Source organism: Pseudomonas sp. GM21, assembly GCF_000282215.1.
Lineage (GTDB): Bacteria > Pseudomonadota > Gammaproteobacteria > Pseudomonadales > Pseudomonadaceae > Aquipseudomonas.
In genome coordinates this window covers 56,772-113,077 of sequence record NZ_AKJS01000005.1, presented here as the reverse complement: position 1 = coordinate 113,077, position 56,306 = coordinate 56,772, and the positions used below count along the sequence as shown (strand labels likewise).

At 59.1% G+C, this 56,306-nt stretch carries 54 protein-coding genes, 1 other RNA gene and 1 pseudogene (2 of these 56 cut by a window edge); 21 read left to right on the top strand and 35 right to left on the bottom strand.

The annotated features are described in order from the left end of the window. From PMI22_RS28085 to PMI22_RS31775, 3 genes and pseudogenes are all read right to left on the bottom strand, one after another. Positions 1-926, bottom strand: the 5' portion of a protein-coding gene (locus tag PMI22_RS28085; RefSeq protein WP_007942477.1) for an aspartate aminotransferase family protein. It extends 439 nt beyond the left edge of the window; the window shows 926 of its 1,365 coding nt (coding positions 1-926); the start codon lies at positions 924-926; its stop codon lies off the left edge, out of view. A 59-nt stretch (positions 927-985) separates the two neighbouring features. Next, the gene (locus PMI22_RS28090; RefSeq protein ID WP_007942476.1) at positions 986-2,344 is read right to left on the bottom strand and encodes a glutamine synthetase family protein; all 1,359 of its coding nucleotides are present in this window, start codon (positions 2,342-2,344) and stop codon (positions 986-988) included. Between the two features lie 125 nt (positions 2,345-2,469). Continuing rightward, positions 2,470-2,736: pseudogene (locus PMI22_RS31775) on the bottom strand (gamma-glutamyl-gamma-aminobutyrate hydrolase family protein); the annotation flags it as partial. A 278-nt stretch (positions 2,737-3,014) separates the two neighbouring features. Between PMI22_RS31775 and PMI22_RS28095 the strand changes: the two are divergent. Together PMI22_RS28095 and PMI22_RS28100 are read left to right on the top strand one after the other, a co-directional pair. Beyond that, complete coding sequence (locus tag PMI22_RS28095) at positions 3,015-4,391, top strand: glutamine synthetase family protein (RefSeq protein WP_007942475.1); 1,377 nt, start codon at positions 3,015-3,017, stop codon at positions 4,389-4,391. Positions 4,392-4,618: 227 nt separating this feature from the next. Then, positions 4,619-5,254, top strand: a complete 636-nt coding sequence (locus PMI22_RS28100; protein WP_007942474.1) for a TetR/AcrR family transcriptional regulator — start codon at positions 4,619-4,621, stop codon at positions 5,252-5,254. Positions 5,255-5,381: 127 nt separating this feature from the next. Here the strand turns inward: PMI22_RS28100 and PMI22_RS28105 are convergent, their stop codons facing one another. From PMI22_RS28105 to PMI22_RS28145, 9 genes are all read right to left on the bottom strand, one after another. Then, positions 5,382-5,597: a TOBE domain-containing protein gene (locus PMI22_RS28105; RefSeq protein ID WP_007942473.1), complete on the bottom strand. Its 216-nt coding sequence runs from the start codon at positions 5,595-5,597 to the stop codon at positions 5,382-5,384. 46 nt (positions 5,598-5,643) lie between these two features. Then, positions 5,644-6,450 carry an aliphatic sulfonates ABC transporter ATP-binding protein gene (gene ssuB, locus PMI22_RS28110; RefSeq protein ID WP_007942472.1) on the bottom strand — a complete coding sequence of 269 codons (807 nt, stop codon included), beginning with the start codon at positions 6,448-6,450 and terminating at the stop codon, positions 5,644-5,646. Then, entirely contained in the window at positions 6,447-7,229 is a 783-nt protein-coding gene (ssuC, locus tag PMI22_RS28115) for an aliphatic sulfonate ABC transporter permease SsuC (RefSeq protein WP_007942471.1), read from the bottom strand. The genes ssuB and ssuC overlap by 4 nt, the downstream gene beginning before the upstream one ends. 8 nt (positions 7,230-7,237) lie before the next feature. After that, positions 7,238-8,386, bottom strand: a complete 1,149-nt coding sequence (gene ssuD / locus PMI22_RS28120) for an FMNH2-dependent alkanesulfonate monooxygenase (protein ID WP_007942470.1) — start codon at positions 8,384-8,386, stop codon at positions 7,238-7,240. Between the two features lie 25 nt (positions 8,387-8,411). After that, positions 8,412-9,392 (bottom strand): sulfonate ABC transporter substrate-binding protein, encoded by a 981-nt coding sequence (locus PMI22_RS28125; RefSeq protein ID WP_007942469.1) that lies wholly within the window; start codon positions 9,390-9,392, stop codon positions 8,412-8,414. Positions 9,393-9,481: 89 nt separating this feature from the next. Next, positions 9,482-10,075, bottom strand: a complete 594-nt coding sequence (ssuE, locus tag PMI22_RS28130) for an NADPH-dependent FMN reductase (protein WP_007942468.1) — start codon at positions 10,073-10,075, stop codon at positions 9,482-9,484. Positions 10,076-10,382: 307 nt separating this feature from the next. Further along, a complete protein-coding gene (locus tag PMI22_RS28135) occupies positions 10,383-11,021 on the bottom strand; it encodes a peroxiredoxin (RefSeq protein WP_007942467.1) in 639 nt (212 codons plus the stop codon). 290 nt (positions 11,022-11,311) lie between these two features. Beyond that, a complete protein-coding gene (locus PMI22_RS28140) occupies positions 11,312-12,652 on the bottom strand; it encodes an OprD family porin (protein WP_007942465.1) in 1,341 nt (446 codons plus the stop codon). Positions 12,653-13,059: 407 nt separating this feature from the next. After that, positions 13,060-14,388: an OprD family porin gene (locus tag PMI22_RS28145; RefSeq protein WP_007942464.1), complete on the bottom strand. Its 1,329-nt coding sequence runs from the start codon at positions 14,386-14,388 to the stop codon at positions 13,060-13,062. 362 nt (positions 14,389-14,750) lie between these two features. On the opposite strand from PMI22_RS28145, the gene tauA reads away from it, so the two are divergent. After that, positions 14,751-15,740 carry a taurine ABC transporter substrate-binding protein gene (tauA, locus tag PMI22_RS28150; protein WP_007942461.1) on the top strand — a complete coding sequence of 330 codons (990 nt, stop codon included), beginning with the start codon at positions 14,751-14,753 and terminating at the stop codon, positions 15,738-15,740. A gap of 121 nt (positions 15,741-15,861) precedes the next feature. On the opposite strand, the gene argA is transcribed toward tauA, so the two are convergent. After that, positions 15,862-17,160 carry an amino-acid N-acetyltransferase gene (gene argA, locus PMI22_RS28155; protein WP_007942459.1) on the bottom strand — a complete coding sequence of 433 codons (1,299 nt, stop codon included), beginning with the start codon at positions 17,158-17,160 and terminating at the stop codon, positions 15,862-15,864. A gap of 34 nt (positions 17,161-17,194) precedes the next feature. On the opposite strand from argA, the gene PMI22_RS28160 reads away from it, so the two are divergent. Continuing rightward, positions 17,195-17,440, top strand: a complete 246-nt coding sequence (locus PMI22_RS28160) for a hypothetical protein (protein WP_007942458.1) — start codon at positions 17,195-17,197, stop codon at positions 17,438-17,440. Here the strand turns inward: PMI22_RS28160 and argE are convergent. After that, positions 17,433-18,584, bottom strand: coding sequence for an acetylornithine deacetylase (argE, locus tag PMI22_RS28165; RefSeq protein ID WP_007942457.1), 1,152 nt, complete (start codon positions 18,582-18,584; stop codon positions 17,433-17,435). The two genes, PMI22_RS28160 and argE, sit on opposite strands and share 8 nt — an antisense overlap. Positions 18,585-18,740: 156 nt before the next feature. On the opposite strand from argE, the gene PMI22_RS28170 reads away from it, so the two are divergent. Further along, a complete protein-coding gene (locus PMI22_RS28170) occupies positions 18,741-20,108 on the top strand; it encodes a CYTH domain-containing protein (RefSeq protein ID WP_007942456.1) in 1,368 nt (455 codons plus the stop codon). Positions 20,109-20,205: 97 nt separating this feature from the next. Here PMI22_RS28170 and PMI22_RS28175 read toward each other — a convergent pair whose 3' ends face one another. After that, positions 20,206-20,670 carry an Lrp/AsnC family transcriptional regulator gene (locus PMI22_RS28175; RefSeq protein WP_007942454.1) on the bottom strand — a complete coding sequence of 155 codons (465 nt, stop codon included), beginning with the start codon at positions 20,668-20,670 and terminating at the stop codon, positions 20,206-20,208. Positions 20,671-20,796: 126 nt separating this feature from the next. Here PMI22_RS28175 and PMI22_RS28180 point away from each other — a divergent pair, with 126 nt between their 5' ends. The 3 genes from PMI22_RS28180 (at position 20,797) to PMI22_RS28190 (ending at position 23,403) form a co-directional block, all read left to right on the top strand. Further along, positions 20,797-21,135 (top strand): hypothetical protein, encoded by a 339-nt coding sequence (locus PMI22_RS28180; protein WP_007942453.1) that lies wholly within the window; start codon positions 20,797-20,799, stop codon positions 21,133-21,135. Between the two features lie 89 nt (positions 21,136-21,224). Then, positions 21,225-23,009 carry a GspE/PulE family protein gene (locus tag PMI22_RS28185; protein WP_007942452.1) on the top strand — a complete coding sequence of 595 codons (1,785 nt, stop codon included), beginning with the start codon at positions 21,225-21,227 and terminating at the stop codon, positions 23,007-23,009. A 73-nt stretch (positions 23,010-23,082) separates the two neighbouring features. Next, on the top strand, positions 23,083-23,403 hold the full coding sequence (locus PMI22_RS28190) for a DUF2388 domain-containing protein (protein WP_007942451.1): 321 nt from the start codon (positions 23,083-23,085) through the stop codon (positions 23,401-23,403). A 176-nt stretch (positions 23,404-23,579) separates the two neighbouring features. On the opposite strand, the gene gcvP is transcribed toward PMI22_RS28190, so the two are convergent. Continuing rightward, positions 23,580-26,453, bottom strand: coding sequence for an aminomethyl-transferring glycine dehydrogenase (gene gcvP / locus PMI22_RS28195; protein ID WP_007942449.1), 2,874 nt, complete (start codon positions 26,451-26,453; stop codon positions 23,580-23,582). A 153-nt stretch (positions 26,454-26,606) separates the two neighbouring features. Here gcvP and PMI22_RS28200 point away from each other — a divergent pair, with 153 nt between their 5' ends. Continuing rightward, a complete protein-coding gene (locus tag PMI22_RS28200; protein WP_033048633.1) occupies positions 26,607-27,746 on the top strand; it encodes a DegT/DnrJ/EryC1/StrS family aminotransferase in 1,140 nt (379 codons plus the stop codon). Positions 27,747-27,798: 52 nt separating this feature from the next. On the opposite strand, the gene gcvH is transcribed toward PMI22_RS28200, so the two are convergent. The 9 genes from gcvH to PMI22_RS28240 form a co-directional block, all read right to left on the bottom strand. Then, complete coding sequence (gene gcvH, locus PMI22_RS28205; RefSeq protein ID WP_007942447.1) at positions 27,799-28,182, bottom strand: glycine cleavage system protein GcvH; 384 nt, start codon at positions 28,180-28,182, stop codon at positions 27,799-27,801. A gap of 51 nt (positions 28,183-28,233) precedes the next feature. Beyond that, positions 28,234-29,316 (bottom strand): glycine cleavage system aminomethyltransferase GcvT, encoded by a 1,083-nt coding sequence (gene gcvT / locus PMI22_RS28210; protein WP_007942445.1) that lies wholly within the window; start codon positions 29,314-29,316, stop codon positions 28,234-28,236. A 156-nt stretch (positions 29,317-29,472) separates the two neighbouring features. Further along, entirely contained in the window at positions 29,473-31,089 is a 1,617-nt protein-coding gene (locus PMI22_RS28215) for an ABC transporter permease (protein ID WP_007942444.1), read from the bottom strand. 141 nt (positions 31,090-31,230) lie between these two features. Beyond that, positions 31,231-32,232 carry an extracellular solute-binding protein gene (locus PMI22_RS28220; protein WP_007942443.1) on the bottom strand — a complete coding sequence of 334 codons (1,002 nt, stop codon included), beginning with the start codon at positions 32,230-32,232 and terminating at the stop codon, positions 31,231-31,233. A gap of 163 nt (positions 32,233-32,395) precedes the next feature. Beyond that, positions 32,396-33,613 carry a 2-octaprenyl-3-methyl-6-methoxy-1,4-benzoquinol hydroxylase gene (locus tag PMI22_RS28225; RefSeq protein WP_162830869.1) on the bottom strand — a complete coding sequence of 406 codons (1,218 nt, stop codon included), beginning with the start codon at positions 33,611-33,613 and terminating at the stop codon, positions 32,396-32,398. Positions 33,614-33,622: 9 nt separating this feature from the next. After that, positions 33,623-33,832: a hypothetical protein gene (locus PMI22_RS30085; protein ID WP_081502720.1), complete on the bottom strand. Its 210-nt coding sequence runs from the start codon at positions 33,830-33,832 to the stop codon at positions 33,623-33,625. Then, complete coding sequence (ubiH, locus tag PMI22_RS28230) at positions 33,825-35,012, bottom strand: 2-octaprenyl-6-methoxyphenyl hydroxylase (RefSeq protein ID WP_007942440.1); 1,188 nt, start codon at positions 35,010-35,012, stop codon at positions 33,825-33,827. Before ubiH ends, PMI22_RS30085 begins: the two co-directional genes overlap by 8 nt. Next, complete coding sequence (gene pepP, locus PMI22_RS28235) at positions 35,009-36,343, bottom strand: Xaa-Pro aminopeptidase (protein ID WP_007942439.1); 1,335 nt, start codon at positions 36,341-36,343, stop codon at positions 35,009-35,011. The genes ubiH and pepP overlap by 4 nt, the downstream gene beginning before the upstream one ends. Positions 36,344-36,370: 27 nt before the next feature. Then, the gene (locus PMI22_RS28240; RefSeq protein ID WP_007942438.1) at positions 36,371-36,931 is read right to left on the bottom strand and encodes a YecA/YgfB family protein; all 561 of its coding nucleotides are present in this window, start codon (positions 36,929-36,931) and stop codon (positions 36,371-36,373) included. A 126-nt stretch (positions 36,932-37,057) separates the two neighbouring features. On the opposite strand from PMI22_RS28240, the gene PMI22_RS28245 reads away from it, so the two are divergent. The 4 genes from PMI22_RS28245 to PMI22_RS28255 all read left to right on the top strand — a co-directional run bounded on the left by PMI22_RS28245 (position 37,058) and on the right by PMI22_RS28255 (position 38,482). Next, on the top strand, positions 37,058-37,267 hold the full coding sequence (locus PMI22_RS28245) for a TIGR02449 family protein (RefSeq protein WP_007942437.1): 210 nt from the start codon (positions 37,058-37,060) through the stop codon (positions 37,265-37,267). Continuing rightward, positions 37,264-37,581 carry a cell division protein ZapA gene (locus tag PMI22_RS28250; RefSeq protein ID WP_007942435.1) on the top strand — a complete coding sequence of 106 codons (318 nt, stop codon included), beginning with the start codon at positions 37,264-37,266 and terminating at the stop codon, positions 37,579-37,581. Before PMI22_RS28245 ends, PMI22_RS28250 begins: the two co-directional genes overlap by 4 nt. Before the next feature lie 30 nt (positions 37,582-37,611). Continuing rightward, positions 37,612-37,790: non-coding RNA, 6S RNA (gene ssrS / locus PMI22_RS30080), on the top strand. 86 nt (positions 37,791-37,876) lie between these two features. Then, the gene (locus PMI22_RS28255; RefSeq protein WP_007942434.1) at positions 37,877-38,482 is read left to right on the top strand and encodes a 5-formyltetrahydrofolate cyclo-ligase; all 606 of its coding nucleotides are present in this window, start codon (positions 37,877-37,879) and stop codon (positions 38,480-38,482) included. 35 nt (positions 38,483-38,517) lie between these two features. On the opposite strand, the gene PMI22_RS31555 is transcribed toward PMI22_RS28255, so the two are convergent. Further along, a complete protein-coding gene (locus PMI22_RS31555; RefSeq protein WP_007942433.1) occupies positions 38,518-38,670 on the bottom strand; it encodes a hypothetical protein in 153 nt (50 codons plus the stop codon). A 200-nt stretch (positions 38,671-38,870) separates the two neighbouring features. On the opposite strand from PMI22_RS31555, the gene PMI22_RS28260 reads away from it, so the two are divergent. Next, entirely contained in the window at positions 38,871-39,323 is a 453-nt protein-coding gene (locus tag PMI22_RS28260) for an EVE domain-containing protein (RefSeq protein ID WP_007942432.1), read from the top strand. Between the two features lie 140 nt (positions 39,324-39,463). On the opposite strand, the gene PMI22_RS28265 is transcribed toward PMI22_RS28260, so the two are convergent. Next, positions 39,464-39,871, bottom strand: coding sequence for a flagellar basal body-associated protein FliL (locus tag PMI22_RS28265; protein WP_033048631.1), 408 nt, complete (start codon positions 39,869-39,871; stop codon positions 39,464-39,466). 150 nt (positions 39,872-40,021) lie between these two features. Here PMI22_RS28265 and PMI22_RS28270 point away from each other — a divergent pair, with 150 nt between their 5' ends. Then, complete coding sequence (locus PMI22_RS28270) at positions 40,022-40,999, top strand: NADPH:quinone oxidoreductase family protein (protein WP_007942428.1); 978 nt, start codon at positions 40,022-40,024, stop codon at positions 40,997-40,999. A 51-nt stretch (positions 41,000-41,050) separates the two neighbouring features. On the opposite strand, the gene PMI22_RS28275 is transcribed toward PMI22_RS28270, so the two are convergent. Then, complete coding sequence (locus tag PMI22_RS28275; RefSeq protein WP_007942427.1) at positions 41,051-41,665, bottom strand: energy transducer TonB; 615 nt, start codon at positions 41,663-41,665, stop codon at positions 41,051-41,053. A gap of 327 nt (positions 41,666-41,992) precedes the next feature. On the opposite strand from PMI22_RS28275, the gene glpT reads away from it, so the two are divergent. After that, positions 41,993-43,345 carry a glycerol-3-phosphate transporter gene (glpT, locus tag PMI22_RS28280; protein ID WP_007942426.1) on the top strand — a complete coding sequence of 451 codons (1,353 nt, stop codon included), beginning with the start codon at positions 41,993-41,995 and terminating at the stop codon, positions 43,343-43,345. Here the strand turns inward: glpT and PMI22_RS28285 are convergent. From PMI22_RS28285 to PMI22_RS28315, 7 genes are all read right to left on the bottom strand, one after another. After that, positions 43,318-43,989 (bottom strand): gamma-glutamylcyclotransferase, encoded by a 672-nt coding sequence (locus PMI22_RS28285; RefSeq protein WP_007942425.1) that lies wholly within the window; start codon positions 43,987-43,989, stop codon positions 43,318-43,320. The genes glpT and PMI22_RS28285 overlap by 28 nt on opposite strands. A gap of 221 nt (positions 43,990-44,210) precedes the next feature. Further along, entirely contained in the window at positions 44,211-45,179 is a 969-nt protein-coding gene (locus tag PMI22_RS28290; protein ID WP_007942424.1) for a CDP-6-deoxy-delta-3,4-glucoseen reductase, read from the bottom strand. Next, entirely contained in the window at positions 45,179-46,645 is a 1,467-nt protein-coding gene (gene ubiD / locus PMI22_RS28295; RefSeq protein WP_007942423.1) for a 4-hydroxy-3-polyprenylbenzoate decarboxylase, read from the bottom strand. The genes PMI22_RS28290 and ubiD overlap by 1 nt, the downstream gene beginning before the upstream one ends. 69 nt (positions 46,646-46,714) lie before the next feature. Continuing rightward, entirely contained in the window at positions 46,715-48,718 is a 2,004-nt protein-coding gene (locus tag PMI22_RS28300; protein ID WP_007942422.1) for an acyltransferase family protein, read from the bottom strand. A 186-nt stretch (positions 48,719-48,904) separates the two neighbouring features. Next, the gene (gene rho, locus PMI22_RS28305; RefSeq protein WP_007942421.1) at positions 48,905-50,164 is read right to left on the bottom strand and encodes a transcription termination factor Rho; all 1,260 of its coding nucleotides are present in this window, start codon (positions 50,162-50,164) and stop codon (positions 48,905-48,907) included. 247 nt (positions 50,165-50,411) lie between these two features. Then, positions 50,412-50,741 (bottom strand): thioredoxin TrxA, encoded by a 330-nt coding sequence (trxA, locus tag PMI22_RS28310; protein WP_003206727.1) that lies wholly within the window; start codon positions 50,739-50,741, stop codon positions 50,412-50,414. Between the two features lie 120 nt (positions 50,742-50,861). After that, positions 50,862-51,569 (bottom strand): FadR/GntR family transcriptional regulator, encoded by a 708-nt coding sequence (locus tag PMI22_RS28315; RefSeq protein WP_007942417.1) that lies wholly within the window; start codon positions 51,567-51,569, stop codon positions 50,862-50,864. A gap of 256 nt (positions 51,570-51,825) precedes the next feature. Between PMI22_RS28315 and PMI22_RS28320 the strand changes: the two genes are divergently transcribed. The 5 genes from PMI22_RS28320 to ppx all read left to right on the top strand — a co-directional run. Beyond that, a complete protein-coding gene (locus PMI22_RS28320; protein ID WP_007942415.1) occupies positions 51,826-52,611 on the top strand; it encodes a transporter substrate-binding domain-containing protein in 786 nt (261 codons plus the stop codon). A 22-nt stretch (positions 52,612-52,633) separates the two neighbouring features. Next, positions 52,634-53,302 carry an amino acid ABC transporter permease gene (locus PMI22_RS28325; protein ID WP_007942414.1) on the top strand — a complete coding sequence of 223 codons (669 nt, stop codon included), beginning with the start codon at positions 52,634-52,636 and terminating at the stop codon, positions 53,300-53,302. Next, positions 53,299-53,949, top strand: a complete 651-nt coding sequence (locus PMI22_RS28330) for an amino acid ABC transporter permease (RefSeq protein ID WP_007942413.1) — start codon at positions 53,299-53,301, stop codon at positions 53,947-53,949. Before PMI22_RS28325 ends, PMI22_RS28330 begins: the two co-directional genes overlap by 4 nt. Beyond that, positions 53,936-54,673, top strand: a complete 738-nt coding sequence (locus PMI22_RS28335) for an amino acid ABC transporter ATP-binding protein (RefSeq protein WP_007942412.1) — start codon at positions 53,936-53,938, stop codon at positions 54,671-54,673. Before PMI22_RS28330 ends, PMI22_RS28335 begins: the two co-directional genes overlap by 14 nt. A gap of 181 nt (positions 54,674-54,854) precedes the next feature. Further along, a protein-coding gene (gene ppx / locus PMI22_RS28340) for an exopolyphosphatase (protein ID WP_007942410.1) crosses the window boundary here: on the top strand, positions 54,855-56,306 show its 5' portion. 51 nt of this gene lie beyond the right edge of the window; the window shows 1,452 of its 1,503 coding nt (coding positions 1-1,452); its start codon is at positions 54,855-54,857; its stop codon lies off the right edge, out of view.

The following is a 56,306-nucleotide window of genomic DNA, read 5'->3' as shown; positions in this document are numbered from 1 at the left end:
TCGACCACTTCGTCACGCACGATCAGACCACCCATAGGGATGTAGCCGGAGGTCAGGCCTTTGGCGATAGTCATCATGTCGGGCTTGAGGTCGTAGTAATCGGTACCAAACCACTCACCGGTGCGGCCAAAACCACAAATCACTTCGTCCGCCACGAACAAAATGTCGTATTTGGCGAGGATTTCCTTGATGCGCGGCCAGTAGGTGTCTGGCGGAATGATCACGCCGCCGGCACCCTGGATCGGCTCGGCAATAAAGGCACCGACGTTGTCCACGCCGACTTCCAGAATTTTCTCTTCCAGCTGATTGGCCGCCCAGACACCGAACTCTTCAGGCGTCATGTCACCGCCTTCGGTGAACCAGTACGGCTGTGCGATGTGGACGATGCCCGGAATCGGCAAGTCGCCTTGTTCGTGCATGTACGTCATGCCACCCAGGCTCGCGCCGGCCACGGTGGAACCGTGATAACCGTTCTTGCGGCTGATGATGACTTTCTTCTTCGGCTGGCCCTTGATTGCCCAGTAGTGACGAACCATACGCAGCATGGTGTCGTTGCCTTCCGAACCCGAACCGGTGAAGAACACATGGTTCATGCCTTCTGGTGCGATGTCGGCAATGGCCTTGGCCAGTTCCAGAACCGGCGGGTGAGCGGTCTGGAAGAACAGGTTGTAGTAAGGCAGTTCGCGCATTTGCTTGCTGGCGGCATCCGCCAGTTCATCACGACCGTAACCGATCGCTACGCACCACAGGCCGGCCATGCCGTCGAGGATCTTGTTGCCTTCGCTGTCCCACAGGTAAACGCCCTTGGCGTTCGTGATGATCCGCGGGCCTTTCTCTTTCAGCTGTTTGAAATCGCTGAACGGGGCCAGGTGGTGATCGTTGCTCAGGGTTTGCCATTCACGGGTTTGCGGATTATTGCTGGTCATACAAATCTCCTAAAAAAATCAGGTGAAAGCGCCGCCCGACGACGACGGCGCCCGGCGTATCAGACGGCGAATAGCAGGAACTCGCGCTCCCACGAACTGATCACGCGCTTGAAGTTTTCATGCTCGGCCCGCTTGACCGCGACGTAGCCAGTGATGAATTTTTTGCCCAGGTATTTCTCGATGGTCGCGCTGTTTTCCATGCGTTCCAGCGCGTCCTCGATGGTCAGCGGCAGGCGCAGGTTGCGGCGTTCATAGCCACGGCCCACCACCGGCGCGCTCGGGTTAAGGCCTTCGACCATGCCGATGTAGCCGCAGAGCAGGCTCGCGGCAATCGCCAGGTACGGGTTGGCGTCGGCGCCCGGCAGGCGGTTTTCCACCCGACGGTTTTGCGGCCCGGCATCCGGAACCCGCAGGCCCACGGTGCGATTTTCTTCGCCCCACTCCACGTTCACCGGTGCCGAGGTGTCCGGCAGGAAGCGGCGGAACGAGTTCACGTTAGGGGCGAACAACGGCAACAACTCGGGGATCAGCTTCTGCAAGCCACCGATGTGATGCAGGAACAATTGGCTCATGCTTCCGTCTTCATTGGAGAAGACGTTCTTGCCGGTTTCGATGTCGATGATGCTCTGGTGCAAGTGCATCGCACTGCCCGGCTCGCCGGTCATGGGCTTGGCCATGAAAGTCGCCGCCACGTCATGCTTGAGCGCGGCTTCGCGCATGGTGCGTTTGAACACCAGGATCTGGTCGGCCAGGGACAAGGCATCGCCGTGACGGAAGTTGATTTCCATCTGCGCCGTGCCGTCCTCGTGGATCAACGTATCGAGGTCCAGTTCCTGCAATTCGCACCAGTCGTAGACGTCTTCGAACAGCGGGTCGAATTCGTTCGCCGCTTCAATCGAGAACGACTGACGACCGATTTCCGGACGCCCGGAACGGCCAACCGGGGGTTGCAGCGGGTAATCGGGGTCGTCGCTGCGCTTGGTCAGGTAGAACTCCATTTCCGGCGCCACGATGGGCTGCCAGCCGCGGTCGGAATAGAGTTTGAGGACCTTCTTGAGCACGTTGCGTGGCGACAGCTCGATCGGGTTGCCTTGCTTGTCGTAGGTATCGTGGATCACCTGGGCGGTCGGCTCGATGGCCCACGGCACGAGGAATACGGCGTTCTGGTCGGGGCGGCAGATCATGTCGATGTCGGCCGGGTCGAGCAGTTCGTAATAGATGTCGTCTTCGACATAGTCGCCGGTCACGGTCTGCAACAGAACGCTTTCAGGCAGGCGCATGCCTTTTTCAGCGATGAACTTGTTGGTCGGCGAGATCTTGCCACGGGTAATCCCGGTCAAGTCGGCGATCATGCATTCGACTTCTGTGATCTTGTGGTCTTTCAACCAATCGGTGAGCTGGTCGAGGTTGTTACTCATAAATGCCTCTAGGCGTTGAGTTTCCTGCCGCGTTCATGCGTCAGGCAATGATTGACGCGTCGGCGTCGCGTTGAAACGGGTGTCTTGGACAGGCTATCGTGATTTTTTCCGCATCGTGCAGCAAACGCCGGACGTGCAGCATCACTAGCGATAGTCGGGCCGCTATTGTGAATCGGTTCTATATTGAATGAAGTAACCGTAATGGGGGTGCCATCAAGGCCGTCCAGAATATCGGACGGAGACAGTCTATCCGTCATGGATGACAGGATTACCGCCAGGTCCGCAGCCGCTGAGGGCACTGCGCGGACGCAGGTGTCGCCACTGATGTGATAAGCATGCAGACCGATCTGCGTAGAGCAGTCGGTGACGCCGATTAACGGCAGGCGAGACATGAAGCACCCCGGTATTATTGGTGTTATGGGTTTGAATCGAGCTTAGCCTTGTTCATTTTTTTACACAACACCCCCGTAAAAAATACAACACGCCCCGCTCAAGCCTGCGGTAGCCAAAGCGTTCAAAGGCATAAAAACGCCCCAAAGTGCCTCAAAAAAGCCTTACGAGCGCTTTTTTAGGGCAAAAAAGGCCTCGCTTGACTTCGGCATGCCGTTCGGGTTGACTGGAATCCGAAGAGATCAATGATTGATATTTTTAACAACAAAGGTGTTGCATCATGTCGGTACCCCCGCGTGCCGTTCAGCTTAACGAAGCGAACGCGTTCCTTAAGGAACATCCTGAGGTTCTGTACGTTGACCTTCTGATTGCGGATATGAATGGTGTGGTGCGCGGCAAGCGCATTGAACGCACCAGCCTCCACAAGGTTTACGAGAAAGGCATCAACCTGCCGGCCTCTCTATTTGCTCTGGATATCAATGGTTCGACGGTGGAAAGCACCGGCCTGGGCCTGGACATCGGTGATGCCGACCGAATCTGCTATCCAATCCCTGACACCCTGTGCAACGAGCCTTGGCAGAAGCGCCCTACCGCGCAACTGTTGATGACCATGCACGAAATCGAAGGTGACCCCTTCTTCGCGGATCCCCGTGAAGTCCTGCGTCAAGTGGTCGCCAAGTTCGACGAGATGGGTCTGACCATCTGCGCAGCCTTCGAACTGGAGTTCTACCTGATCGACCAGGAGAACGTGAACGGCCGTCCACAACCGCCACGCTCGCCAATCTCCGGCAAACGCCCGCATTCGACACAGGTCTATCTGATCGACGACCTCGACGAATACGTCGACTGCCTCCAGGACATTCTGGAAGGTGCGAAAGAGCAAGGCATCCCTGCCGACGCGATCGTCAAGGAAAGCGCCCCGGCGCAGTTCGAAGTCAACCTGCACCACGTGGCCGACCCGATCAAGGCCTGCGACTACGCAGTCTTGCTCAAGCGTCTGATCAAAAACATCGCCTACGACCATGAAATGGACACCACCTTCATGGCCAAGCCCTACCCGGGCCAGGCGGGCAACGGTCTGCACGTCCATATTTCGATTCTTGATAAAGATGGCAAAAATATTTTTGCCAGCGAGGATCCCGAGCAGAACGCCGCACTGCGTCACGCGATCGGCGGTGTGCTCGAGACCCTGCCGGCGCAGATGGCTTTCCTCTGCCCGAACGTCAACTCCTACCGTCGTTTCGGCGCGCAGTTCTACGTGCCGAACTCGCCATGCTGGGGACTGGACAACCGCACCGTGGCGATTCGCGTTCCGACCGGTTCCTCCGATGCCGTGCGCATCGAACACCGTGTTGCCGGCGCCGATGCCAACCCGTACCTGCTGATGGCTTCGGTCCTGGCAGGCGTGCATCACGGCCTGACCAACAAGATCGAGCCGGGCGCCCCCGTTGAAGGCAACTCCTACGAGCAGAACGAGCAAAGCCTGCCGAATAACCTGCGCGATGCATTGCGCGAGCTGGACGACAGCGAAGTCATGGCCAAGTACATCGATCCGAAGTACATCGATATCTTCGTGGCCTGCAAGGAAAGCGAGTTGGAGGAGTTCGAACACTCCATCTCCGACCTTGAGTACAACTGGTACCTGCATACCGTTTAAGCGGTTGCAGTAAAAAAGAACGCCGTCGGCTGATAAGGCCGACGGCGTTTTTTTATGGCCGCCTGCGGCGGATCGCCAGCAGGCTAGCTCCCACAGGGATTACCTGGGTACACGGAATTTATGTTCACTGGAGATCAACTGTGGGAGCGAGCCTGCTCGCGATGGCGTCCTGGCAGACAACACACAACCCTGCTCGTACAATGCCCCCTGCCCCGCAGGAGACTTCAATGACCCGACTCGCCACCCCACGCAAACCCCGCCCCCGCAGCCAGGCGCGGATTGATTCGATTCTCGATGCTGCCCGCACGCTGCTGGCCGCCGAGGGCGTGGGCAGTCTGTCGATTTACAGTGTCGCCGAGCGCGCGGAGATTCCGCCCTCCTCCGTCTACCACTTCTTCGCCAGCGTACCGGCGCTGCTCGAAGCGCTGACCGCCGACGTCCACGCCGCGTTCCGCGCCTGCCTGCAAGCGCCTATCGATCATGAGGCGCTCTGCGGCTGGCGTGACCTGTCACGCCTGGTGGAGCAACGCATGCTCGCGATCTACAGCGAAGACGCCGCCGCCCGCCAGTTGATCCTCGCCCAGCATGGCCTGACCGAAGTCACCCAGGCCGACCGCCAGCACGACATCGAACTGGGCGACCTGATGCACAAGCTCTTCGATCACCACTTCGAATTGCCCAAGCTGCCAACCGACGTCGACGTATTTGCATTGGCCATGGAACTGGGCGACCGCGTCTACGCCCGCTCGGTGCAGCAACACGGGCAGATCACCCCGCGCATGGCCGAGGAAGGGATGCGGGTGTTTGATGCCTATTTAGGGCTGTACTTGCCGCCGTATTTGTCGAAGCGCGCCGCGCTATGATCGTTCCCACGCTCCGCGTGGGAATGCCTCAACGGACGCTCCGCGTTCGACCTTTGGGACGCTGAGCGTCCCGGGCTGCATTCCCACGCAGAGCGTGGGAATGATCTGTGAAACACACACGCACGCCTTACAACTTGGCGATCGACACTTCAGTGGATTTCACGAACGCAATCACTTCACTGCCCACCACCAGTTCCAGCTCTTTGACCGAGCGCGTGGTGATCACCGAAGTGACGATGCCCGACGCAGTTTGCACGTCGATTTCCGACAGCACGTCACCCAGTACGATTTCCTTGATGGCGCCTTTGAATTGGTTGCGAACGTTAATGGCTTTGATGGTCATGTGATTTCTCCTGAGGTCGAAATGAGCTTGCAACTTGCCGCTGCTTCTAATGCGCCCAACGCAATTGCGTAGGCAAGGGTGATACGGGTTCCGGTTCCGGCGGTTCACCGGGCAGTGCGAGCACACGATTAAGCACTTGGGTTTCCAGCGCCGCCAGCCGATGCGAGCCGCGAACCCGAGGGCGCGGCAGCTCCACCAGCAGGTCGAGGCCGACTTCGCCCTCTTCGATCAGGATCACCCGATCGGCAATCGCCACCGCTTCGCTGACGTCGTGGGTCACCAGCAACACGGTGAAACCATGCTTCTGCCAGAGCCGCTCGATCAGTTGCTGCATTTCAATTCGGGTCAGGGCGTCCAGCGCACCCAGCGGTTCGTCGAGCAACAGCAAACGCGGTTGGTGGATCAGCGCGCGAGCCAGGGCCACACGCTGTTTCTGTCCACCGGACAAGGCGGCAGGCCATTCATTGGCGCGATCGGCCAGGCCGACGGACTCTAGCGCTTCCAGTGCTTGCGGCCGCCAGTTGCCCTTGAGCCCGAGGCCGACGTTGTCGATGACCTTTTTCCAGGGCAGCAGACGCGCTTCCTGAAACATCAAACGGGTGTCTTCTCGCGCGTCACTCAGCGGCGCAGCGCCGGCGAGCAATACACCGCCCGTGGGTTGGTCGAGACCGGCCAGCAGGCGCAGCAAGGTACTTTTTCCGCATCCGCTACGACCGACCACGGCGACAAACTGGCCCGCCGGAATGTGCAGATCGATCTCACGCAGCACTTGCCGCGAGCCGAAGGTTTTTTGCAGTTTGCGCACCACCAGCGGAATCCCGCGCAGCAGGCGTGGAGGTTGTTGAGCCGTCATGCCGCACCTCCTTTGGCAACTTGATAAGCCGGATGCCAGCGCAGCCACACACGCTCAAGACCACGGGCCGCGAGGTCGGCCAGCTTGCCGAGTACCGCGTACAGCAGAATCGCCAGTACCACCACATCAGTCTGCAAAAACTCCCGGGCATTCATCGCCAGATAACCGATACCGGAACTGGCGGAGATGGTTTCCGCGACGATCAGCGTCAGCCACATGAAGCCCAGTGCGAAACGCACGCCGACCAAAATTGAAGGCAACGCGCCCGGCAGAATCACCTGGCGAAACAGGCTGAAGCCGGACAAGCCATAACTGCGTGCCATCTCCACCAGTGCCGGGTCGACGTTGCGAATGCCGTGATAGGTGTTGAGGTAAATCGGGAACAACGTGCCCAGCGCAACCAGAAAAATCTTCGCCGACTCGTCAATGCCGAACCACAAAATCACCAGCGGAATCAGTGCCAGGTGCGGCACGTTGCGGATCATCTGCACCGAACTGTCGAGCAGGCGTTCGCCCCATTTCGACAGGCCGGTGATGAAGCCCAGCGCCAGACCGATACCGCCACCGATGGTGAAGCCCAGCGCGGCGCGCCAGCCGCTGATTGCCAAGTGCGTCCAGATTTCGCCGCTGCTCACCAGGCTTACACCGGCTTCGATCACCGCGATGGGTGCCGGCAGAATCCGTGTCGACAACCAGCCTGCCGACACCGACAACTGCCACACCGCCAGCAGCAACACCGGCAACGCCCAGGGCGCGAGACTGTGGGTAATTTTCTTCATGGCGCGCCTCAGCTCTGGGACGCGGCTTTGGGAAGAATGTCGTTGGCCACCATTTCACCGAACGGGCTGACGTAACCTGCGCTTTTCGGCAACTCGGGACGCTCGATGTCGAGGTGCGGGAACAGCAATTCGGCTACGCGGTACGACTCTTCAAGGTGTGGATAACCGGAGAAGATGAAGGTGTCGATGCCCAAGTCCGCGTATTCCTTCACGCGAGCCGCCACGGTCGGACCGTCGCCAACCAATGCAGTACCGGCACCGCCACGCACCAGCCCGACACCGGCCCACAGGTTAGGGCTGACTTCCAGGTTGTCACGGCTGCCACCATGCAGGGCGGCCATGCGCTGCTGGCCGACGGAATCGAAGCGCGCCAGAGAAGCCTGAGCGCGGGCGATGGTGTCGTCGTCCAGATGCGAGATCAGTTTGTCAGCCGCTTGCCACGCCTCGGCATTGGTCTCGCGAACGATCACATGCAGGCGGATACCGAAGCGCACGGCACGACCGAGCTTCGCGGCTTTGGCGCGCACTTGCTCGATCTTCTCGGCGACAGCGGCCGGTGGTTCGCCCCAGGTCAGGACCATTTCCACTTGCTCAGCCGCGAGATCTTGCGCCGCTTCCGACGAGCCGCCGAAGTACAGCGGCGGACGCGGTTGCTGGATCGGTGGATAGAGCAACTTCGCCCCTTTCACACTGATGTGCTGGCCGTCGTAATCAACGGTTTCGCCTTCCAGCACGCGACGCCAGATGCGGGTGAATTCCACCGAGGCCTGATAGCGCTCTTCGTGGCTGAGGAACAAGCCATCGCCGGCCAGTTCTTCCGGATCACCGCCGGTCACCAGGTTAAACAGCGCACGCCCACCCGACAGACGATCCAGGGTCGCCGCCTGGCGGGCCGCCACCGTCGGGGAAATGATCCCGGGGCGCAGGGCGACAAGGAATTTCAAACGCTGGGTCACCGGGATGAGCGATGCGGCCACCAGCCATGAGTCTTCGCAAGAGCGACCGGTAGGAATCAGCACGCCGCCGAAACCCAGACGATCCGCCGCTTGCGCGACTTGTTGCAGGTAACCGTGGTCGACGGCGCGAGCGCCTTCGGCGGTGCCAAGGTAATGGCCGTCGCCGTGGGTAGGCAGGAACCAGAAAATATTGAGGCTCATGGAGTGGTCTCCTAAGGGAATCGGATTACTGCGCTTTGGTTACTGAGCTTTGGGCAACAGTTGCCGGTGGCGTCCAGATCACGTCTTTGATGCTCAATTGCTTCGGAATCAGCTTGAGCTGATAGAAGCTGTCGGCGATTTTCTGTTGGGCGGCAACGACTTCAGGCGTGAGGAATATCGCGCCGAAGCCTTGGCGCTTCATTGAGGTCAGGGTGATGTCCGCTGGCAGACCGAGCAGGGGCGAAACCTGTTGAGTGACGTCTTCAGGATTGGCTTTGGCCCATTCACCGACTGCGCGCACTTCTTCGACAAGGGTCTTGATCACCTCGGGATTTTTCTGCGCGTAAGGCTTGGTGGCGAGGTAGAACTGATGGTTGTCGACGATGCCCTGGCCATCGCGCAGGGTGTGCGCTTGCAGTTGCTGTTCGGCGGCCGCCTGGTACGGATCCCAGATCACCCAGGCGTCGACGCTGCCACGCTCGAACGCGGCGCGGGCATCGGCCGGTGGCAGGAACACAGTCTGGATGTCGGTGTAATTGAGGCCGGCGTCTTCAAGCGCGCGGACCAGCAGGTAGTGAACGTTGGAGCCCTTGTTGAGCACGACTTTCTTGCCCTTGAGGTCCTTCACCGATTTGATCGGCGAGTCCTTCGGCACCAGGATTGCTTCGGCGTGCGGTGCAGGCGGTTCGTAGGCGACGTAGAGCAAATCGGCGCCGGCAGCCTGGGCAAATACTGGCGGGGTTTCACCCGTGACACCAAAGTCGATGGAGCCGACATTCAGGCCTTCGAGCAGTTGCGGGCCACCAGGGAATTCCGTCCATTGCACGTCCACGCCTTGGGCGGCGAGGCGTTTTTCCAATGTGCCTTTGGCTTTGAGCAGCACCAGGGTGCCGTACTTTTGATAACCGATTCGCAACGTCTCGGCTTGAGCTTGAGTAATGGCGCCGAAGGACACAGCCGCAACAAACAGAGCGACCAGACCACGACGCAAAATGACAGTGCGCATAGCGCTCTCCTTTTTGCAGTTGGGTTTTGGCTGCACCTGCTTGGCCGTTGGCGGCTGAGTAAGGTGAGTAGATCAATTTCGGGGGAGGCTTAAATGCTCCAGCGAGCACTCAACAAACGTTCATTCAACAGGTTTGGGTCGAGAGGTTTGGGTCGTCTCGCCATGGCGCTGAAAAACTGCTCCAGCGCTTCATTCAATCGTTGTGCAAGCTGCGGTGCCAATTGCGCCTGGGCGCTGCCTTCGCCGTAGGCGATCTGGCTGTCTTCGGCAAAAATTCCCTGCAGCATTTCCTGGGCTTTCAACGCCGACAGCACTGGCTTGAGCGCGTAATCCACCGCCAGCATGTGGGCGATGCTGCCGCCCGTGGCCATCGGCAACACGACTTTATGGTGGAGTGCTCGTTCGGGCAGCAGGTCCAGCACGGTTTTCAGTGCGCCCGAGAACGACGCCTTGTAAACCGGTGTGGCAATCAACAGGCCGTCGGCGTTTTCAATCTGTTGCAGCAGGTCGATGATCTTGGGGCTGTCAAAGCGTGCATGCAGCAAGTCTTCCGCCGGGAAGTCCCGAACCTGGTAACTCACCACTTCCACACCTTGCTCTTGTAACCAGCGTTGGGAGCGTTCCAGCAGCACCCCGGAACGGGAACGTTGGCTGGGACTGCCACCGAGTGAGACGACCAGCATTCAGATGATTCCTTGAACGGTGTTGGCGATTCGCGGTTTGCGATCTCGCTGTGATGAGGGAGACCTTAACAGGTGATTGTTATATCTATAAATCATATTTATTCATTTGGTTATTCGTTTTGGAGATATATAAATCACTGAATTCCAGGTGTAAAAAAAGGCCGTCGAAACGGCCTGAAATCCCCTGCTGCTTTTGTGGTGATCGTTCCCATGCTCCGCGTGGGAATGCAGCTCGTGACGCTCCGCATCACTGGACGCGGAGCGTCCCTAGAGGCATTCCCACGCAGAGCGTGGGAACGATCAGTGGTTACCGGTTCGGCTGCGGCGTCAGGCGCAAATAAGGCTTAACCGCACGATAGCCCTTGGGAAAACGCTGCTTGATTTCATCCTCATCCTTGAGCGACGGCACGATCACCACTTCATCACCGTCCTGCCAGTTGGCCGGGGTGGCCACTTTGTAGTGGTCGGTGAGTTGCAGCGAATCGATCACCCGCAGAATTTCGTGGAAATTGCGGCCGGTGCTTGCCGGGTAGGTAATGGTCAGTCGAATCTTTTTATTCGGATCGATCACGAACAGCGAACGTACAGTCAGGGTGTCGTTGGCGTTGGGATGGATCAGGTCGTAAAGGTCCGACACCTTGCGATCGGCGTCGGCGAGGATCGGGAAGTTGACCAGGGTGCTCTGGGTTTCGTTGATGTCCTCGATCCACTTGTGGTGCGAGTCCACCGGGTCAACCGACAGGGCAATGGCTTTCACCCCGCGACTGGCAAACTCATCCTTGAGCCTGGCGGTGAACCCCAGTTCAGTAGTGCAGACCGGGGTGAAGTCCGCCGGATGGGAAAACAGCACGCCCCAGCTATCGCCCAGCCATTCGTGAAAACGGAGGGTGCCGGCGCTGGAATCCTGTTCAAAGTCGGGGGCGATGTCGCCCAGTCTGAGGCTCATGGTTCTGCTCCTGATGAGTGCTTGTTGAGCTCGACTGTGCCTGTATTTACGAATGATTAAAAAGAATAAATATCGATTTGTTTAGACCTATAACGAATATTAAAGATCTGTTCACTGGACGTGATCAGGCGACGAGACGAACATCGCCCACAAGGTTCGAGAAGGCCTTGAGTGCTGCAAAAGAGGGGAATTTCGAGGAGGGTTTACGGGGGTGAACCGCCTTGAAACACAAAAGCCCCGCCGGGCGTGATGCCGGGCGGGGCTTTTTTGTTTCGGTGACGCGAACGCTATTACAACAGCGGGATCGAGTAGCTGACGATCAGACGGTTTTCATCCTGGGTGCGAGTGTTCGGCAGGTCTGTACGCCAGGTCGCATTTTTCCAGGTAACGCCGAGGTTCTTCAGCGGGCCATCCTGAAGCACGTAAGCCACGGTCAGATCGCGTTCCCACTCGGAAGCGCCGTTGGCCGCCACGCCACCGCGAGCGTTAACGGTATCGATGTCGTCACCATGCAGGTAAACCATACCTGCCGTCAGGCCCGGTACGCCGACCTTGGCGAAGTCGAACGAGTAGCGTGCCTGCCAGGAGTGTTCACCGGCACGGGCGAATTTCTGGATTTGCGAGTCGGTGATGATATAGGCCGACGCTCCGTCACCCTGGTTCAGGTAAACGAAGTCGCTGCTACCGTTGCTGACCTGATAACCGCCACCGAAGGTATGACCGGCAACCGTGTACAGGAACAGGCCGCTGTACAGGTTGTTGTCGACCTTGCCTTTACCGTTCGGCGCGTTGTAGTTACCAGTGGAGTAGTACAACGGGTTGTGGCCGTTGGCACCATCATCAGTGCTGTTGAAATAACGCAAATCCGACTTCAACACGCCCGGGCCGATTGCCCAGTTGTGCACCAGACCCAGGAAGTGTTGCTTGTAGAACTCTTCCAGGTTGCCGTAGTAATACTGGGCCGTCAGGTCCTTGGTGATTTTGTAGTCGCCGCCGGCAAAGTTGAACTTGTTGCTGTCGCGGAAATTGGGACCACGGGTGTTCGCACCCGCAATCGACATCTGTTCGTTGTTGCTGGAGTTACGACCTTTAACGGCTTCGATCTGACCACCGATCAGCGTCAGGTCCTTGATGTCACCGGAAGAGAGCTGGCCACCCTGCCAGGTTTGCGGCAGCAAACGACCGTCGTTGGTCACGATGACCGGCAGTTTGGGTTGCAAGGTACCCAGCTTCAGTTCGGTCTGGGAGATCTTGGCTTTGGCAGTCACACCCAGGCTGGAGAAGTCATCAACCGGTTCGCCGTTGGACTTGGTTGGGAAAACAGTGCCACCGTAAGAAGTTGCAGTGGCGCCATTGGTGCCGCCGCCCGAATCCAGCTTCACGCCCAACAGGCCGATTGCATCAATACCGAAGCCGACAGGGCCTTGGGTATAACCGGAGATGAAACGCAGATCGAAGCCTTGGCCCCACTCTTCGTTTTTGTTCGGCCCAGTACCATCACGGTAATCGGTGTTGATGTAGAAGTTACGCAGCCCCAGGGTGGCTTTGCTGTCTTCGATGAAACCGGCGGCGCTTGCTTGTTGCGCCAGAACCCCAACAGCCACAGCCATGGCCAAGGTGGACTTGTTCATTGTTTCGCTCCTCATTTCTAATGCTTGTGGTCCTGGCCCCGGGTCTAGCGCCCTGGATCCTGAGACACGCAATTTTTGCCGAGCCGTCTAGCCCGGTCGTTTTGGCGATGCAGAATACAGCGCCATAAAGCCAAAAAGAATTTTGTGTTTCTTTTTAATTCCGTTTAGGCATATGCCTGTGCAGCACAGATTCGAGGTATCGGCATAAACGCCCATTCCTTGACCTGCTCTACTGACGGGAATCAATGTGTTGAAGCCGAGCCTCAAGCTGAGTACCGGACCGGACTTACTTTAGGGGTTTGCAGAAAAAACCAAAAAGAATAAAAAATAAGCACAACAGATGTTATTGGAATATAGGAAGACAAAAAAAAGCCTCGCCACAAGGCGAGGCTCTTTTTGAAGGCTTATTACAAGAAGCTGTAGGTGTAGTTGAAGATCACACGGGTCTGGTCCTGGTCAGCGATGTTGATTTCGCTGCCACGGTAGACACCATTACGCAACGTCACACCCAGACCTTTGAGGGCGCCTTGCTGAATGGTGTAGTCGATCCGCATATCGCGCTCCCACTCAGACGCATCAGGGCCGGTGCCGTTCAGAGCTTTGATGTTTTCGCCGTGCAGGTAGGCGATCGAGGTTTTCAGGCCCGGGACACCCAGCGCCGCGAAATCATAGGAGTACTGGCCGAAGGTGGTGTTTTCACCGGCACGGACAAAGCCGTTGATCATGGAGTCGGTGAACAGGTAGAAGCTGGCACCGCCCTCCCCCTGGTTACGCCCGTTGCTGTTAACCACTTGGGCCTGGTTCAGGTAGACGAAACCACCGTCATCGTTGACGCGTTGATGGCCGAGCAGAAATGCGTTGCCACCCAGGGTATAGGTGAACATACCGCTCCAGGTTTTGTTATCGACCTCGCCTGGAGTCTTGGCGAAACCACCGTTGTTATTGAAGATATAACCCGCATCACCGTTCTTGCCATTAGAGCTGCTGTCGAAGTAGCGGAAATCCGTCTTGAACGACTGCTTGGCATCGATCGTCCAGACGTGAACCATCCCCAGGAAATCCTGCTTGTAGTAATCCTTCAGTTCCGAGTGGTAGTACTGCAGGGTCAGGTCTTTGGTGGCCTTCCAGTCAACACCGCCGTAACGGAACTGGTTGCTGTCCTGAGTACCGCCCGCCACGGCCAAGCCGCTGGAGTCTGAAGAGGCACGACCCGTCGCGTGTTCTAACTGACCTACGTTGAAGGTAAAGTTGTCGATATCTTTCGAGGAGAGGGTGCCACCTTCAAAGGTCTGTGGCAGCAGGCGGCTGTCGTTCGCGACCAGAATCGGCATGTTCGGTTGCAGTGCGCCGCCCAGGTGGGCTTCGGTCTTCGAGATGCGCGCCTTGACGTTGGCCGCCCCGCGGCTCCATTCGTTCACCGCCGAACCATCGCTGTCGCTTGGGACGAAGCTGTTGTTATCCGGGTGATGACCCTTGCCACCATCCAGGTGGATACCGACCATCGCCTGGGCGTCGATACCGAAGCCGATCGTACCCGGAGTGAAACCGGACAAGTAATCGAACTTGAAGCCTTGAGCGCTCTCTCTCTGGTCCGCACCGCCGTCACGGTTATCGTTGTTGAAATACATGGTTCGAGAACTGACGGAAAGCTTGCTGTCTTCGATGAAACCTGCGGCGCCTGCCTGCTGCGCCAAAACCCCTACGGCCACGGCCAGGGCCAAGGTGGACTTGTTCATTGTCTAACTCCTCTCGTTTCTAATTCTTGTGTTCCTGGCCTCGGTTCAACGACCGAAGATCCTAAGATGCGCGATTAGCGCCAGAGCGTGACCCACAAGTCAATCGTAACCATGTGTGTCTACGACCATGGTCTAATCCCCCGTTTTTTGGTCAATGTTGGTCATGAGCCCGTCATAATTCTGCAAAGAACTAGCTCGCCCGTTTCTCATACTTTTTTGGAATTTAGCTCTGTATCACTCGCCGCCACGGAATAGAGCCCCCAGCTCATAAGCTAATTACCAAATGTTATTTATTGGATGTTTTTTAGATCGTTTAGCGTTTGAAGCAATTCGGAAACAATCCCCCACCGAAAGGCGACGCCATGACGACCAGACGCGAACTATCCAGCCTATTTGTTACAGTTTGTGTGTCCCTGATATTTTCTCATTCCGCTCAAGCGGCCAACCTGACTGTGGGTTATCAAACCGGCATCGACCCCAGCAAAGTCCCCCAGGCGGATGGCACTTACGAGCAAACCATAGGCCAGAAAATTGACTGGCGCCGATTCAACAGCGGCCCTGAAGTGGTGACCGCCATCGCGTCCGGTGACGTGCAGATTGGTAACCTCGGCTCCAGTCCTTTGGCCGCAGCCGCCTCGCGCAATCTGCCAATAGTCGCGTTCATCGTGTCTGCCCAGATCAATGCAGCTGAAGCCCTCGTAGTACGCAACGGGAGCGGCATCGACAAACCGCAAGACCTGATCGGCAAAACCATCGCCACCCCCTTCGTCTCAACCTCTCACTACAGTTTGCTCGGCGCGCTGAAGCACTGGGGACTGGACGCCTCGAAAGTCAAAGTGGTGAATTTGCAACCGGCGGAAATCGCAGCAGCATGGAAACGTGGTGATATTGATGGCGCGTTTGTCTGGTCACCGGCGCTGGGGGAAATTCGCAAGACAGGCAAGACATTGACGGATGCCGCGCAGGTCGGTCAGTGGGGGGCGCCGACGTTTGAAGTCTGGGTTGCGCGTAAGGATTACGCCGAGAAACATCCAGAGGTGGTGGCCAAATTTGCCAAGGTCACCCTGGACTCCTTCGCCGACTACGCCGCGCATAAAGACAGTTGGACAGCCGATTCGGTACCCGTGCAGAAAATCGCCAAATTGACCGGTGCCAATGCCGCCGATGTACCCGAGTTGTTGGCCGGCTCTGCGTTCCCGGATGCCAAGGCCCAGCAGACCGCGGCGCTACTGGAGGGCGGTACGGCCAAGGCGATTGGCGAGACGGCGAAGTTCTTGAAGGAGCAAGGGAAGGTTGAAACTGTGCTGCCGGATTATTCGGCGTATGTCAGTGCGAAGTTTGTGGCTGAGTGATGATCGTTCCCACGCTCTGCGTGGGAATGTAGCCCGGGACGCTCCGCGTCCCCTCTAGAGCCGACGCGGAGCGTCCGTTGAGGCATTCCCACGCAGAGCGTGGGAACGATCATGTTCGCCTTCAAAGGGTCTTTTCGAAGATCTTGGAATTACGCTGATAGTTGTACAGCGAAGCCCGCGCCGACGGCAGGCGTTCGACGCTGCTCGGCACAAACCCGCGTTCGCGGAACCAGTGCGCGGTACGGGTCGTCAGCACGAACAGGGTTTTCAAACCCTGGGCCCGGGCACGGGTTTCGATGCGTTCCAGCAGTTCATCACCGCGCCCGCCATGGCGGTATTCCGGGTTCACCGCCAGGCACGCCAACTCCCCGGCGTCCGAATCAGCAATCTGATACAGCGCCGCACAGGCGATGATCATGCCTTCGCGTTCGACCACGCTGAACTGCTCGATCTCACGCTCCAGCACTTCGCGGGAGCGACGCACCAGAATCCCCTGCTCTTCCAGCGGGCTGATCAAATCCAGCAAACCGCCAACATCCTCAATCGCCGCTTCGCGCACAATTTCAAATTGCTCCTGCGCCACCAGCGTACCGCCACCGTCGCGGGTGAACAGCTCGGTCAGCAGCGCACCGTCTTCGGCATAGCTGACAATATGGCTGCGCGCCACGCCGCCCCGGCATGCTTCAGCCGCTGCATCCAACAGCTCGGCCTGATAATTGCTGCCCAGTCGCTGCAAATGTGCCGGTACTTGTTGCGGGCGCAATTCACGCACCAGACGACCGTTTTCATCGATCAAGCCCATATCGGCGCCGAACAGCAGCAATTTGTCCGCGCTCAGGTCGATGGCCGCACGCGTGGCGACGTCTTCGCAGGCGAGGTTGAAGATCTCACCGGTCGGCGAGTATCCCAGGGGCGACAACAGCACGATGGAGCGCTCGTCCAGCAGGCGATTGATACCTTTGCGGTCGACCCGACGCACTTCGCCGGTGTGGTGATAATCCACGCCTTCGAGCACACCAATCGGGCGTGCCGTGACCAGATTGCCGCTGGCCACCCGCAGGCGCGATCCCTGCATCGGCGATGAGGCCATGTCCATGGACAGGCGCGCTTCAATGGCGATACGCAGCTGGCCGACCGCATCGATCACACACTCCAGCGTCGCGGCATCGGTGATGCGCATGCCGTGATGGTAATGCGGAGTCAGGCCACGCGCGGCGAGGCGGGTTTCAATTTGCGGACGGGAACCGTGAACCAGCACCAGCCGTACGCCAAGGCTGTGCAACAACACCAGGTCGTGGACGATATTGCCGAAATTCGGGTGTTCCACCCCATCGCCGGGGAGCATTACTACAAAGGTGCAATCGCGGTGGGCATTGATGTAAGGCGAAGCGTGACGAAGCCAATTAACGTAGTCGGGCATGAACCTGGGCCTGTAAATAAATAGCAGCCAAAAAATGGGCGACACTGAAAACGCACAGCGGGCTGATGGTTATCGTCGGAACAGGCTTGGCGACACGCGCGCTCTCCTCATGGATACGGGTTTGAACATCGGCAATTTATACGTGAAAACACAGAACCTGTGGGAGCGAGCTTGCTCCGGGCGGCGTTCCGACGATGGCGGCATCACCGTCGACGATGATGTTGAATGTTATGGCCTCATCGCGAGCAGCCTCGCTCCCACATTGATTTTGCTCAACTAGCCGGTGTCAGGCAGTAATGTTCAATCAGCTGACGTAATAGATGCACCGTAGGCTGCAAACGTGACATTTCGAGATATTCCCCCGGCTGATGGGCGCAGGCGATATCACCCGGGCCAAGCACCAGCGTCTCGCAGCCAAGTTGCTGAAGATAAGGTGCTTCGGTGCCGAACGCCACTGCTTCGGCGCGATGGCCAGTGAGCTTCTCGGCAACCCGGACCAATTCAGCATCCTCGGCCTGTTCGAAAGGGGGTACTTCGGGGAACAACGGCGCGTAATCGATTTTCACCTGATGCCGTTCGGCAACCGGTTTGAGCCGCTGCAGAATCTCCGCACGCAGGGCTTTGGGGTCCATGCCCGGCAACGGTCGCAGGTCGAACTCCAGCGAGCATTGCCCGCAGATACGGTTGGGGTTATCGCCCCCATGGATGCAGCCGAAGTTCATGGTCGGCGTCGGCACGCCAAACTGCGGGTTGCGAAATTCGCGCTGCCACAACAGGCGCAGACCGCGTAATTCGCCGATGGCATCGTGCATGGCCTCAAGGGCGCTATGGCCCAGGCTTGGGTCCGAGGAATGGCCGCTCTGACCGAGAATATCGATGCGCTCCATCATGATGCCTTTGTGCATGCGGATCGGCTTCAAGCCGGTCGGCTCGCCGATGACCGCCGCGCGGCCCAATGGACGCCCGGCTGCGGCCAGGGCGCGAGCACCGGACATTGAGCTCTCTTCATCGCAGGTGACAAGGATCAGCAGCGGCTGCTTGAATGGCTGATCGAGCAGCGGTATCACCGCCTCGATGGCCAGGGCGAAAAAGCCCTTCATGTCGCAGCTGCCCAGACCAACCCAACGACCATCCACTTCGGTGAGTTTCAGCGGATCGGTCTGCCACAACGCGCCGTCGAACGGCACCGTGTCACTGTGACCGGCGAGCACCAGGCCACCAGGACCCGAACCAAAAGTAGCCAGCAGGTTGAACTTGCCGGGGCTGACCTGCTGGATATCGCAGGCAAAACCCAGATCGCCCAGCCACGTCGCCAACAAATCGATCACCGGGCGGTTGGTCTGATCCAGGCGCGGTTGGGTACAACTGACCGACGGTGCAGCGATCAGCGCAGCGAACTGATCTTTCATGGATGGCAAAGGCATCGCTGACTCCAACTCCCGAATTGAAGTCCATCATAGAACCATCCGGCGACAGGAATAAACCGTCGCGGCGCGTAGGAACGCTCACTCCTGTACACTGCACGACCTTGGCAGCCACACATTCCCCCGGCTGCGCTCCCGATCCTGGATTTTCCGGCCATGCAGAAAGAAACCGAAATCAAGCTCCGCGTCAGCCGCGAAACCCTCGCCGCCCTGCGCGAGCACCCGCTCCTGAAAAAACGCAACAAAAGTGGCTGGGAACGCCGTGAGTTGATGAACCAGTACTTCGACACGCCTGAGCGCGACCTGGCCCGCGCCAAGGTTGCCCTACGCCTGCGCCGCGATGGCGAAGAAGTGATTCAGACGCTCAAGACCCGCGGCCAAAGCGTCGCCGGCTTGTCCGAGCGTAACGAATACGACTGGAACCTGCCCAAAGCCAAACTCGACGTAAAGAAACTCGACGGCGAATGCTGGCCTGAAGCACTGGCCGAACTGGACAAGAAAACCCTCAAGCCGATCTTCACCACCGACTTCGTTCGCGAACGCGCTGAAATCGCCTGGGGCCGTGGCAAGACCAAAGTGGTCATCGAAGCCGCGCTGGACCTGGGCCACGTGATCGTTGGCAAGCAGAAAGAAGAAATCTGCGAACTGGAACTGGAATTGCGCGAAGGCGAGCCGGCTGCCCTGCTGGAACTGGCCGCCGAACTGGCCGCGACCCTGGCCCTGATGCCGTGTGACATCAGCAAGGCCGAGCGCGGATATCGTTTGTACGACGCCAACAGCTATTCGCTGAGCCTGCCGGCGCCGCAAATCGCCGCCGAAACGCTGCTGGATGATGCCTTCGCCGCGCTTAGCTGGCATTTGCTGGGCAGCAGCCAGCGTCTGGCCGAGCAATATCGCTTCAACGGCCACTGGCGCCTGTTGCAGGACTGGGTCGAAAACCTCGCTGAATTGCGTGCACTGCTCAGTAGCCTGGGCCAGGCCGCGCCACGCCAATCGACGCACGATCTGCGCATTGCGCTGGATGCGTTGCTGGAAGACTGGCGTCCGTTGGTGCAAGCCGGTAACGAGGACGAAGACGTGCGCAAAGCCGCGCCGGAGCAATTCCTCGAAGAACTGGAAGATCCGCGTTGGGGCCTGTTCTCGCTGAACACCTCACGCTGGTTGCTGGCCCGCACCTGGGCCGCCGATCGCAACGTTCGTGGCAACCGCCAGGGCGCGGCACAACTGGGCAGCTGGTTGCCGCGGTTGCTGGGTGAAGAAGCGACCTCCCTGCAATTGCAGCGTTATCAGCAACAACCGGAAGACCTGGCCGAGCAACTGCCGCGCATCGAACGCATCCAGGCCTGGCTGCACCATGCCCGTCACGTGCTGGACATCCCGGAAATGGATCGCCTGTACGGTGAATTGAAACAGCTGGCGCAACTGGCCAACGAGCCGATCACCGATGAATCGCTGGATGCGCGTAAGCAGCAGGCGATTGCCGTGTATCAGAATCGTGCCTGGAAAATGCTGCTGCGTATGTAATACCGCCATCGCGAGCAGGCTCGCTCCCACTTTGGAATGCATTCCCCTGTGGGAGCGAGCCTGCTCGCGATGAGGCCAGCACATTCACCGCAAAACCTCAGACCGGCAAACTCGTCGTAGACTTGATTTCCGACAGCGCCACAATCGAGTTCACTTCCTGTATCCCGGGCACCATCGACAGTTTCTCGAAGAAAAACCGCTCATACGCCTCAATGTCCGCCGTGACAATCCGCAGCAAGAAATCCACTGAACCCATCAGCACATAACACTCCAGCACTTCGGGAAACCCGCGAATCGCCTCGGTGAACTCTGTGAAGTTCGAACGCCCGTGGGCGTTAAGTTTGATCTCGGCAAAGATCTGCGTGTTCAGCCCGATCTTCTTGCGATCCAGCAACGTCACCTGCGCGCGAATGATCCCCTCTTCTTTCATCCGCTGAATCCGCCGCCAGCACGGCGACTGCGACAGCCCCACCTGTTCGGCGATCTGAGCGCTGGAGAGCGAAGCGTCCTCTTGCAGCAACGCGAGAATCTTGCGGTCGTAGCCATCCAGCTCGCTTTGCATAGAAAAACCTTCAATCGTTAATTTATTGAATTACACGATTCGATTGATCGCCAATAAGCCCAATCATAGATAAGAAATGCCCCACACCGAATGTAAAAATTCCTCCAGTGTTTTTGGAGCCTGACCATGCCGCCACTTGAAGCCGTCCACACCTTGTCCACCCGCGCCGATGTCTGGAACGTCAGCAACACCCACTGCCGTGTTCACTATCAATTGCTCGCCGAAGCGGAACCGGACCTGCTGTGCCGGGCGCTGAATCTGTTCGCCTTGCAGTTTCTGACGCCACAACAGGTCAACGTTCAGCGCCAGGACGACTTGCTGTCGATCGACATCGTCATGGACGGTCTCAGCTGGCATCGCGCCCAAGTGATTGCGGAAAAGCTTCGTAACCTGATCAGCGTCTGCTCGGTCGAGCTGCAAGCGGCTGATGCGGCGTGGGATGAGCCGGCCCAGGCGGCGGGCTGAAAAACCTCGACACGGCTTTGTCCGGTAGTGGCCCAGCGGTCGACAGGTCCGCGACTATCCTTTGCGGATTGTGTTCATGAGGAGCCCGCATGTCCGTTCAACTTGCCATTCAGGACCGCTGGCTGGATCTCAATGATTTGCTGCGCGAACTGGTCGCCCAAGGCTTTATCAGCCATGACTCGGCCGAGCACGCGCTCAATGCTCGCCGCCGCCACACCGCCAATGGCCAACTGCACCCGCTGGAATTCATTGCCAGCCAACACCTCGACGATCTCAGTCGTCCCGGCAAACACCTGGATCTGGAAAGCCTGACCCTGTGGTTGGCACAACAGGCCGGTCAGCCGTACTTGCGCATCGATCCGCTGAAGATCAACGTCGCGGCGATTACGCCGTTGATGTCCTACGCCTTTGCCCAGCGCCACAAGATACTCGCGGTATCCATCGACCGCGACGCGGTGACCGTGGCCAGCGCCCAGCCCTACGTCAAAGGCTGGGAAGCCGACCTGACCCACGTTTTGAAACTGCCGATCAAACGGGTCGTGGCCAACCCTGTCGATATCCAGCGCTTTAGCGTCGAGTTTTTCCGGTTGGCCAAATCGGTCAGCGGCGCGACCAGCGCCGATCAGCAGACCGGCACCCTGGGCAACTTCGAGCAGCTACTCAACCTTGGCGCCAGCGACCAGGAGCCGGACGCCAATGACGCGCACATCGTCAACATCGTTGACTGGCTGTTTCAGTACGCCTTCCAGCAGCGCGCCAGCGATATCCACATCGAGCCCCGACGAGAACAAGGCACGGTGCGCTTTCGCATCGACGGCGTATTGCACAACGTCTATCAATTCCCGCCACAGGTGACCATGGCCATCGTCAGTCGCCTGAAGAGCCTCGGGCGGATGAACGTCGCGGAAAAACGCAAACCCCAGGACGGCCGGGTGAAAACCAAGACCCCGGACGGCGGAGAAGTCGAGTTGCGGTTGTCGACATTACCGACGGCATTCGGCGAAAAAATGGTCATGCGGATTTTCGACCCGGAAGTCCTGCTCAAGGATTTCGACCAGCTAGGGTTTTCTGCCGAGGACCTGCGCCGCTGGCAAGACATGACCCGTCAGCCCAACGGCATCATTCTGGTCACCGGGCCGACCGGTTCGGGCAAGACCACCACGCTCTACACCACACTAAAGAAACTGGCGACGCCCGAGGTCAACCTCTGCACCATCGAAGACCCGATTGAGATGGTCGAGCCCGCATTCAACCAGATGCAGGTCCAGCACAACATCGAACTGACCTTCGCCGCCGGCGTGCGCGCGTTGATGCGACAAGACCCGGACATCATCATGATCGGCGAGATTCGCGACCTCGAAACCGCCGAAATGGCAATTCAGGCGGCGCTCACCGGCCACTTGGTGCTCTCGACGTTGCACACCAACGATGCGCCGAGCGCAATCAGTCGCCTGCTGGAACTCGGCGTGCCGCACTACCTGATCAAAGCCACGGTGCTGGGCGTCATGGCCCAGCGTCTGGTGCGCACCTTGTGTCCCCACTGCAAGGCACCGCTGACGTTGGGTGAAGATGACTGGCAAACCCTGACCAAACCGTGGCAAGCGCCCTTGCCCACCAACGCCCAACGTGCCATCGGCTGCCTGGAATGTCGCGACACCGGCTATCACGGCCGCGCCGGGGTGTACGAAATCATGCAACTGACTGATGGCGTCAAGGCGTTGATCAATCCGGACACCGACTTGCTGGCGATCCGGCGTCAGGCGTTCAAGGAAGGCATGCGTAGCTTGCGGCTGTCGGGGGCACAGAAAGTGGCGGCGGGTTTGACCACGATTGAAGAGGTGCTGCGAGTGACGCCGCAGAGCGAGCAAAAGTAAACGCGCTCGCCCATGGAACTCGATTGGGGGTTGGCTATCCAAGGCCGCAGTCAACCCAGTGGAGTCACCCATCATGCGTTTCAAACTTGCTGTCGCCACCGTCGCGCTGCTGTCTCTTCCAGTCGGTAGCGCGATGGCCGATGACAGCTTTTGGCAAAATGTCCTCACCTCCGGTGCAACCACCGCCTCGACCTACCTGACGTCCAGGGACAACAAAATGGTCGTCGCCGCCCAGGACGATGCCAGCAGCTTCGTCGCCAGTGACGGCGGCATTCGCGGCCCCTACCTGGAAGCGGCGATGAACAAAGTCCGCGCCGACAACCCGGGCTTGCAGGCCACGGACATGGAACTGGCGAATGCGATTCTGGCGAAGAATGCTGTCGCTTCGGAATAAGTTCGCAGGTACCAAAATGCCGCTCAATTGAGCGGCATTTTTTGCCCTACAAATCATTCCCTGTGGGAGCGAGCCTGCTCGCGAAGGCGGTGTAACAGGCAACATCGATGTCGACTGACACGCCCTCTTCGCGAGCAGGCTCGCTCCCACAGGTGGATGTGTATGTGTTCGGAAGTTCAGCGGTAATCATCCACCGGGACACACGCGCAAAACAGGTTTCTATCGCCGTAGACGTTATCGACCCGGTTCACCACCGGCCAGTATTTATGCAGTTTGGTGTGCGCATCCGGCGTCACCGCCTGCTCGATGCTGTACGACCGCTCCCATACCCCGGTGATGTCCGCCAATGTGTGTGGCGAACGCTTCAGCGGATTGTCCTCGGCCGGCCAATTGCCGTTTTCCACCTCGCTGATTTCCGCACGGATGCTCAGCATCGCCCCGATAAACCGGTCCAGCTCGGCCTTCGATTCACTTTCTGTCGGCTCGACCATCAAGGTCCCCGGTACGGGAAACGACATGGTCGGCGCATGGAAACCATAATCCATCAGGCGCTTGGCAACGTCTTCTTCGCTGATGCCGGTCAGCGCTTTCAGCGGCCGCAGGTCGAGGATGCATTCGTGAGCCACTCGGTCATTGCGCCCGCTGTAGAGCACCGGGAATGCTCCAGATAAATGCTGCGCCAGGTAGTTCGCGGCAAGGATCGCCACTTCGCTCGCGTCCGCCAGTTGCGGCCCCATCATCGCGATATACATCCAGCTGATCGGCAAAATGCTTGCACTGCCCCAAGGCGCCGCGCTCACCGCGCCGTTCTGCGGCAACGGCCCGTCGATGGGCACCACCGGGTGATTGGCCACGAACGGCGCCAGGTGCGCCCGCACACCAATCGGCCCCATGCCCGGCCCGCCGCCGCCATGGGGGATGCAAAACGTTTTGTGCAGGTTCATGTGTGACACGTCGGCGCCAATGTCCGCCGGCCGAGCTAGTCCGACCTGGGCATTGAGGTTGGCGCCATCCATGTACACCTGACCACCGTGACTGTGGATAACTTCACAGATCTCGCTGATGCCTTCTTCGTAGACGCCGTGGGTCGACGGATAAGTCGCCATCAGGCACGCGAGCTTGTCCCCCGCCTCCGAGGCTTTTTGCTTGAGGTCATCCAGATCGACGTTGCCTGCGGCGTCGCATTCGACAATCACCACGCGCATCCCGGCCATTTGCGCCGAGGCCGGGTTGGTGCCGTGGGCCGAGGACGGAATCAGGCAGAGATCCCGCTCCCCTTGATGACGGCTCTCGTGGTATTTGCGGATCGCCAGCAATCCGGCGTATTCGCCTTGGGCGCCGGAGTTGGGTTGCATGCAAATCGCATCGAAACCAGTGATCGCGCAGAGCCAGCGCTCCAGTTCTTCGATCATCAGCGAATAACCCACAGCCTGTTCCTTCGGCACGAACGGGTGCAGGTTGGCGAACTGCGGCCAGGTAATGGGGATCATCTCGCTGGTGGCATTGAGCTTCATGGTGCAGGAGCCCAGCGGGATCATTGACTGGTTGAGGGCAAGGTCCTTGTTCTCCAGTTGCTTGAGGTAGCGCAGCATCTCGGTTTCGCTGTGGTGCGCATTGAACACCGGGTGGCGCAGATAAGGTGAAGTGCGCAGCAGCCCGTCAGGAATGCCGGAAGCCAGCGCTTCAGCGTCCAGCTCGTCGATATTCAGGCCATGACTGGCCCCGAGGAACACATCGAACAGCTTCGCAACGGTCGTCTCGTCCGAGGTTTCGTCGAGGCTCAATCCCAACTGCCCTCGCCCCAGAATCCGCAAATTGATCTGCGCCGCTTGAGCGCTTTCGATGATCGCGGTCTGGGTGCCGCCAACTTCCAGGGTCAGGGTGTCGAAGAAGTGCTTGTTGAGGCGGCTGACGCCATGACGCTCAAGACCGGCGGCGAGGATGCAGGTCAAGCGGTGCACACGCTGGGCAATGCGCTTGAGCCCTTCAGGGCCGTGGTAGACAGCGTAAAAACTGGCGATGTTGGCCAGCAGCACCTGAGCGGTGCAAATGTTCGAGTTGGCCTTTTCCCGGCGAATATGTTGCTCGCGGGTTTGCAGGGCCATGCGCAAGGCAACATTGCCGCGAGCATCTTTTGACACGCCGATGATCCGCCCGGGAATTGCCCGTTTGTACTCATCGCGGCTGGCAAAAAACGCCGCGTGCGGCCCGCCGTAGCCCATGGGCACGCCGAAACGCTGAGATGAGCCGAAGACCACATCGGCACCCAACTCTCCCGGCGGCGTCAGCAACAACAGGCTCAGCAGGTCAGTGGCGACGCACGCCAGGGCTTGCTGCGCGTGCAGATGATCAATCACCGGTCGCAGATCACTGATCTCACCGTGGGTGTCGGGGTATTGCAGCAGGGCACCAAAAACCTGGTGCTGTTTCAAGTTATCCACTGAGTCGATGATCAACTCGAATCCGAACCCTTCGGCCCGGGTCTGCACCACGGAAATGGTCTGCGGATGACAGTGCTCGTCGACGAAAAACAGATTGCTTCTGGATTTGGCGACACGCTTGGCCAGCGCCATGGCTTCCGCTGCTGCCGTGGCTTCATCCAGCAGCGAAGCATTGGCCAGTTCCAGGCCGGTGAGGTCGATGGTCAGTTGCTGGAAGTTCAGCAGCGCTTCGAGCCGCCCTTGGGCAATCTCTGGCTGATAAGGCGTGTAGGCGGTGTACCAACCGGGATTTTCCAGCACGTTGCGCACAATCACGGTTGGCGTGAGGGTGCCGTGGTAGCCCATGCCGATGAGGCTGGTCCAGACCTGGTTTTGCTCGGCGTAGCCGCGCAGTTTGGCCAGCGCGGCTTGTTCATCGAGGGCGGGCGGCAGGTCGAGCGGCCGGTTCAGCCGGATTCCCGGCGGCACCGTCTGCTCGATCAGTTCGACCCGGCTGCCGAGGCCGAGGCTGTCGAGCATCGCCTGCTGCTCGGCGGCATCAGGCCCGAGATGGCGGCGCAGAAAGGCATTAGGGTCGCGTAACTGACTCAAGGACGGCAACTGGGACATGACGGGCTCTCTCTGGACTGGCGCTCAGCGTCGATGCAACACGGTCAAACCAGCATAGCAGCCGATATCCGAGCGGATGGCTTGGCTCCGACAAGCATTGCGGACATCATGCTCGGCATCCGCCCACTGTCCGCTGAACAGGTGCCTGAATTTATGAGCCAACTGCCGTTCCTGCCGTTCTCCAAACCGACCATCGATGAGGCCACGATCGCAGCGGTCGGCGACGTGTTGCGCTCGGGCTGGATTACCAGCGGCCCCAAGGTCCAGGCCTTTGAGCAACAGCTTTCGGCGTATTTTGGCGGGCGCCCGGTGCTGACTTTCAATTCCGGCACCTGCACCATGGAAATCGCCTTGCGTGTTGCCGGGATCGGGCCTGGCGATGAAGTGATCACCACGCCGATTTCCTGGGTGGCCACCGCCAACGTCATTCTGGAGGTTGGCGCCACCCCGGTATTTGCCGACATTGACCCGATCACCCGCAACATCGACCTGGACCAGCTGGAAGCGGCAATCACCCCGCAGACCCAAGCGATCATTCCGGTGTACCTCGCCGGGTTGCCGCTGGACATGAGCCGGTTGTATGCGATCGCGAAAAAACACGGATTGCGGATTGTCGAAGACGCCGCACAAGCCTTGGGTTCGAGCTGGAACGGTCAGCGCATTGGCTCGACCGGTGATTTCGTGTCCTTCAGTTTCCAGGCAAACAAAAACGTCACCTCTTCAGAAGGTGGCTGCCTGGTGCTGAACAACGATGAAGAAGTGCGACTGGCGCAGAAGTACCGTTTGCAAGGCGTCACCCGCAGCGGCTTCGACGGTCTGGATGTCGATGTGCTGGGCGGCAAGTTCAACATGACTGATGTCGCGGCAGCCATTGGCCTGGGGCAGTTTGCTCACATCGAAGCGATCACCGCCCATCGCCGTGAATTGGCCAGGCACTATTTCGCGTGTTTTGGTGAGGATTTCGAAGCGGTGTACGGGGCTCAACTGCCCCCGGCGGATTTCGAAAACAGTAACTGGCATTTGTTCCAGCTGGTGTTGCCGGAGCGCAGGGATGGCCAGCCAGCGCGGGCGATCTTCATGGAGCAGATGCAGGCATTGGGCGTTGGTATCGGCTATCACTATCCGCCGATCCACCTGCTGAGCCTTTACCGCGAGCGCGGTTTCAAGGAAGGCATGTTCCCGGTTGCCGAGCGGGTCGGACGCCTGATTGTCTCGTTGCCGATGTTCACGGCCATGAGCAAAGCGGATGTCGAGCGAGCAGTGGCAGCGGTCAAAACTGTTCTAAAGCCTTAACACCTGTGGGAGCGAGCAGGCTCGCTCCCACATGGATTTCCCAGGGCGAGGATTACTCGCCGATGGCAGACTTGTAACCGGCGGCGTCGAGCAGCTTTTCCAGGTCAGCGGTGTTGCTTGGCTTGAGCTTGAAGATCCACGCGCCGTACGGGTCGGTGTTGAGCAGTTCCGGGTTGGCGCTCAATTCTTCGTTGATCGCAATCACTTCACCGGCAATCGGGGAGTAGATATCGGAGGCGGCTTTAACCGACTCAACCACACCGGCTTGATCTTCGGCAGCAAACACGTTGCCAACTTCAGTCAGCTCCACGAACACCACATCACCCAGCGCTTCCTGCGCGTGATCGCTAATGCCCACGGTGACGGTGCCGTCGGCTTCCAGGCGGGCCCATTCGTGACTTTCGGCAAAACGCAGGTCGGCAGGAATATCGCTCATGTTCTGTGTCCTCAAGAAAAATGTCAGCGGTTTCAGTCCGCCAAAAAAAGGTTAGATCAAGGTTTTGCCATGGCGTACGAAGGTTGGCTTGACCACTCGGACCGGGTACCACTTGCCACGGATTTCCACTTCCGCGCGGTCGGCAGTTGCCATCGGCAAGCGCGCCAGTGCTATCGACTTGCTTAGCGTAGGAGAGAAACTACCACTGGTGATCTCCCCTTCGCCAACATTGGCAATGCGGACCACTTGATGAGCGCGCAAAACCCCTCGCTCCTCAAGGACCAGCCCTACCAATTTGTGCTGCACGCCACCGGCCCGCTCGGCTTCCAGGGCCGTGCGCCCGATGAACTGGCGAGTGGCCGGTTCCCAGGCAATGCTCCAGGCCATATTAGAAGCCAACGGCGATACATCCTGATGAATGTCCTGACCGTACAGGTTCATGCCGGCTTCAACCCGCAAGGTATCCCGCGCCCCCAGGCCGATGGGGGAAATACCCGCGCCGACCAGATCGTTGAAAAAACCCGGGGCCTGATCGGCCGGCATGACAATTTCCAGACCGTCTTCGCCGGTGTAACCCGTCCGTGCGATGAACCAGTCACCTTCTGGCTGGCCTTCGAACGGCTTGAGTAACTGGATCAGATTGCTGCGGGCCTGGGACACCAGTTCGCAGACTTTGTGCCGGGCCTGAGGGCCTTGAATGGCCAGCATCGCCAGCTCTGCACGCTCATTGAGCCGCACATCGAAACCATCGAGGTGAGCCTGCATCCAGGCGAGATCCTGATTGCGGGTGGAGGCGTTGACCACCAGACGATAACCATCGTCGAGACGATATACGATCATGTCGTCGACGATACCGCCGCGCTCATTGAGCATCGCGCTGTACAAGGCACGGCCGGGGCTATGCAGACGCTCGACATCATTGGTCAGCAAGTGCTGGAGCCAGGCCTTGGCCTGGGGGCCGCTGATATCGATCACGGTCATGTGGGATACATCGAAAACCCCGCAATCGCGGCGCACCTGATGGTGTTCCTCGACTTGCGAGCCGTAATGCAAAGGCATATCCCAACCGCCAAAATCGACCATCTTCGCGCCGAGAGCGAGATGAAGGTCATACAGAGGCGTACGCTGTCCCATGGGTTTCTCCTTCCGGGCGTGGCGAGGGTGCGGACCGGTGCTGCACGAGGTGAAAACCTTGAAATAGAAGGCTCCCAGCCGATTTAAGTCACCGGGTCTGTCAGACGGACCGCACCGAATGCCGCGCATTGTAGCCGCAAGGTGTAGGACTGGCACCTAGCTGTTTCGATGCGCCGAACGTCGGATCAATCCGATGACCGGTAACAGCCCGACCAATACCAGAGTCAGCGCCGGCAAAGACGCCCTCGCCCACTCACCTTCACTGGTCATTTCAAAGATCCGAACGGCCAGCGTGTCCCAACCAAACGGCCGCATCAGCAGGGTCGCGGGCATTTCCTTGAGCACATCGACAAATACCAGCAACGCGGCGCTCAACGTACCCGGCAACAACAGGGGCAGATACACCTTGAAAAACAGTCGCGGCCCACTGACGCCAAGACTACGTGCTGCTTCGGGCAAAGATGGCCGTATACGCGCCAGGCTGCTTTCCAGTGGCCCGTAAGCCACCGCAATGAAACGCACCAGATAAGCCAGCAACAACGCCGACAAACTGCCCAGCAGCAAAGGTTTACCGGCACCACCAATCCAACCGGACAACGGGATGACCAGCTCGCGATCCAGGTAACTGAACGCCAGCATGATCGAAACCGCCAACACCGAACCCGGTAAAGCGTAGCCGAGATTCGCCAAGCCAATGCCGGAGCGGATCGCCCGGGTCGGTGCCAGACGTCGGGCAAACGCCAGCACCAAAGCAACGCTGACCGTGATAAACGCCGCCATGCCGCCCAGGTACAAGGTATGGAGGATCAGCCCGGTGTAACGTTCGTCCAGATCCAATCGCCCGCGCTGCCAGAACCACACCACTAGTTGCAGAACCGGGATGACGAACGCACAGGCGAACACCAGGCCGCACCAGCTCATCGCCGCCAGCGCCTTGACCCCGCGCAGGTGATACAGCGCCTTGACCCGCGGCCGTTCGTTGCTCGCGCGGTTGGCCCCGCGAGCACGGCGCTCGCCATACAGCACCACCATCACCACCAACAGCAACAGGCTGGCCAGTTGTGCTGCCGTGGAAAGACTGAAGAATCCGTACCAGGTTTTGTAGATGGCGGTGGTGAACGTGTCGAAGTTGAACACCGACACCGCACCGAAATCGGCCAGGGTTTCCATCAGTGCCAACGCCACCCCCGCGCCGATGGCCGGGCGCGCCATCGGCAAGGCCACTCGCCAGAACGCCTGCCACGGAGATTGGCCGAGCACCCGGGCCGCTTCCATCAGGCCCTTGCCCTGAGCGAGGAACGCGGTGCGGGCCAGGAGATAGACGTAGGGATAGAAAACCAGCACCAGCACGAGGATGACACCACCGGTGGAGCGTACGCGCGGCAGCCTCAGGCCGCTGCCAAACCATTCGCGCATCAGGGTTTGCACGGGGCCGGCGAAATCCAGCAGGCCGACGAAGACAAACGCCAGCACGTAAGCCGGAATCGCAAACGGCAGCATCAGCGCCCAGTCCAGCCAGCGCCGACCGGGAAACTCACAGAGGCTGGTGAGCCAGGCAAGGCTGACGCCCAGCAGGGTGACACCGACACCGACACCGAGTATCAGGGTCAGGGTGTTGCCCAAAAGGCGCGGCATCTGCGTGTCCCAAAGGTGGGACCAGATCTGTTGATCGATGGTTTGCCATGACAGCAGTAAAACACTGAGGGGCAACAGGACCAGCGCAGCGATGGCGAAGACCAGGGGATACCAGCGGCGTTGGGCGGGGTGGGCCAAGGAAAGTTCTCAGGGGTGTGAGTCGATAGAAATGATTGCGCCCACGCTCTGCGTGGGCACACATTTTGTCACGCTTCGACGCGGAGCGTCGGGGGATGCATTCCCACGCAGAGCGTGGGAACGATCACATCAGCAGCCTGGTCAGTTCCAGCCAGCGCGGTCCATCATGCGGATCGCTTCAGCCTGACGCTTGCCCGCCACTTCCACCGGCAAAGTGTCGGCAACGAATTTGCCCCAGGCCGCGACCTCTTCCGAAGGTGCAACCGCCGGGTTGGCCGGGAATTCCTGATTCACGTCGGCGAAGATTTTCTGCGCTTCAGGGGTGGTCATCCATTCCACCAGCGCCTTGGCTGCTTCGGGATGCGGAGCGTGTTTGGTCAGGCCGATACCTGACAGGTTGACGTGCACACCGCGATCAGCCTGGTTCGGCCAGAACAGCTTCACGCCCAGGTCGGGCTTTTGCTTGTGCAGGCGACCGTAGTAGTAGGTGTTGACGATACCCACATCGCACTGACCCGCATTGATCGCTTCCAGTACCGCAACGTCATCCGAGAACACGTCGGTGGACAGGTTGCTCACCCAGCCCTTGAGGATTTTCTCGGTTTTTTCGGCGCCGTGGACCTCGATCATGGTGGCCGTCAGGGACTGGTTGTAGACCTTCTTCGCCGTGCGCAGGCACAGGCGTCCTTCCCAGTTTTTGTCGGCCAGAGCTTCATAGGTGGTCAGCTCGCCCGGCTTCACTCGATCCGTGGAGTAAGCGATCGTCCGCGCCCGCAGGCTCAGGCCAGTCCAGGCATGGGAGGACGCGCGGTATTGCTGCGGAATATTGGCATCGACCACTGGGGAAGTGAACGGCTGCAAGATGCCCATTTGTTCGGCCTGCCACAGGTTACCGGCATCAACGGTCAGCAACAGGTCCGCGGTAGCGTTCTCGCCCTCAGCCTTGATCCGCTGCATCAGCGGCGCTTCCTTGTCGGTGATGAACTTCACCTTCACCCCGGTTTTGGCGGTGTAGGCATCGAAGACCGGTTTGATCAGCTCATCGATACGCGAGGAGTAAACCACCACCTCATCAGCAGCCTGGGCGGCGGTGCTGCCAATCAGGGTCAGGGCGAGTGCGGTCAGTAGACGCTTCGGCAACATGGGAGCGATCTCTCGATGAAAAATTGAGGGCAAATGATAAGGAATCACATTTAGCATCTCAATCGATCAGTTTGTGGAGGAGTTACCAGATGTTGCACTGCTTGGATTTTATGATGAACGTTCCTGCCTGCTCGCGATGAGGCCATCAGCGGCAACGAAAATGTCAGGCCTTGGCCAGAGCTGGCAAATCCCCGGTCAACCCAAGGGCCTCGCGCACAAACAGCGCCTTGGCCTCAGGCATCTGCTCAACCATCTTCAATCCGGCATTACGCAACCAGCGCACCGGCAACGGATCCGCCTGGAACAACCGCTCAAACCCTTCCATCGCTGCCATCAGCGCCAGATTGTGGGGCATGCGCCGACGTTCGTAACGGCTCAGCACTTTGACATCAGCCAAGCGTTCGCCACGTTCAGCGGCTTGCAGCAGAACTTCCGCCAGCACAGCGGCATCCAGGAAGCCAAGGTTCACACCCTGCCCGGCCAGCGGGTGAATGGTGTGCGCCGCGTCGCCGATCAGCGCCAGGCCTTCGGCTACATAACGCTTGGCGTGACGCTGACGAAGCGGCACGCACAGTCGCGGGTCAGCGCTGAGCACGGTGCCGAGTCGGCCTTCGAAGGCGCGCTCAAGCTCGCGGCAGAAGCTATCGTCGTCCAGCGCCATCAAGCGTTCGGCTTCACTCGGCGTGGTCGACCAGACGATTGAACACCAGTCCTGCTGACCATCGCGCTCCAGCGGCAAAAACGCCAGCGGACCGTTGTCGGTGAAGCGCTGCCAGGCCGTCATTTGATGCGCCTTGGAACTGTGCACGCTGGTGACAATCGCATGGTGCATATAGTCCCACTCGCGCGTCGCCATACCGGTCAGGCGCCGAACGGCCGAGTTGGCACCGTCAGCCGCAATCACCAACGGTGCGCGCAACGTACGGCCGTCGGCCAGGGTCAGCAGCCAGTCATCACCCGAGCGGCGCATCTGCTCAAGGCGTGCATTGGCCAGCATCCCGAGGTCGCAGTCGTGCAGGCGGTCGAGCAAGGCATCCTGAACCACACGGTTCTCGACGATGTGCCCAAGCACCTCGGCATGCACACTGGTCGCCGCGAAATGGATCTGCCCGGTGCCGCTGCCGTCCCAGACGTGCATGTCGGTGTAAGGGCTGCTGCGTCGTTTGACGATGCCGTCCCACACGCCCAGGCGTTCGAGAATCCGCTGGCTGGCCGCCGACAAGGCACTCACCCGCGGTTCGAACGGCGCCTGGCCATCGAAGGGTTTGACGCTCAGGGGGCTGCCGTCCAGCAACAGGACTTCCAGCCCGCTGTCCTGCAACGCCAGCGCCAAGGCGCTGCCGACCATTCCGGCCCCGACAATCAGCAGATCTGCGCGCATGTCCATGCTTTAAGCCTGTCTCGCTTGCGGCTTGAGCCGCACGTAAAGGGTTTTTTCGACCCGCGCCACCAAGGTGCAGGCGCCGTCGTGAATATCGACCCGAAAGTCATCGCTGATGTGCCGCACCCGAACGCCTGCGCCCAGGAACGACTGGGAAAAGGACCCGAACCAACGCATCAACCGCGCTTTGCCGAATCTGCTCGTTAGCCACTCAAGCATCGGGACGCGTACCCAATCCCATGGCCTGCCGGGCAAACCAGCGTTTGGCCGGCGGCAACAGATCGAGACCGAGCAAACCGAGGTTGCGCCCCAGCGACACCAGCGGCTGGGTGCTGCCGAACAAACGGGTGACCTGATCGGAAAAGCCCACGGTCAGGTTTTGATCCAGACGCTGGCGCTCGCGGTAAGCCTGCAAGGTGGCAAAATCGCCCGGCCCGGTCTCGCTGGTCAGCAAAGCATCAGCCAGGGCCTGGGCATCGCGCAGCGACAGGTTGAAACCTTGTCCCGCAATCGGGTGCAGGCTGTGGGCCGCGTTGCCGAGTATCGCCAGATGCGGACGCACCTGCTCTTCGGCTTCGATCAGCGTCAGCGGGTAAAGATGCCGCGCACCGACCTGTTTGAGAGTGCCGAGGCGATAACCGAACACCCCCTGCAACTCGCTGAGGAAGCTCTTTTCATCGAGCGCCGCCAGTCGTTGCGCGTCCATGCCCAGACGAGTCCAGACCAACGCGCAGCGGTTTTCCGGCAGCGGCAACAACGCCATCGGGCCATCGTCGGTGAATCGTTCGAAGGCCATGCCGTTGTGCGCTTCGCTCGGGGTGATGTTGGCGATCAGCGCGCTCTGGTTATAGGGACGCTTCTTGATGCCAATCCCCAGTTGCTCGCGCAGGCCCGAACGGCCGCCATCGGCGAGCACCGCAAGGTCGCATTCCAGAGTGGTTTCGTCATTGAGGGTCAGTCGGTAGCCGTCGGTCAGCGGTTCCATGCGCGTGACTTCCGCCGGGCATCGCCAGGTGACCACGTCCTTGTCCAGACCTTGCCAGAGGCATTGGCCGAGCCAGGCGTTTTCCACCACATAACCGAGCGCCGGAACGCCCTCTTCCATCGCCGATAACCGGGCAGTGGAAAAACGTCCACGGTCGGACACATGTATCTGCTTGATCGGCTCGGCGCGGCGGGAGATTTCCTGCCATACGCCCAACCGTTGATAAATCTGTTTGGCACCGTAGGACAGCGCCGAGGAGCGGGCGTCATAGCTCGGCTGATAGGTATCGCCTGGAGCGAATGGCTCAATCAGGACGATCTTCCAGCCGCGCGCCTTGGCCCCGGCCTGCAACGCCATCGCGAGACTGGCGCCGACCAGGCCGCCACCGATGATTGCCAGATTGACCCGGCTCACGCTGCTTGCGTCCGCGCTTGCGCCATCAAGGCCTCGATCTCGGCGACCGTTTTCGGTACGTCTCTGGTCAAAATTTCACAACCGGTTTTGGTCACCACCACGTCGTCCTCGATGCGTACGCCAATGCCGCGCCATTTCTTTGCCACGCTCTGGTTGTCCGGGGAAATGTAGATCCCCGGCTCCACCGTCAGCGCCATGCCGACTTCCAGCACACGCCATTCGCCGCCGACCTTGTACTCACCGACGTCATGCACATCCATCCCCAACCAGTGGCCGGCGCGGTGCATGTAAAAGGCCTTATAGGCTTCGCTGGCGATCAATTCGTCGACGTCGCCCTGCAACAGGCCCAGCTTCACCAGCCCGGCAGTAATGACTTTAACCGTGGCTTCGTGGGCCTGATTCCAGTGTTTGTTCGGGGCGATTTCGGCGAAGGCGGCTTCTTGCGAGGCCAGCACCAACTCGTAGATCGCTTTCTGTTCCGGTGAATACTTGCCGTTGACCGGCCAGGTGCGAGTGATGTCGCTGGCGTAGCAGTCAATTTCGCAACCGGCGTCGATCAGCACCAGATCACCGTCCTTGAGCACCGCGTCATTCTGCTGGTAATGCAGGATGCAACTGTTGCGCCCCGCGGCGACGATCGAACCGTAGGCCGGCATCTTGGCGCCGCCCTTGCGAAATTCGTAATCGAGCTCGGCTTCAAGGCTGAACTCGTGCAGCCCGGCCCGGCTGGCCTGCATCGCGCGGATGTGCGCCCGGGCGGAAATCCGTGCGGCTTCGCGCATCACCTTCACTTCTGCCGCCGATTTATACAGGCGCATGTCGTGAAGCAGATGATCCAGGGCAACATATTCATTCGGCGGCTGGGCACCGAGGTGCGCTTTAGAGCGGATCACGTTGATCCAGTCCATCAGGTGCCGGTCGAACTCAGGATTGCTGCCCATGGCCGAATACACCCGGTCGCGCCCTTCAATCAGGCCCGGCAGGATGTCGTCGATGTCAGTGATGGGGAAAGCGTCGTCGGCACCGAAGTCGCGGATTGCGCCTTCCTGGCCGGCGCGCAAACCGTCCCACAACTCTCGTTCAGCGTTGCGCTCACGGCAGAACAGGATGTATTCGCCATGCGCGCGCCCCGGCATCAACACGAGAACGGCCTGAGGCTCTGGAAAACCGCTGAGGTACTGGAAATCGCTGTCTTGACGGTAGACGTGCTCGACGTCGCGGTTGCGGATGGCTACCGCGGCGGCGGGCAGGATCGCGATGCTGTTGGGTTCCATCTGCGCCATCAAGGCCTTGCGGCGACGGCTGTATTCCGGTTTCGGGATATGAATCATGGGCAGATGGCTTTTCCTGGATCGCGATTAATGCAACGACGGTTTGGCAGCTGGCGGCACGTCTGCTTTTTTGGTTTCGGAGAACAGCAGCAGCGGAGCGACGCGCAGGTACTCCATGACTTCCATGTAATCGCTTTCGCCGTCTTCGGACTCTTCCAGGGCATCTTGCACCTGGGAAATGGCTGCCAGGTCCTGCAACACTTCGGTGGCCTCGGAGCTGAGCATGCTGCTGTCCCGGCAGTTCAAGCCGAAACCGCTGAGGAAGCCCTGGCACCATTGGCCCAGTGCGACGGCACGGTCAGCCAGCGGTGCGTCATCGGTCGGCAGCAGCAGAACGACGGTCACGTCGTCACCGGTGAGCTCGCCCTTGACCATCGCCTGCAAGCCGATCAAAGCGTTGCGGACGTTGTCTTGCGGCTCGCTTTCCAGCAGCTCGGCGGCATCTATCAGCCACTCTTCGGCAGTGAAGCCGGCACCGGCGCAGCTGCGGCCGAGTAACAGGCCATGCAGTTCGGCAGGCGAGACGTTATGACCGCTGGAAGTCAGCAGGGTGGCAAAGGCTTGGTACGGGGAATTCTGAATGGTCATGGGCAGCTAGGCGCCAGACGGCGCTATGTCTAGAATGAAGGCCTTGTATCCTACATCGACAGACTCGCCAAGACTATTAAAGGCTGTCCGCCAGTTACCCCCCATCAGACACTCTATGTGGACACTATGGAAGACACCGACCTGCAAGCGCTGATGGCCAGACTCGAACTGCTAATTAGTCGAGTCGAGCAACTTAAGAGCCAAAACGGACTCTTACTAGCTCAGGAAAAGACCTGGCGCGAGGAACGCGCGCACCTCATTGAAAAAAACGAAATCGCCCGGCGTAAGGTCGAATCGATGATTTCGCGCCTCAAGGCCCTGGAGCAAGACTCATGAGTTCAAGCAATAGCGTCACCGTGCAGATCCTCGACAAAGAATACTCGATCATTTGCCCCCAGGAAGAGCGCAGCAACCTGGTGAGCGCCGCCCGCTACCTGGACGGCAAGATGCGCGAAATCCGCAGCAGCGGCAAAGTCATCGGCGCCGACCGCATTGCCGTCATGGCCGCGCTGAACATCACGCACGACCTGCTGCACAAGGAAGAAAGGCCGGATGTACAGGCCAGCGGCTCGACTCGCGAACAGGTTCGCGACCTGCTGGACCGCGTCGATCTGGTGCTCGCCACCGATCCGGACGTCACCAAGGGCTGATTCGTCGAACCGCTTGGGTTATACTCGCATCACTCCCTGGGGTGCTTGCCAGTTGACCACGTCCCTGAGCCGATTCGCACTACCCTGGAGGTTGCACGTTGGGCTGGTGTGCATGTCCGCTAGACGGAAAGCCTTAAAGCCTACTGCATCTTCCACCTTGAACTTTCGGGTTCAAGGGCTAAGTCAGCAGCGGTTCATCCGGGGAGCCTGATTCCAGTCCGATGCCGGTTTAATCACCGGCATCGGCTTTTTTACGGGTACGCTTTACGTACTCGTCCTGTCGAAGCCTGAATCCATGACCGAACCTGCGCTGCTTCCACGCCCGCAACTTCGACGCATGCTACGCAAGGCCCGCCGCGCACTGACTCCCAGTCAGCAGCGCCAGGCTGCTCGCGGGCTGTACAAGCAACTGGCCCAGCAGCCGTTGTTCCGCCGTGCCAGACACATCTCCCTGTACCTGCCGACCGACGGTGAAATCGACCCGCGCGTACTGCTGCGTGCCGCTCAGCGCCGGGGCAAGGCGACGTATCTGCCGGTGCTCAGTGCCTGGCCGCGAACCAAAATGGTGTTCCAGCGAATTCGTCCCGGCGAAAAACTCAAACCCAACCGTTTTCGTATTCTCGAACCTCGGGCCAATCTTGCCCGGCAACGCAAGGTTTGGGCGCTGGATCTCGTGCTGTTGCCATTGGTTGGATTTGACGATGTCGGCGGGCGGCTCGGAATGGGCGGCGGTTTTTACGACCGTAGCCTGGCCTACCTGGCGCGCCGCAAAACCTGGCGCAAACCTACGCTGCTGGGACTGGCCCATGAGTGTCAGAAAGTCGAACGCTTGGCTCAGGCGAGCTGGGATGTACCGCTGCAAGGAACGGTGACAGACAAGGCGTGGTATTTCGCAGGCTAGACGCCACTGCAATCAGCGGCGTCCAAAAGACAGGTTTAGCGTTTAAATGCCGACGGCTGCTGTTGCTGGGCGATTTCGATTGGCGCGTCAGTCTTGTTGTTCCACAGGCTTTGGGCATAACCGGTGGTTACGACGCCGAGGCCGAACAAAATGACCAGAATCCATAGTAAATCCGGTTTGCGTTTCATCGATTGCCCCCCAAAGGCACATCAACACGATGACAGCAGCGGTTCCGTTGTAGGTGTAGGCCGTGCAGCAGCGTCAAGCTAAGAAGGCCGGCATTTTGCGACAACGTGATCTGACACGCAAACGTTGACGTCAACCGACTGTCGGTTTGTCATAAAATGGCCTCACAACCTCTCCACTGATCTCGCAAGGAGCAAAAAACATGGCCTATTGGCTGATGAAATCCGAGCCCGACGAACTCTCGATCAAAGGCCTGGAGAAGCTTGGCCGAGCGCGCTGGGACGGGGTTCGCAACTATCAGGCGCGTAATTTTTTGCGGTCCATGGCGGTGGGCGACGAGTTTTTCTTCTATCACTCCAGCTGCCCGGAGCCGGGAATTGCCGGGATTGGAAAAATTATCGAAGCGGCGTACCCGGACCCGACGGCGCTGGAGCCGGAGAGTCATTACTACGATCCAAAGGCCACGGCAGACAAAAACGCCTGGAGCGCGATTGATGTTGCGCATGTCGAGACATTCGCGAAGGTGTTGAAGCTGGATTATTTGAAGCAGCAGACGGCGTTGGCGCAGATGCCATTGGTGCAGAAGGGCTCGCGGTTGTCGGTGATGCCTGTCACGGCGGAGCAGTGGGCGGCGGTTATCGCGCTCAAGCCTTGAGCCTTGTAGCTGCTGCACGAATGCTATCGCGAGCAGGCTCGCTCCCACACTGGACCTGCATTCACTGAAGATCCCCTGTGGGAGCGGCGGTGCGACGATTCGACTTGCCCGCGATGAGGCCGGATCAGACAACAGAAGTCTTATTGAATGATCAGGTTGTTGAACAACAAATCCTCAACCACAGGCTTGCCGGTTTCGTCGTTCATCACCTGCTGAGTCTGCTTCAACGCCTCCTGACGCAGCTTTTCCTTGGCGTCGACGTTGCTCATCGTTTCGGTCGTCTGCTGAGCAAACAACGCCACCAGCTGATTACGGATCAGCGGCTCGTTGGCTTTCACCGCTTTGGCGGCATCCTCACCGGTCACGCGCAAGGCCACATCAGCCTTGTAGACCTTGAGCCTGGGCGTACCGTCCAGCCCGTAGTTGCCCACGAATGGCGGGCTGAGGGTGATGTAATTGACCTTCGGAGCTTCACCTTCTTTGGCTTCTTCGGCCATCGCTGCCACAGGCAGAGACAGGGCCAGCAACAACATGATCCACGCTTTCACAATTCGCTCCTTATCCGGTTTGCGGCCAAGCATAACGACCCGCCGCTCAAACACAAGCTTATGGCTGACTATCAGGGTCGGGCATGCTCGTTGACCCAATGACTCACACACCTACACTTATCGGCCATCACTCCCAAAGGAATAGCCCTGATGAAAGCCGTGCTGTGCAAAGCCTTCGGCCCTGCCGAATCGCTGGTGCTGGAAGACGTCGCCAGTCCTGTTGCCAAGAAGAATGAAATCCTGCTGGACGTGCACGCTGCCGGGGTGAATTTCCCGGACACGCTGATCATCGAGGGCAAATACCAGTTCAAGCCACCCTTTCCGTTTTCCCCGGGCGGTGAAGCGGCTGGCGTGGTCAGTGCCGTGGGCGAAAAGGTCAGCCATCTGAAGGTCGGTGACCGTGTCATGGCCCTGACCGGCTGGGGCAGCTTCGCCGAACAGATCGCCGTGCCAGGCTATAACGTGCTGCCGATCCCACCCTCGATGGACTTCAACACCGCCGCCGCTTTCAGCATGACCTACGGCACCTCGATGCATGCCCTCAAGCAGCGGGCAAACCTGCAACCCGGCGAAACCTTGCTGGTGCTCGGTGCTTCCGGCGGCGTGGGTCTGGCCGCCGTGGAAATCGGCAAAGCCATGGGCGCCCGCGTGATCGCCGCCGCCAGTAGCGCCGAAAAACTTGCGGTGGCCAAGGCTGCCGGCGCCGATGAGCTGATCAACTACAGCGAAACCAGCCTCAAGGACGAGATCAAGCGCATGACCGACGGCCAGGGCGCCGACGTGATCTACGACCCGGTCGGCGGTGACCTGTTTGACCAGGCCGTGCGCGCCATCGCCTGGAACGGCCGCCTGCTGGTGGTCGGCTTTGCCAGCGGACGCATTCCGGAATTTCCGGTAAACCTGGCGCTACTCAAAGGTGCCGCCGTCGTCGGTGTGTTCTGGGGTTCCTTTGCCCAACGCCAGCCGCAAGACAACGCGGCGAACTTCCAGCAACTGTTTGGCTGGTTTGCCGAGGGCAAGTTGAAGCCGCTGGTATCGCAGGTATATCCGCTGAGCAATGCGGCGCAGGCGATCAATGATCTTGGCCAGCGCAAGGCGGTCGGGAAAGTGGTGGTTCAGGTTCGCTGAGCGTGAAGGTGCGGTCTGGATAGTCCCAGACCGCATTTTTATTGGCGGGGGTTAAAACAACTTCCGAACATCCTCCGGCAACAGATTCACGTACTTGCGAACCGGACTCGCCCGGCACTCCCTGACGATGTTCGGCACCCGCTTGTTCAACGTGGCAATCAACGCCAAGCGCGGCTCATTCTGCAACTGTGTCGCATTGAAGACGTTCGACAGATAAGCACGAGTGTAGTCAAACACCACTGCGTCGACCCACGCGGACTCCGGAAAATCGGCCAACATTTCGTTGAAGTCACGGCACTTCAACTGTTTCAGCCATTGGTTCGCATGTATGGGCATATCGTGATCCAGCCTGAAAACCATTGGGGCAGTCACTTCCATCTCTGAGGGCAGATCGCCTTCGACTGTCCACGCTTTGAAGCGCCACTGCTCAATGGCGTTGCGGCTCGCTTCCGCCAGATCAGGATGGTCGCTTTGCAAAATGCGTACTTTGCTGACCGAGCCATCGGCATACACCGTAAAACTGACCCGGACCGCTCCTGTAACCCCTTTTCTAAATAGCTCGCGGGGATATAACGGCTTCGGATTGTGTTCGGGAGTCAATACCACCTCACCAGCCCACACACCGACAGTCGCAACCAACAAAATCGCAAACACCAACCACCGCATAACCCCTCCCCTTCGCCGCTGAAATACCAAACCCGGTACCAGCAAAAAGGTTAAGGCTCATTAACCTGAAACAGAACGCCGTCGCATCCCAATCCAACGCAGGAAATTTCCCAAAGCCTCGTCCTGCCCCGGACTGAAATGCGTCGTTTAAAGCTGCGCAAGACGTTTCCCACACCGCCCTTCACTTATGCCTGTACGACATGTTCGTAAAGGAACAAACAATTACCCACATTTCCGCTTTTTTGCCAATGCGAACCGGTGCTATTTTCGGTAACGAAACTGTAACATTCGCATCCGCAGTCAAAACAAGAAATCTGGAGCTCTTGAATGTTTGCTTTCTTTCGCCCTGCCGCACATCAGGCTCCTTTGCCTGAAGAAAAAATAGACGACACCTACAAACGCCTTCGCTGGCAGATTTTCGCCGGGATTTTCATTGGGTATGCGGGTTATTACCTGCTGCGCAAGAACTTCACCCTCGCGTTCCCGGACCTGATTGCCCAAGGCTACACAAAGGGTCAGCTGGGCGTGGCCATGTCGGCAATTGCCATCGCCTATGGTCTGTCCAAGTTTCTGATGGGCATCGTGTCCGACCGCTCCAACCCGCGTTACTTCCTGCCTTTTGGCCTGGTGGTCTCCGCCGGAGTAATGTTCGTGTTCGGTTTCGCACCGTGGGCAACGTCCAGCGTGACCATGATGTTCATCCTGTTGTTCATCAACGGCTGGGCGCAAGGCATGGGTTGGCCGCCTAGCGGACGAACCATGGTGCATTGGTGGTCGCAGAAAGAACGCGGTCAGGTGGTATCGGTATGGAACACCGCGCATAACGTTGGCGGTGGTTTGATCGGCCCGCTGGCGATTCTCGGCATGGGCTGGTTCAACGACTGGCACAGCAAGTTCTACGTACCGGCCGCTGTGGCGCTGCTGGTGGCCGTGTTTGCTTTCATTGTGATGCGCGATACACCGCAATCGAACGGCCTGCCGCCCATTGAGAAATACAAAAACGATTATCCGGAAGGCTACGACGCCAGCCACGAAGAGGAATTCAGCGCCAAGGACATTTTCGTCAAATACGTGCTGCGCAACAAAATGCTCTGGTTCATCGCCCTGGCAAACGTCTTCGTCTACCTGCTGCGCTACGGCATCCTGGACTGGGCGCCGACCTACCTCAAAGAGGTCAAGCACTTCGATTTCGACAAGACGTCGTGGGCTTACTTCCTGTATGAGTGGGCAGGCATTCCCGGCACATTGTTGTGCGGCTGGATGTCGGACAAGATCTTCCGCGGCAACCGTGGACTGACCGGCATGGTGTTCATGGCACTGGTGACTGTTGCAACGATCGTGTACTGGCTGAATCCGCCGGGCAACCCGATGGTCGACATGATCTCGCTGTTCGCGATTGGCTTCCTGATCTATGGCCCGGTGATGCTGGTCGGCTTGCAAGCGCTGGAACTGGTGCCGAAGAAAGCCGCAGGGACGGCTGCTGGTTTTACCGGCCTGTTTGGTTATCTGGGTGGTTCAGTCGCGGCCAGCGCCCTGATGGGCTACACCGTGGACTATTTTGGCTGGGATGGCGGTTTCATTCTGTTGGTCGCCGCTTGTTTGCTGGCGATGGCATTTCTTGCCCCCACACTGGGGCACAAACAAACCGCCAGTCAGACCCGCGAAGCAGCGATCGCCTGATCAGACTTTGATTTGCAGCGCTTGAGCCGCGCCTCCAGATTTCGGTCTGGCATGGCGTGGCTACGCAGGGCGTGCGCCGTTTGCTCGACATAATCGCGAGTGCTGCCGTATCGCCCGCTAGCACTTTCGAACACCTGGCTCAGCACATGATCCGGCAAGTTGCCGGCATAGCTGGGCAGGTGCCGCTCCAGGACAAACCCCAATGCCTGAACCTGGTTTCCGTCTTCGAGACGGCAGTTGAGCCAGTGTGGCCGATAGGAGGGGACTGGCATTTCGCGCTGCCACAGCGCGTAAAGCGAGGATTCAAGTTGTTCTTCGGGCAAACGATAAGCGAAACCGCTGCAAGAGCCGCCACGATCCAGACCAAACACCAGGCCAGGCATTTCAGGTGTGCCGCGATGCTCGTGAGACCACAGGTACAAACCGCGATGGTAACCATGCACCCGACCGCGAACACGCTCTACCGCCGTGCACTCTGGACGCCAGATCAATGAACCGTAAGCGAACAACCAGACAGGCCCGCCCTTGTGGCGCGCCATGGTCGACTGCATCGAGCCGAGCAACTGCTCGTGCGTAAGCTGCGGCCCCAAGTCGAGTTGAGGAGGATAAGCCGGATTCATAAAAGCGGATTCAATGGCGCTCATGGCGATTAGCGTTCAGCTCCCCGCGGGTAGTGAATTACTTAATAGAACGCACCGCTGTAACAATAAGGCACATAAGTTTTAAGGCAATTTAGGTGCCATGGCACAGTTATTAAATTATTGCCTTAAACAAATATAACCTACCGGTATTTATATAAGTTTATAAATACCGATCGGCTATATGAGGAGTTATATCGGATAAAACTGCGGATCAAGATCGCGGATCAAGATCGCGGCGCGTACGCAAATACATCCGCACGCATCTGATGAGCATCCATTCCGGCTTCAACCAGCGCATCCAGCGTGCCGTAGACCATGGCCGGTGAGCCGCTGGCATAGACATGCAAGGATCTCAGATCCGGGAAATCCTCACACACCGCCTCGTGCAGCATCCCGCACCGCCCTTCCCAACCGCATTGATCACTGACGACCTTGTGCAGGAACAGATTAGGCAGTTTCAGCCATTCATCCCAATGCTCGATCTGGTAAAAGTCTTCAGGACGGCGCACGCCCCAGTACAGGTGAACCGGATACTTGAAGCCCGTGGCGCGGCAGTGCTCGATCAGGCTGTGGATCTGTCCCATGCCGGTGCCTGCTGCGATCAACACCAGTGGGCCGTCCGGCAATTCCGCCAGATGGGTATCGCCAAATGGCAGTTCAACTCGCACCATCGGATTGCGCTGAAGCTGGCTGATCAGGTTTAACGCACTGCTTTCGCGCGCCAATACATGGATTTCCAGGTCACGCCCGCCATGGGGGGCGGACGCCAGAGAGAATGCGGATTTTTCGCCGCTTTCACGCTCGATCATCAGGTACTGGCCCGCGTGATAACGCGGCGGCTTGCCGGCCGGTGCGCGCAGGCGCACGCGCCAGGTGTCGCCGCCGACGTCCCTGCATTCAATGACCTGACACGACACGCTGCGCACCGGTAGTTCTCCCAGCGCGAGCACGCCATCCCACAGCACGATGCAGTCTTCCAGCGGCTCTGCTATGCAAGTGTAGAACTCGCCATGGTCGCGCACATTACCGGCTTGTTCGACCCGCCCTTCCACCAGCAACGCCGCGCAGACATGGCAATTACCATTGCGGCAGCTTTGCGGGCATTCAAAGCCCAGGCGGCGGGCACCATCGAGAATCCGCTCGCCGGGCAGAATCTCAAGCACTGCTCCGGAGGGCTGCAAGGTTACACGCATCAATCTATTCCTAACTGATTCCAGATGGCATCGATCCGTTGGGTCACGGCGTCGTCCTTGACGATCACCCGACCCCACTCGCGAGTGGTTTCGCCCGGCCATTTATGTGTGGCATCGAGCCCCATTTTCGATCCCAGGCCTGAGACCGGCGAGGCGAAGTCGAGGTAGTCAATCGGCGTGTTGTCGATCATCACCGTGTCGCGCTTGGGATCCATGCGCGTGGTGATGGCCCAGATCACGTCGTTCCAGTCCCGCGCGTTAATGTCGTCATCAGTGACGATAACGAACTTGGTGTACATGAACTGTCGCAAAAACGACCAGACACCGAGCATTACCCGCTTGGCGTGGCCCGGATACGACTTCTTCATGGTCACGATGGCCATGCGGTACGAGCAGCCTTCCGGCGGCAGGTAGAAGTCAGTGATTTCCGGGAATTGCTTTTGCAGGATCGGCACGAACACTTCGTTCAGTGCCACGCCGAGAATCGCCGGCTCATCCGGTGGACGGCCGGTGTAGGTGCTGTGGTAGATCGGCTTGATCCGGTGGGTGATGCGCTCGACGGTGAACACCGGGAAGCTGTCGACTTCGTTGTAATAACCGGTGTGGTCGCCATACGGACCTTCGTCGGCCATTTCACCCGGATGGATCACGCCTTCAAGGATGATCTCGGCAGTGGCAGGGACTTGCAAGTCATTGCCACGGCATTTCACCAATTCGGTGCGATTGCCGCGCAGCAGACCGGCGAATGCGTATTCGGAAAGACTGTCCGGTACCGGCGTTACGGCACCGAGAATGGTCGCCGGGTCAGCGCCCAACGCCACGGACACAGGGAATGGCTGACCAGGATGCTTCTCGCACCACTCGCGATAATCCAGCGCACCGCCACGGTGACTCAGCCAGCGCATGATGACCTTGTTGCGGCCGATCACTTGCTGACGGTAGATGCCGAGGTTCTGGCGATCCTTGTTCGGACCTTTGGTGACGGTCAGGCCCCAGGTGATCAGCGGGCCGACGTCGCCCGGCCAGCAGGTCTGCACCGGCAGCATGGCGAGGTCGACGTCGTCGCCTTCGATGACCACTTCCTGGCAAACCGCGTCTTTGACGACTTTCGGCGCCATGGCGATGATCTTGCGGAAGATCGGCAGCTTCGACCAGGCGTCTTTCAAGCCCTTCGGAGGCTCGGGTTCTTTGAGGAAGGCCAGCAGCTTGCCTATCTCACGCAGCTCACTGACTGCCTCGGCACCCATGCCCATCGCGACCCGCTCGGGAGTGCCAAACAGGTTGCCCAGCACCGGAATATCGTAGCCGGTAGGGTTTTCGAACAGCAACGCCGGGCCTTTCGCCCGCAGAGTGCGATCACAGACTTCGGTCATCTCCAGCACTGGAGAGACGGGGATCTGGATGCGTTTCAACTCTCCGCGCTGCTCAAGCTGCTGCACGAAATCCCGAAGATCCTTGAATTTCATTAACGGTGGCACCCCTAAAATAGGCGTACATCCTACCTGCTCTGCCGTTCGCTGGCAGCTTATCGCTGCTTACCTGGCTGCATTTGGGTCACCATTACCCAGAGTTGCCCGTGCGTGCAAGCGCTTGAACAACGGCTCAAGCACCGGCGCGATGAACCGTGCACCGACTTCGGACAAGTGATTGTCGTCGACGTACATCGAATGACCATCGAGTTCGGTGCGGCAAAGCCCTTCGTCATCGCACAGCAGCGGCGCCGGATCAACAACGGTCACCCCGGTATTGGCTGTCGCAATTTGTGCAAACAACTGACTGATGAAAGCCTGGCGCTTGAAGTGTTCGGCCACCGCGAGCCCCACGTCATCGGTTGGACGATTCATCATCGCCAAGCGGCTGAGACGGTAAGGTGGGCTGAACGGTTGCAGCGGCACTTCCTTGACCAGCCAGACGCGATGCCCGCCGCCGCGCAGTTGTCGCACGGTTGCCTGTAATCCGTCGGTCAGTTGTTGTTCGGCGTTCGCCCGGTCATAACGGCCATGGGAATCGCGCAACACATGCCCAAGGTCACCTTTCGCATCGCCATAGAGATACAGGCTCCAGTGCGCGACCAACACCACATCGCCCACCGACTGCAGCTTCATGGCCTGCTCGACCCGGCGATTGAACCGTGCACACTGCGGATCGTGTTCCAGCCCTTCAACCGGAATGCAGCCCGTAGCACTGGCCAGAATCACGCTGACACCGTACTTCTGCGCACCGTCGTCGAATACCGGAATCAACGCCGTGGCATGACTGTCGCCCCAGACCAGCGCCTTTGAAACGTCTGGTGCTGGCATCCCGTAATGACAAAATAGCTTGTCGTCCGGGGTTTGATCATTGGCCACGCAGCGCATCAGCTCCGGGCGCCACTCTTTCCCTTTGGCATACTGCAAGGCTTGATCGGACAGGCGCGAGGGCAAACCATCGGTCCAGCGCAACGCTTGGCCGGCCAGCCCCAACACCAACACCCCCATCCCCGCTGCGAGCAGAATCTGCCGACGCCCCGCCAACAGCCGGCGCTCGCGCAACGGCGTCTCGACGAATCGCCACGACAGATAACCCAGCACCAGACTGAGCAGAATCAACCCTGAGATATCAAACGGGCCAGGCTCGTCGACGCTGGCATAACTGGAGAAAACGAAGACCGGCCAGTGCCACAGGTACCACGAATAGGAAATCAGCCCGAACCCGACCAGCACACGACTGGCGAGCAAGCGACCGACCAGGGTTTGCCGATGGCCGTTGGCCAGGATCAGCGCGACTACACCCAGGGTCGGCAGCAAGGCGGCTGCACCAGGGAATGGTGTGCTTTTGTCATAGCAGAACACGGCCGTCAGAATCAGCCCGGCTCCGGTCAGGCTCAACAGTTGCGCCCCGATGGGCGTCAGGCGCCAGCCCGTTCGCGGCGCGATCGCCAGCATGGCGCCGGCCAACAGCTCCCAGGCACGCATTGGTAACAGGAAAAAGGCTTTTTCAGGGTGATGGGCAACGGCCCAGACACTGAGCCCGAATGACACCAGCAACACGCCAAACAGGGCCAGGCGCCAATGTTTCAGGCGACTCGACAGCACCGTCAGGAGCAGCGGAAAGACAATATAAAACTGTTCTTCAACCGCCAGCGACCATGTATGCAGCAAAGGCTTGAGATCGGAGGCGACGTCAAAATAACCGTCCTGACGCATAAACAGGATGTTGGAAACGAACATCACCTGATAGCGCACCGAGCGGCCCAGCTCTTCGTAATCCGCGGGCGCCAACAGGAACCAGCCCACCACCAGCACCGCGACAATCATCACAAACAGCGCTGGCAGAATCCGCCGGGCACGGCGCGCCCAGAAATCGACAAAGCTGAAACGCCCGGCCTGCCGCTGATTCCAGATGATCGAGGTGATCAGGAAGCCGGAAATCACGAAAAAGATATCTACACCAACGAATCCGCCGGTAAATCCAGGAACGCCAAAATGGAACAACACCACCGCAATAACGGCGATTGCCCGCAAGCCGTCGATATCCCTTCGGTAAGCAAGAGTGCTCATAAACTCGAATGCCAGTCAGTTGATTATTGTTTGAACAGCTTCTGTCCGTGGCGCAAGGGCTAGACAGCGTTTCTGTATCGAATGAGTGCTTCCCAAGGGACCGTAGCTGATCACAAACCTTCCATTTTCAACACAAAAAAAATGGCACCCTCGAGGGGCGCCATTTTTCAACTCAAACGAGCCGTCTTACTTGCGCTTCATCGACAAGAAAAACTCGTCGTTGGTCTTGGTCGTTTTCAGCTTGTCGACCAGGAACTCGATGGCAGCGATCTCGTCCATCGGGTGCAGCAGCTTGCGCAGGATCCACATGCGCTGCAACTCGTCGTCGGCGGTCAACAACTCTTCGCGGCGTGTGCCGGAACGGTTGATGTTGATGGCCGGGAAGACGCGTTTTTCAGCGATACGACGGTCCAGAGGCAGTTCCATGTTGCCGGTGCCTTTGAATTCTTCGTAGATCACTTCGTCCATCTTCGAGCCGGTTTCAACCAGCGCGGTGGCGATAATGGTCAGCGAGCCGCCTTCTTCGATGTTCCGTGCGGCGCCGAAGAAACGTTTCGGTTTCTCCAGGGCGTGGGCATCGACACCACCGGTCAGTACCTTGCCGGAGCTCGGGATCACGGTGTTGTAGGCACGGGCCAGACGGGTGATGGAGTCGAGCAGGATCACCACGTCTTTCTTGTGTTCGACCAGGCGCTTGGCCTTCTCGATCACCATTTCGGCAACCTGCACGTGGCGGGTTGGCGGCTCGTCGAACGTCGAGGCAACCACTTCGCCGCGCACGGTGCGCTGCATTTCGGTTACTTCTTCCGGACGTTCGTCGATCAGCAAGACGATCAGATGAACTTCCGGGTTGTTGCGTGCGATGTTCGCTGCAATGTTCTGCAGCATGATGGTCTTACCGGCTTTCGGCGGTGCAACGATCAGACCGCGCTGGCCTTTGCCGATCGGAGCGCACAGGTCGATGACACGACCGGTCAAGTCTTCGGTGGAACCGTTACCGGCTTCCATCTTCATGCGCACAGTCGGGAACAGCGGGGTCAGGTTCTCGAAGAGAATCTTGTTTTTCGCGTTCTCGGGACGATCGTAGTTGATCGTATCAACCTTGAGCAGCGCGAAATAACGCTCGCCTTCCTTTGGAGGGCGGATCTTGCCAACGATGGTGTCACCGGTGCGCAAGTTAAAGCGACGGATCTGGCTTGGCGAGACGTAAATATCGTCCGGGCCGGCAAGATAGGAAGCGTCAGCGGAGCGCAGGAAGCCGAAGCCGTCCTGGAGAATCTCCAGCACGCCATCACCGGAGATTTCCTCGCCGCTTTTCGCGTGCTTTTTGAGCAGGGAGAAAATCACGTCCTGCTTGCGCGAACGGGCCATATTTTCTATGCCCATCTGTTCGGCCAATTCGAGCAGTTCGGTAATCGGCTTTTGCTTGAGTTCAGTCAGATTCATATAGGAATGACGTAATCATTTATGGAGGGGGGAAATTAAGCTTTTGGCTTAATGAGGCCGCGCCGCAGAGAAGGCGACAGGATCGCGTACTTATTCGAAAAGGAGTGCGTCGGCGACGGCTAGCAGGGGGCAATGGAGAAACCAGTGCGGGGCCGAATGTAACACCTGCGTTTCGGAGCGTCTAGCCCTGAATAACGAAAAGGCCCCGCGATGTGCGGGGCCTTTTTGATGACGCTTAAATCAACGCTTAGATGTTGGCGTCGAGGAAAGCAGCCAGCTGCGACTTGGACAGCGCGCCGACCTTGGTCGCTTCAACGTTGCCGTTCTTGAACAGCATCAGCGTCGGGATACCACGCACGCCATGCTTGGCCGGTGTTTCCTGGTTTTCGTCGATGTTCAGCTTGGCAACGGTCAGCTTGCCTTTGTAGGTTTCAGCAATTTCGTCCAGAACAGGAGCGATCATTTTGCAAGGGCCGCACCATTCAGCCCAGTAGTCGACCAGTACAGCGCCTTCGGCCTTGAGTACGTCGGCCTCGAAGCTAGCGTCGCTAACGTGTTTGATAAGATCGCTGCTCATGGAAGTCTCCAGGTTGTAAGCAAAAAAACGTGGCCCATCATAGCCGCCCTTCCCTCGTTCAGGAAGGTGCAGATGATTGAGTCTCGCTATGGTGGTCCATGAGTTTGGGTATAGCTCAGGTCACAGGGTGGCGGGAGCGACGAAGGTAATTCCCGTACGCAGCGCCGCGTTTCGTACATGTTCGTGCATAGCCTTCTGCGCAGCCCCGGATGCCCGGCGGGTCAGCGCGCGGAGGATTTTACGGTGTTCCTGCCAGGTTTCCAGGGCCCGCTCAGCCCGGATGAACGGTAACTTCTGGCTCTCCAGAAAGATCTCGGCGCTGGCGCTCAGGATGCTCAGCATCGCCTGATTCCCGCTGGCCAGCAGGATGCGTTGGTGGAACTCGAAATCCAGCCTCGCTGCAGCCTCGAAGTCGCCGGCCTTCAACTCGATGCGCATCGCTGCGACGTTGTCTTCCAGCGCATCGAGCTCTTGAGTGCTCAGGGTCACTGCCGCCAAACCGGCGGCAAAGCCTTCCAGGGCATAACGCAACTGGAAAATATCCAGTGGTGAGGCCTGGGCAGCGAACGGCCAACTCACTGTGGGCTCGCCACGCGGCAGGTCCACCGGCGCCTGCACGAATACGCCTTTGCCTGGCTGGATACTGATCACCCCCAGCGCACTCAGCGACGACAATGCCTCACGCAATGACGCCCGACTGACCCCCAGCTGCACCGCCAGGTCCCGTTGCGAGGGCAAGGCATCGCCCGGCCCGAATCCATGCTCGGTGATCAGTTTACGAATGGCTTGCAGTGCCACTTCAGGAACCGCACGGGAGATCGAATTCATGGTTTTTTCAAACGAACCAGGCCAATGAGCGATCAGTTGTAAAGCTAATCGCAGCGCCCGGCAAGTCGTGCCCCATGGGGGTTCGGTCGTTTGCGGCGATGCGCTATCGGGGTGCGAAACAGGACCTGACTGTTCAGACCAGTAAGACCGAACAATGCCAGTAAACCCGCGGCCTGCGCCCCTAAAACCGACTCTTGGCATGGCCCATGCTCTGTCGATCCGCAGAATTCACTTCTCGCCGATCCGGAGATTTGCCATGACCCAGCGTTACAGCGCCCTCCTTGCCGCCCTGTTTGCCAGCCTGATGCTGAGCCAGGCGCCCGCCCACGCCGACGGTCTGGAGGATGTGGTCAAACGCGGCGTTCTCAAAGTCGCCGTGCCGCAGGACTTCCCACCGTTCGGCTCGGTCGGCCCGGACATGAAACCGCGCGGACTGGACATCGATACCGCAAAACTGCTGGCCGACCAGCTCAAGGTCAACCTCGAACTGACCCCGGTCAACAGCACCAACCGCATCCCGTTCCTGACGACCGGCAAGGTGGACCTGGTGATCTCCAGTCTCGGCAAGAACCCCGAGCGCGAAAAAGTCATCGATTTCTCCAGCGCCTACGCCCCTTTCTACCTCGCGGTGTTCGGCCCGCCAGACGCCGACATCAAAAGCCTGGACGACCTCAAGGGCAAAACCATCAGCGTCACCCGTGGCGCCATCGAAGACATCGAACTGACCAAAGTGGCCCCCGAAGGCGTGACCATCAAGCGTTTCGAAGACAACAACTCGACCATTGCCGCCTACCTCGCAGGCCAGGTTGACTTGATTGCCAGCGGCAACGTGGTGATGGTGGCGATCAGCGAGAAAAACCCGAAACGTGTGCCCGCGCTGAAAGTGAAGCTCAAGGATTCGCCGGTCTACGTTGGCGTAAACAAGAACGAGGCCGCGCTGCTGGGCAAGGTCAATCAGATCCTCGCCACCGCCAAGACCGATGGCGCGCTGGAGAAAAATTCCCAAACCTGGCTGAAAGAACCGTTGCCGGCCGATCTCTGATTTTCGCCAAAGGAGACCGAGCATGGCTTATCAGTTCGACTTTCTGCCGGTGGTTCACAACACCGACCTGTTGCTGCGCGGGGCGCTGTTCACCCTTGAGCTGACGGCGGTCGGTGCCGTGCTTGGCGTGGGGCTTGGCATCGTCGGGGCGCTGGTGCGGGCGTGGAACATTCGACCGTTCTCGGCGATTTTCGGGGTTTACGTCGAGCTGATCCGCAACACGCCGTTTCTGGTGCAGTTGTTTTTCATCTTCTTCGGATTGCCATCCCTGGGCGTGCAGATTTCAGAATGGCAGGCCGCGGTGCTGGCGATGGTGATCAACCTCGGCGCCTATTCCACCGAGATCATTCGTGCGGGCATCCAGGCGATTCCCCGGGGGCAGCTTGAAGCCGCAGCCGCCTTGGCGATGAACCGCTTTGAAGCGTTCCGCCATGTGGTCCTGCTGCCGGCCCTGGGCAAAGTATGGCCGGCGCTGAGCAGCCAGATCATCATCGTCATGCTCGGTTCGGCCGTCTGCTCGCAGATTGCGACCGAAGAACTGAGTTTCGCCGCCAACTTCATTCAATCGCGCAACTTCCGCGCCTTTGAAACCTATGCCCTGACCACCCTGCTCTATTTGTGCATGGCGCTGTTGATCCGCCAATTGCTGAACTGGATCGGTCGTCGCTACATCGCCAGGAGCAGCCAATGAGTGATTTCACCTTTTGGGACGTCGTGCGCAACTTGCTCACAGGCCTGCAATGGACCCTGGCGCTGTCGCTGGTGGCGTTTATCGGCGGTGGGTTGATCGGCTTGCTGATCCTGGTCATGCGCATTTCGAAAAAATCCCTGCCGCGAAGCTTCGCTCGCACTTACATCGAACTGTTCCAGGGCACGCCGCTGTTGATGCAGCTGTTTCTGGTGTTCTTCGGTGTGGCGCTGGCCGGCGTGGACATCTCGCCATGGATGGCCGCTGCGGTTGCCCTGACGCTGTTTACCAGCGCGTATCTGGCGGAGATCTGGCGCGGTTGCGTCGAATCGATCCCCAACGGTCAGTGGGAAGCTTCATCAAGCCTTGCGCTCAATCCGCTGGAGCAGCTGCGTTACGTGATCCTGCCGCAAGCGTTGCGAATCGCCGTGGCGCCGACCGTGGGCTTTTCGGTGCAAGTGGTCAAAGGCACCGCCGTGACTTCCATCATTGGTTTCACCGAACTGACCAAGACCGGCGGCATGCTTGCCAACGCCACCTTCGAACCCTTCATGGTGTATGGCCTGGTTGCCCTCGGTTACTTCCTACTCTGCTACCCCCTGTCCCTCAGCGCGCGCTACCTGGAAAGGAGACTGCATGCCTCTGCTTAGAATTTCCGCCCTGCATAAATATTACGGCGATCACCACGTGCTCAAAGGCATCGACCTTAGCGTCGAGGAAGGCCAGGTGGTGGCGATCATCGGCCGCAGCGGCTCGGGCAAATCCACGTTATTGCGCACGCTCAATGGCCTGGAGTCAATCAACGACGGCGTGATCGAAGTGGACGGCGAATACCTTGACGCCGCCCGTGCTGACTTGCGCAGCCTGCGGCAGAAAGTCGGCATGGTGTTCCAGCAGTTCAACCTGTTCCCACACCTGACCGTTGGCGAGAACGTCATGCTCGCGCCGCAAGTGGTGCAGAAAGTACCGAAAGCCAAAGCGGCTGAACTGGCGAGGGAGATGCTGGAGCGCGTAGGGCTGGGGGAAAAGTTTGACGCCTTCCCCGACCGGCTGTCCGGCGGGCAACAACAGCGGGTGGCCATTGCCCGGGCGCTGGCGATGTCGCCCAAAGTGCTGCTGTGCGATGAGATTACCTCGGCGCTGGACCCGGAGTTGGTCAATGAAGTGCTGAGTGTGGTTCGGCAACTGGCCAGGGACGGGATGACGCTGATCATGGTCACCCACGAAATGCGCTTTGCCCGGGAGGTTGGGGATAAGGTGGTGTTCATGCATCAGGGTAAGGTGCATGAGGTGGGGGATCCGAAAGTGCTGTTCGCCCATCCGCAGACGGCGGAGTTGGCGAATTTTATCGGGACGGTTGAACACGCCACCTGATCGTTCCCATGCTCCGCGTGGGAATGCCTCAACGGACGCTCCGCGTCCGCTTTTGGGACGCAGAGCGTCCCGGGCTGCATGCCCACGCGGAGCATGGGAACGATCGGCTTTGAACACTGCGCGTTGGCGCCAGCCGTTGATCGTGGCAGGATGTCGAGGTTATCGACCGAGACCCCTGACCATGCCGCAATCCCAAGCGAAGAATCTGTCCCTGATCGCCGCAATCGACCTGGGCTCCAACAGCTTTCACATGGTCGTGGCCAAGGCCCAGAACGGCGAGATCCGCATTCTCGAGCGTCTCGGGGAGAAGGTTCAGCTGGCCGCCGGCATCGACGAAGAGCGCCATCTCAGCGAAGAATCCATGCAACGCGGGCTCGACTGCCTCAAGCGTTTTGCCCAACTGATCAACGGTATGCCCACAGGCGCCGTGCGCATCGTCGGCACCAACGCCCTGCGTGAGGCCCGTAACCGCTCCGAATTCATCCACCGCGCCGAAGAAATCCTCGGCCACCCGGTAGAAGTCATCTCCGGCCGTGAAGAAGCGCGCCTGATCTACCTTGGCGTGTCCCACACCCTCGCCGACACCCCGGGCAAACGCCTGGTGGCCGACATCGGCGGCGGCAGTACCGAATTCATCATCGGCCAACGCTTCGAGCCGCTGCTGCGCGAAAGTTTGCAAATGGGCTGCGTCAGCTACACCCAACGTTATTTCAAGGACGGCAAGATCACCCCGGCCCGCTACGCCCAGGCGTACACCGCGGCACGGCTGGAGATCATGAGCATTGAACACGCCCTGCACCGCCTGACCTGGGATGAAGCCATCGGCTCCTCGGGCACCATCCGCGCCATTGGCCTGGCACTGAAGGCCGGCGGTCACGGCACTGGCGAGGTGAATGCCGAAGGCCTGGCCTGGCTCAAGCGCAAGCTGATCAAACTCGGCGATGTCGAGAAAATCGACTTCGAGGGCATCAAGCCCGACCGCCGGGCCATTTTCCCGGCGGGCCTGGCAATTCTCGAAGCGATTTTCGACGCCCTCGAACTCCAGCGCATGGACCACTGCGAAGGCGCCCTGCGTGAAGGCGTGCTCTACGACCTGCTGGGTCGTCATCATCACGAAGACGTCCGTGAACGCACGCTCGGCTCGCTGATGGAGCGTTATCACGTCGATCAGGAACAAGCGGTGCGGGTCGAACGCAAGGCGTTGCATGCCTTCGATCAAGTTGCCAGGGACTGGGATCTGGAAGACGGCGTCTGGCGTGAATTGCTCGGCTGGGCCGCCAAAGTCCACGAAGTGGGCCTGGACATCGCGCACTATCAGTACCACAAGCATGGCGCCTACCTGATCGAGCACTCGGACCTGGCCGGATTCTCCCGCGAGGACCAGCTAATGCTGGCCCTGTTGGTGCGTGGCCACCGACGCAATATTCCCAAGGACAAATTTGCCGAGTTCGGCGATGACGGCATCAAGCTGATTCGTCTGTGCGTATTGCTGCGTTTTGCGATCCTGTTCCATCACATCCGCGGCACCCAGCAAATGCCTCAGGTCGAACTGCGCGCCAATGGCAACAGCCTGGAAGTGCTGTTCCCGGATCAATGGCTGGACGACAACCAATTGACCCAGGCCGACTTCGCC

Bases quoted from the DNA above. Each gene is read 5' to 3' on its own strand.
- PMI22_RS28095 (WP_007942475.1), top strand. From the start codon at position 3,015: ATGTCGGTACCCCCGCGTGCCGTTCAGCTTAACGAAGCGAACGCGTTC.
- PMI22_RS28185 (WP_007942452.1), top strand. From the start codon at position 21,225: ATGTCCGTTCAACTTGCCATTCAGGACCGCTGGCTGGATCTCAATGAT.
- PMI22_RS28170 (WP_007942456.1), top strand. From the start codon at position 18,741: ATGCAGAAAGAAACCGAAATCAAGCTCCGCGTCAGCCGCGAAACCCTC.
- PMI22_RS28090 (WP_007942476.1), bottom strand. From the start codon at position 2,344: ATGAGTAACAACCTCGACCAGCTCACCGATTGGTTGAAAGACCACAAG.
- argA (WP_007942459.1), bottom strand. From the start codon at position 17,160: ATGCCCGACTACGTTAATTGGCTTCGTCACGCTTCGCCTTACATCAAT.
- PMI22_RS28320 (WP_007942415.1), top strand. From the start codon at position 51,826: ATGACCCAGCGTTACAGCGCCCTCCTTGCCGCCCTGTTTGCCAGCCTG.
- PMI22_RS28285 (WP_007942425.1), bottom strand. From the start codon at position 43,989: ATGAGCGCCATTGAATCCGCTTTTATGAATCCGGCTTATCCTCCTCAA.
- PMI22_RS28125 (WP_007942469.1), bottom strand. From the start codon at position 9,392: ATGCGCACTGTCATTTTGCGTCGTGGTCTGGTCGCTCTGTTTGTTGCG.
- PMI22_RS28335 (WP_007942412.1), top strand. From the start codon at position 53,936: ATGCCTCTGCTTAGAATTTCCGCCCTGCATAAATATTACGGCGATCAC.
- PMI22_RS28325 (WP_007942414.1), top strand. From the start codon at position 52,634: ATGGCTTATCAGTTCGACTTTCTGCCGGTGGTTCACAACACCGACCTG.
- PMI22_RS28200 (WP_033048633.1), top strand. From the start codon at position 26,607: ATGAGCCAACTGCCGTTCCTGCCGTTCTCCAAACCGACCATCGATGAG.
- PMI22_RS28220 (WP_007942443.1), bottom strand. From the start codon at position 32,232: ATGTTGCCGAAGCGTCTACTGACCGCACTCGCCCTGACCCTGATTGGC.
- argE (WP_007942457.1), bottom strand. From the start codon at position 18,584: ATGCCTTTGCCATCCATGAAAGATCAGTTCGCTGCGCTGATCGCTGCA.
- PMI22_RS28225 (WP_162830869.1), bottom strand. From the start codon at position 33,613: ATGCGCGCAGATCTGCTGATTGTCGGGGCCGGAATGGTCGGCAGCGCC.
- PMI22_RS28145 (WP_007942464.1), bottom strand. From the start codon at position 14,388: ATGAACAAGTCCACCTTGGCCCTGGCCGTGGCCGTAGGGGTTTTGGCG.
- ssuD (WP_007942470.1), bottom strand. From the start codon at position 8,386: ATGAGCCTCAATATTTTCTGGTTCCTGCCTACCCACGGCGACGGCCAT.
- PMI22_RS28100 (WP_007942474.1), top strand. From the start codon at position 4,619: ATGACCCGACTCGCCACCCCACGCAAACCCCGCCCCCGCAGCCAGGCG.
- PMI22_RS28300 (WP_007942422.1), bottom strand. From the start codon at position 48,718: ATGAGCACTCTTGCTTACCGAAGGGATATCGACGGCTTGCGGGCAATC.
- ssuE (WP_007942468.1), bottom strand. From the start codon at position 10,075: ATGCTGGTCGTCTCACTCGGTGGCAGTCCCAGCCAACGTTCCCGTTCC.
- PMI22_RS28290 (WP_007942424.1), bottom strand. From the start codon at position 45,179: ATGCGTGTAACCTTGCAGCCCTCCGGAGCAGTGCTTGAGATTCTGCCC.
- PMI22_RS28240 (WP_007942438.1), bottom strand. From the start codon at position 36,931: ATGACCATTCAGAATTCCCCGTACCAAGCCTTTGCCACCCTGCTGACT.
- rho (WP_007942421.1), bottom strand. From the start codon at position 50,164: ATGAATCTGACTGAACTCAAGCAAAAGCCGATTACCGAACTGCTCGAA.
- PMI22_RS28260 (WP_007942432.1), top strand. From the start codon at position 38,871: ATGGCCTATTGGCTGATGAAATCCGAGCCCGACGAACTCTCGATCAAA.
- PMI22_RS28315 (WP_007942417.1), bottom strand. From the start codon at position 51,569: ATGAATTCGATCTCCCGTGCGGTTCCTGAAGTGGCACTGCAAGCCATT.
- gcvP (WP_007942449.1), bottom strand. From the start codon at position 26,453: ATGTCCCAGTTGCCGTCCTTGAGTCAGTTACGCGACCCTAATGCCTTT.
- PMI22_RS28180 (WP_007942453.1), top strand. From the start codon at position 20,797: ATGCCGCCACTTGAAGCCGTCCACACCTTGTCCACCCGCGCCGATGTC.
- PMI22_RS28255 (WP_007942434.1), top strand. From the start codon at position 37,877: ATGACCGAACCTGCGCTGCTTCCACGCCCGCAACTTCGACGCATGCTA.
- PMI22_RS28250 (WP_007942435.1), top strand. From the start codon at position 37,264: ATGAGTTCAAGCAATAGCGTCACCGTGCAGATCCTCGACAAAGAATAC.
- glpT (WP_007942426.1), top strand. From the start codon at position 41,993: ATGTTTGCTTTCTTTCGCCCTGCCGCACATCAGGCTCCTTTGCCTGAA.
- trxA (WP_003206727.1), bottom strand. From the start codon at position 50,741: ATGAGCAGCGATCTTATCAAACACGTTAGCGACGCTAGCTTCGAGGCC.
- PMI22_RS28270 (WP_007942428.1), top strand. From the start codon at position 40,022: ATGAAAGCCGTGCTGTGCAAAGCCTTCGGCCCTGCCGAATCGCTGGTG.
- PMI22_RS28105 (WP_007942473.1), bottom strand. From the start codon at position 5,597: ATGACCATCAAAGCCATTAACGTTCGCAACCAATTCAAAGGCGCCATC.
- PMI22_RS30085 (WP_081502720.1), bottom strand. From the start codon at position 33,832: ATGCTTGAGTGGCTAACGAGCAGATTCGGCAAAGCGCGGTTGATGCGT.
- PMI22_RS28275 (WP_007942427.1), bottom strand. From the start codon at position 41,665: ATGCGGTGGTTGGTGTTTGCGATTTTGTTGGTTGCGACTGTCGGTGTG.
- ssuC (WP_007942471.1), bottom strand. From the start codon at position 7,229: ATGAAGAAAATTACCCACAGTCTCGCGCCCTGGGCGTTGCCGGTGTTG.
- PMI22_RS31555 (WP_007942433.1), bottom strand. From the start codon at position 38,670: ATGAAACGCAAACCGGATTTACTATGGATTCTGGTCATTTTGTTCGGC.
- PMI22_RS28175 (WP_007942454.1), bottom strand. From the start codon at position 20,670: ATGCAAAGCGAGCTGGATGGCTACGACCGCAAGATTCTCGCGTTGCTG.
- gcvT (WP_007942445.1), bottom strand. From the start codon at position 29,316: ATGGGACAGCGTACGCCTCTGTATGACCTTCATCTCGCTCTCGGCGCG.
- pepP (WP_007942439.1), bottom strand. From the start codon at position 36,343: ATGATTCATATCCCGAAACCGGAATACAGCCGTCGCCGCAAGGCCTTG.
- ubiD (WP_007942423.1), bottom strand. From the start codon at position 46,645: ATGAAATTCAAGGATCTTCGGGATTTCGTGCAGCAGCTTGAGCAGCGC.
- PMI22_RS28160 (WP_007942458.1), top strand. From the start codon at position 17,195: ATGGGCGACACTGAAAACGCACAGCGGGCTGATGGTTATCGTCGGAAC.
- PMI22_RS28140 (WP_007942465.1), bottom strand. From the start codon at position 12,652: ATGAACAAGTCCACCTTGGCCATGGCTGTGGCTGTTGGGGTTCTGGCG.
- PMI22_RS28330 (WP_007942413.1), top strand. From the start codon at position 53,299: ATGAGTGATTTCACCTTTTGGGACGTCGTGCGCAACTTGCTCACAGGC.
- gcvH (WP_007942447.1), bottom strand. From the start codon at position 28,182: ATGAGCGATATTCCTGCCGACCTGCGTTTTGCCGAAAGTCACGAATGG.
- PMI22_RS28190 (WP_007942451.1), top strand. From the start codon at position 23,083: ATGCGTTTCAAACTTGCTGTCGCCACCGTCGCGCTGCTGTCTCTTCCA.
- tauA (WP_007942461.1), top strand. From the start codon at position 14,751: ATGACGACCAGACGCGAACTATCCAGCCTATTTGTTACAGTTTGTGTG.
- ssuB (WP_007942472.1), bottom strand. From the start codon at position 6,450: ATGACGGCTCAACAACCTCCACGCCTGCTGCGCGGGATTCCGCTGGTG.
- PMI22_RS28245 (WP_007942437.1), top strand. From the start codon at position 37,058: ATGGAAGACACCGACCTGCAAGCGCTGATGGCCAGACTCGAACTGCTA.
- PMI22_RS28135 (WP_007942467.1), bottom strand. From the start codon at position 11,021: ATGAGCCTCAGACTGGGCGACATCGCCCCCGACTTTGAACAGGATTCC.